This window comes from Pseudomonas sp. IT-P258, from assembly GCF_949767825.1.
Lineage (GTDB): Bacteria > Pseudomonadota > Gammaproteobacteria > Pseudomonadales > Pseudomonadaceae > Aquipseudomonas > Aquipseudomonas monachiensis.
Genome location: NZ_CATKPU010000043.1, coordinates 57,672 through 114,743, shown reverse-complemented (window position 1 = coordinate 114,743; position 57,072 = coordinate 57,672). Strand labels below are relative to the sequence as shown.

The 57,072-nt window shown below is 60.3% G+C and carries 51 protein-coding genes (2 of these 51 running past the window's edge); 25 read left to right on the top strand and 26 right to left on the bottom strand.

What is annotated here, in order from left to right; all coding sequences use genetic code 11:
* On the top strand, positions 1-712 hold the 3' portion of the coding sequence (gene tauD, locus ACM6G4_RS16410; RefSeq protein WP_056726925.1) for a taurine dioxygenase. It extends 131 nt beyond the left edge of the window; the window shows 712 of its 843 coding nt (coding positions 132-843); the start codon falls outside the window, past its left edge; its stop codon occupies positions 710-712.
* A gap of 175 nt (positions 713-887) precedes the next feature.
* Here tauD and mgrA read toward each other — a convergent pair whose 3' ends face one another.
* A complete protein-coding gene (gene mgrA, locus ACM6G4_RS16405; RefSeq protein ID WP_414914116.1) occupies positions 888-1,925 on the bottom strand; it encodes an L-glyceraldehyde 3-phosphate reductase in 1,038 nt (345 codons plus the stop codon).
* Positions 1,926-2,059: 134 nt separating this feature from the next.
* On the bottom strand, positions 2,060-2,950 hold the full coding sequence (locus tag ACM6G4_RS16400) for a LysR family transcriptional regulator (protein ID WP_150726454.1): 891 nt from the start codon (positions 2,948-2,950) through the stop codon (positions 2,060-2,062).
* A gap of 120 nt (positions 2,951-3,070) precedes the next feature.
* Between ACM6G4_RS16400 and ACM6G4_RS16395 the strand changes: the two genes are divergently transcribed.
* Together ACM6G4_RS16395 and ACM6G4_RS16390 are read left to right on the top strand one after the other, a co-directional pair.
* Positions 3,071-3,811 (top strand): SDR family oxidoreductase, encoded by a 741-nt coding sequence (locus ACM6G4_RS16395; RefSeq protein WP_414914115.1) that lies wholly within the window; start codon positions 3,071-3,073, stop codon positions 3,809-3,811.
* A gap of 166 nt (positions 3,812-3,977) precedes the next feature.
* Complete coding sequence (locus tag ACM6G4_RS16390; protein ID WP_056726929.1) at positions 3,978-4,238, top strand: hypothetical protein; 261 nt, start codon at positions 3,978-3,980, stop codon at positions 4,236-4,238.
* A gap of 9 nt (positions 4,239-4,247) precedes the next feature.
* Here the strand turns inward: ACM6G4_RS16390 and betT are convergent, their stop codons facing one another.
* Both betT and epsC read right to left on the bottom strand, forming a co-directional pair.
* On the bottom strand, positions 4,248-6,203 hold the full coding sequence (gene betT / locus ACM6G4_RS16385; RefSeq protein ID WP_223532864.1) for a choline transporter BetT: 1,956 nt from the start codon (positions 6,201-6,203) through the stop codon (positions 4,248-4,250).
* 348 nt (positions 6,204-6,551) lie between these two features.
* Positions 6,552-7,478: a serine O-acetyltransferase EpsC gene (gene epsC / locus ACM6G4_RS16380; protein ID WP_056726931.1), complete on the bottom strand. Its 927-nt coding sequence runs from the start codon at positions 7,476-7,478 to the stop codon at positions 6,552-6,554.
* A gap of 190 nt (positions 7,479-7,668) precedes the next feature.
* Here epsC and ACM6G4_RS16375 point away from each other — a divergent pair, with 190 nt between their 5' ends.
* From ACM6G4_RS16375 to ACM6G4_RS16315, 13 genes are all read left to right on the top strand, one after another.
* Positions 7,669-8,661 (top strand): D-cysteine desulfhydrase, encoded by a 993-nt coding sequence (locus ACM6G4_RS16375; RefSeq protein ID WP_414914114.1) that lies wholly within the window; start codon positions 7,669-7,671, stop codon positions 8,659-8,661.
* Between the two features lie 293 nt (positions 8,662-8,954).
* Complete coding sequence (gene tcyJ, locus ACM6G4_RS16370) at positions 8,955-9,755, top strand: cystine ABC transporter substrate-binding protein (protein WP_056726933.1); 801 nt, start codon at positions 8,955-8,957, stop codon at positions 9,753-9,755.
* Entirely contained in the window at positions 9,755-10,420 is a 666-nt protein-coding gene (gene tcyL, locus ACM6G4_RS16365) for a cystine ABC transporter permease (protein ID WP_046040764.1), read from the top strand. Before tcyJ ends, tcyL begins: the two co-directional genes overlap by 1 nt.
* A gap of 4 nt (positions 10,421-10,424) precedes the next feature.
* Positions 10,425-11,180 (top strand): L-cystine ABC transporter ATP-binding protein TcyN, encoded by a 756-nt coding sequence (gene tcyN, locus ACM6G4_RS16360; protein WP_414914113.1) that lies wholly within the window; start codon positions 10,425-10,427, stop codon positions 11,178-11,180.
* Between the two features lie 480 nt (positions 11,181-11,660).
* The gene (locus ACM6G4_RS16355) at positions 11,661-12,425 is read left to right on the top strand and encodes a hypothetical protein (protein ID WP_414914112.1); all 765 of its coding nucleotides are present in this window, start codon (positions 11,661-11,663) and stop codon (positions 12,423-12,425) included.
* Between the two features lie 223 nt (positions 12,426-12,648).
* Complete coding sequence (locus tag ACM6G4_RS16350) at positions 12,649-13,881, top strand: SfnB family sulfur acquisition oxidoreductase (protein ID WP_056726936.1); 1,233 nt, start codon at positions 12,649-12,651, stop codon at positions 13,879-13,881.
* A gap of 38 nt (positions 13,882-13,919) precedes the next feature.
* Positions 13,920-15,113 carry an SfnB family sulfur acquisition oxidoreductase gene (locus tag ACM6G4_RS16345; RefSeq protein ID WP_414914111.1) on the top strand — a complete coding sequence of 398 codons (1,194 nt, stop codon included), beginning with the start codon at positions 13,920-13,922 and terminating at the stop codon, positions 15,111-15,113.
* Positions 15,114-16,466, top strand: a complete 1,353-nt coding sequence (locus tag ACM6G4_RS16340; protein WP_414914110.1) for an LLM class flavin-dependent oxidoreductase — start codon at positions 15,114-15,116, stop codon at positions 16,464-16,466.
* A 176-nt stretch (positions 16,467-16,642) separates the two neighbouring features.
* The gene (locus tag ACM6G4_RS16335) at positions 16,643-17,452 is read left to right on the top strand and encodes a MetQ/NlpA family ABC transporter substrate-binding protein (RefSeq protein ID WP_414914109.1); all 810 of its coding nucleotides are present in this window, start codon (positions 16,643-16,645) and stop codon (positions 17,450-17,452) included.
* Positions 17,453-17,454: 2 nt separating this feature from the next.
* A complete protein-coding gene (locus ACM6G4_RS16330; protein ID WP_414914108.1) occupies positions 17,455-18,576 on the top strand; it encodes a methionine ABC transporter ATP-binding protein in 1,122 nt (373 codons plus the stop codon).
* Complete coding sequence (locus ACM6G4_RS16325) at positions 18,566-19,210, top strand: methionine ABC transporter permease (protein ID WP_056726941.1); 645 nt, start codon at positions 18,566-18,568, stop codon at positions 19,208-19,210. The genes ACM6G4_RS16330 and ACM6G4_RS16325 overlap by 11 nt, the downstream gene beginning before the upstream one ends.
* Before the next feature lie 527 nt (positions 19,211-19,737).
* Positions 19,738-20,094, top strand: coding sequence for a DUF6124 family protein (locus tag ACM6G4_RS16320; RefSeq protein WP_414914107.1), 357 nt, complete (start codon positions 19,738-19,740; stop codon positions 20,092-20,094).
* A 139-nt stretch (positions 20,095-20,233) separates the two neighbouring features.
* Positions 20,234-20,863 (top strand): class I SAM-dependent methyltransferase, encoded by a 630-nt coding sequence (locus ACM6G4_RS16315; protein WP_414914106.1) that lies wholly within the window; start codon positions 20,234-20,236, stop codon positions 20,861-20,863.
* A 53-nt stretch (positions 20,864-20,916) separates the two neighbouring features.
* Here ACM6G4_RS16315 and ACM6G4_RS16310 read toward each other — a convergent pair whose 3' ends face one another.
* Genes ACM6G4_RS16310 through ACM6G4_RS16300 form a run of 3 tightly spaced genes read right to left on the bottom strand, consistent with a single transcriptional unit; the run spans position 20,917 to position 26,128 of the window.
* Positions 20,917-23,967, bottom strand: a complete 3,051-nt coding sequence (locus tag ACM6G4_RS16310) for an efflux RND transporter permease subunit (protein WP_056726944.1) — start codon at positions 23,965-23,967, stop codon at positions 20,917-20,919.
* On the bottom strand, positions 23,964-25,028 hold the full coding sequence (locus ACM6G4_RS16305) for an efflux RND transporter periplasmic adaptor subunit (RefSeq protein WP_056726945.1): 1,065 nt from the start codon (positions 25,026-25,028) through the stop codon (positions 23,964-23,966). Before ACM6G4_RS16305 ends, ACM6G4_RS16310 begins: the two co-directional genes overlap by 4 nt.
* Positions 25,025-26,128 (bottom strand): efflux RND transporter periplasmic adaptor subunit, encoded by a 1,104-nt coding sequence (locus ACM6G4_RS16300; RefSeq protein ID WP_056726946.1) that lies wholly within the window; start codon positions 26,126-26,128, stop codon positions 25,025-25,027. The genes ACM6G4_RS16305 and ACM6G4_RS16300 overlap by 4 nt, the downstream gene beginning before the upstream one ends.
* A gap of 177 nt (positions 26,129-26,305) precedes the next feature.
* Here ACM6G4_RS16300 and ACM6G4_RS16295 point away from each other — a divergent pair, with 177 nt between their 5' ends.
* A complete protein-coding gene (locus tag ACM6G4_RS16295) occupies positions 26,306-27,502 on the top strand; it encodes an AAA family ATPase (RefSeq protein WP_414914105.1) in 1,197 nt (398 codons plus the stop codon).
* A 21-nt stretch (positions 27,503-27,523) separates the two neighbouring features.
* On the opposite strand, the gene ACM6G4_RS16290 is transcribed toward ACM6G4_RS16295, so the two are convergent.
* The 9 genes from ACM6G4_RS16290 to ACM6G4_RS16250 all read right to left on the bottom strand — a co-directional run bounded on the left by ACM6G4_RS16290 (position 27,524) and on the right by ACM6G4_RS16250 (position 37,624).
* Positions 27,524-28,657 (bottom strand): RHS repeat-associated core domain-containing protein, encoded by a 1,134-nt coding sequence (locus ACM6G4_RS16290; protein WP_414914104.1) that lies wholly within the window; start codon positions 28,655-28,657, stop codon positions 27,524-27,526.
* A 467-nt stretch (positions 28,658-29,124) separates the two neighbouring features.
* Entirely contained in the window at positions 29,125-29,907 is a 783-nt protein-coding gene (locus ACM6G4_RS16285; protein WP_056726949.1) for a MetQ/NlpA family ABC transporter substrate-binding protein, read from the bottom strand.
* Between the two features lie 162 nt (positions 29,908-30,069).
* On the bottom strand, positions 30,070-31,002 hold the full coding sequence (locus tag ACM6G4_RS16280) for a sigma 54-interacting transcriptional regulator (RefSeq protein ID WP_414914103.1): 933 nt from the start codon (positions 31,000-31,002) through the stop codon (positions 30,070-30,072).
* A 55-nt stretch (positions 31,003-31,057) separates the two neighbouring features.
* Positions 31,058-31,639, bottom strand: coding sequence for an alpha/beta hydrolase (locus tag ACM6G4_RS16275; RefSeq protein WP_008045411.1), 582 nt, complete (start codon positions 31,637-31,639; stop codon positions 31,058-31,060).
* A gap of 328 nt (positions 31,640-31,967) precedes the next feature.
* Positions 31,968-32,369: an ExbD/TolR family protein gene (locus ACM6G4_RS16270; RefSeq protein ID WP_007972930.1), complete on the bottom strand. Its 402-nt coding sequence runs from the start codon at positions 32,367-32,369 to the stop codon at positions 31,968-31,970.
* Between the two features lies 1 nt (position 32,370).
* A complete protein-coding gene (locus tag ACM6G4_RS16265) occupies positions 32,371-33,096 on the bottom strand; it encodes a MotA/TolQ/ExbB proton channel family protein (RefSeq protein ID WP_056726952.1) in 726 nt (241 codons plus the stop codon).
* A gap of 44 nt (positions 33,097-33,140) precedes the next feature.
* Entirely contained in the window at positions 33,141-33,950 is an 810-nt protein-coding gene (locus ACM6G4_RS16260; RefSeq protein WP_414914102.1) for an energy transducer TonB, read from the bottom strand.
* 258 nt (positions 33,951-34,208) lie between these two features.
* Positions 34,209-36,569, bottom strand: coding sequence for a TonB-dependent receptor (locus ACM6G4_RS16255; RefSeq protein WP_414914101.1), 2,361 nt, complete (start codon positions 36,567-36,569; stop codon positions 34,209-34,211).
* 134 nt (positions 36,570-36,703) lie between these two features.
* Complete coding sequence (locus ACM6G4_RS16250) at positions 36,704-37,624, bottom strand: TauD/TfdA dioxygenase family protein (RefSeq protein WP_414914100.1); 921 nt, start codon at positions 37,622-37,624, stop codon at positions 36,704-36,706.
* A 183-nt stretch (positions 37,625-37,807) separates the two neighbouring features.
* Here ACM6G4_RS16250 and ACM6G4_RS16245 point away from each other — a divergent pair, with 183 nt between their 5' ends.
* Positions 37,808-38,728 carry a LysR family transcriptional regulator gene (locus tag ACM6G4_RS16245; RefSeq protein WP_056726956.1) on the top strand — a complete coding sequence of 307 codons (921 nt, stop codon included), beginning with the start codon at positions 37,808-37,810 and terminating at the stop codon, positions 38,726-38,728.
* Positions 38,729-38,806: 78 nt separating this feature from the next.
* On the opposite strand, the gene ACM6G4_RS16240 is transcribed toward ACM6G4_RS16245, so the two are convergent.
* Positions 38,807-39,820 carry an ABC transporter substrate-binding protein gene (locus tag ACM6G4_RS16240; protein WP_414914099.1) on the bottom strand — a complete coding sequence of 338 codons (1,014 nt, stop codon included), beginning with the start codon at positions 39,818-39,820 and terminating at the stop codon, positions 38,807-38,809.
* 279 nt (positions 39,821-40,099) lie between these two features.
* Between ACM6G4_RS16240 and ACM6G4_RS16235 the strand changes: the two genes are divergently transcribed.
* The 3 genes from ACM6G4_RS16235 to ACM6G4_RS16225 are packed head-to-tail and all read left to right on the top strand — an operon-like array spanning position 40,100 to position 44,136.
* Entirely contained in the window at positions 40,100-41,698 is a 1,599-nt protein-coding gene (locus ACM6G4_RS16235) for an ABC transporter permease (RefSeq protein ID WP_414914098.1), read from the top strand.
* Positions 41,695-42,510: an ABC transporter ATP-binding protein gene (locus tag ACM6G4_RS16230; protein ID WP_056726959.1), complete on the top strand. Its 816-nt coding sequence runs from the start codon at positions 41,695-41,697 to the stop codon at positions 42,508-42,510. The genes ACM6G4_RS16235 and ACM6G4_RS16230 overlap by 4 nt, the downstream gene beginning before the upstream one ends.
* A gap of 15 nt (positions 42,511-42,525) precedes the next feature.
* Complete coding sequence (locus ACM6G4_RS16225) at positions 42,526-44,136, top strand: arylsulfatase (protein WP_414914097.1); 1,611 nt, start codon at positions 42,526-42,528, stop codon at positions 44,134-44,136.
* 123 nt (positions 44,137-44,259) lie between these two features.
* On the opposite strand, the gene ACM6G4_RS16220 is transcribed toward ACM6G4_RS16225, so the two are convergent.
* Positions 44,260-45,333 (bottom strand): fatty acid desaturase, encoded by a 1,074-nt coding sequence (locus tag ACM6G4_RS16220; protein WP_414914096.1) that lies wholly within the window; start codon positions 45,331-45,333, stop codon positions 44,260-44,262.
* Between the two features lie 100 nt (positions 45,334-45,433).
* Here ACM6G4_RS16220 and ACM6G4_RS16215 point away from each other — a divergent pair, with 100 nt between their 5' ends.
* On the top strand, positions 45,434-46,438 hold the full coding sequence (locus tag ACM6G4_RS16215) for an AraC family transcriptional regulator (protein WP_414914095.1): 1,005 nt from the start codon (positions 45,434-45,436) through the stop codon (positions 46,436-46,438).
* Between the two features lie 208 nt (positions 46,439-46,646).
* Here ACM6G4_RS16215 and ACM6G4_RS16210 read toward each other — a convergent pair whose 3' ends face one another.
* On the bottom strand, positions 46,647-47,333 hold the full coding sequence (locus tag ACM6G4_RS16210) for a Crp/Fnr family transcriptional regulator (protein WP_056726963.1): 687 nt from the start codon (positions 47,331-47,333) through the stop codon (positions 46,647-46,649).
* Between the two features lie 83 nt (positions 47,334-47,416).
* Here ACM6G4_RS16210 and ACM6G4_RS16205 point away from each other — a divergent pair, with 83 nt between their 5' ends.
* Complete coding sequence (locus ACM6G4_RS16205; protein ID WP_414914094.1) at positions 47,417-47,941, top strand: DUF962 domain-containing protein; 525 nt, start codon at positions 47,417-47,419, stop codon at positions 47,939-47,941.
* Between the two features lie 89 nt (positions 47,942-48,030).
* Here the strand turns inward: ACM6G4_RS16205 and ACM6G4_RS16200 are convergent, their stop codons facing one another.
* From ACM6G4_RS16200 to dibA, 6 genes are all read right to left on the bottom strand, one after another.
* On the bottom strand, positions 48,031-49,020 hold the full coding sequence (locus ACM6G4_RS16200) for a sulfate/molybdate ABC transporter ATP-binding protein (protein WP_056726965.1): 990 nt from the start codon (positions 49,018-49,020) through the stop codon (positions 48,031-48,033).
* Positions 49,021-49,023: 3 nt separating this feature from the next.
* Positions 49,024-49,893, bottom strand: coding sequence for a sulfate ABC transporter permease subunit CysW (gene cysW, locus ACM6G4_RS16195; RefSeq protein WP_007972954.1), 870 nt, complete (start codon positions 49,891-49,893; stop codon positions 49,024-49,026).
* Between the two features lie 12 nt (positions 49,894-49,905).
* Positions 49,906-50,724, bottom strand: coding sequence for a sulfate ABC transporter permease subunit CysT (gene cysT, locus ACM6G4_RS16190; protein WP_007972956.1), 819 nt, complete (start codon positions 50,722-50,724; stop codon positions 49,906-49,908).
* Between the two features lie 69 nt (positions 50,725-50,793).
* On the bottom strand, positions 50,794-51,807 hold the full coding sequence (locus tag ACM6G4_RS16185) for a sulfate ABC transporter substrate-binding protein (RefSeq protein WP_056726966.1): 1,014 nt from the start codon (positions 51,805-51,807) through the stop codon (positions 50,794-50,796).
* A 143-nt stretch (positions 51,808-51,950) separates the two neighbouring features.
* The gene (oscA, locus tag ACM6G4_RS16180; RefSeq protein WP_056726967.1) at positions 51,951-52,133 is read right to left on the bottom strand and encodes a sulfur starvation response protein OscA; all 183 of its coding nucleotides are present in this window, start codon (positions 52,131-52,133) and stop codon (positions 51,951-51,953) included.
* Between the two features lie 203 nt (positions 52,134-52,336).
* On the bottom strand, positions 52,337-54,256 hold the full coding sequence (dibA, locus tag ACM6G4_RS16175) for a phosphodiesterase DibA (protein ID WP_414914093.1): 1,920 nt from the start codon (positions 54,254-54,256) through the stop codon (positions 52,337-52,339).
* A 146-nt stretch (positions 54,257-54,402) separates the two neighbouring features.
* On the opposite strand from dibA, the gene desA reads away from it, so the two are divergent.
* Together desA and ACM6G4_RS16165 are read left to right on the top strand one after the other, a co-directional pair.
* Positions 54,403-55,587: a delta-9 fatty acid desaturase DesA gene (gene desA, locus ACM6G4_RS16170; protein ID WP_056726969.1), complete on the top strand. Its 1,185-nt coding sequence runs from the start codon at positions 54,403-54,405 to the stop codon at positions 55,585-55,587.
* Positions 55,588-55,805: 218 nt separating this feature from the next.
* Positions 55,806-56,795, top strand: a complete 990-nt coding sequence (locus ACM6G4_RS16165) for a GGDEF domain-containing protein (RefSeq protein ID WP_414914092.1) — start codon at positions 55,806-55,808, stop codon at positions 56,793-56,795.
* Positions 56,796-56,837: 42 nt separating this feature from the next.
* On the opposite strand, the gene ACM6G4_RS16160 is transcribed toward ACM6G4_RS16165, so the two are convergent.
* Positions 56,838-57,072: the end of a response regulator gene (locus ACM6G4_RS16160; protein ID WP_056726971.1), read on the bottom strand. Its footprint extends 980 nt past the window's final position; 235 of the gene's 1,215 nt are visible here — the last part of the coding sequence; its start codon lies beyond the right edge, outside the window; the stop codon is at positions 56,838-56,840.

Sequence of the window (57,072 nt, the reverse complement as noted above, 5' to 3'; positions counted from 1 at the left end):
GTTCTTCCGCAACCAGCCGATCACGCCACAGCAACAGGCGCGATTCGCCGCGAATTTCGGCGATCTGCACATCCATCCGATCTACCCGAATGTGCCGGAGCAACCTGAAGTGCTGATCCTCGACACCGCCGTCACCGACGTGCGCGATAACGCTATCTGGCACACCGACGTGACCTTCCTGCCGACCCCGGCCATGGGCGCCGTGCTCAGCGCCAAGCTGCTGCCGGAGTTTGGCGGCGACACGTTGTGGGCCAGCGGGATTGCCGCGTACGAAGCCCTATCGGCACCGCTGAAAACCTTGCTCGAAGGCCTGACCGCCACCCACGATTTCACCCGTTCGTTTCCGCTGGAGCGCTACGGCAACACGCCCGAGGCACTGGTCCAGTGGGAAGAAGCACGGCGCAAGAATCCGCCGCTGTCGCATCCGGTGATCCGCACACACCCGGTCAGCGGGCGCCGCTCGCTGTTCGTCAACGAAGGTTTCACTTCGAAGATCAACGAGCTGTCGGAAACCGAGAGCGAGGCGATTCTGAAGTTCCTGTTCGCCCATTCAACGCGGCCGGAGTTCACCATTCGCTGGCGCTGGCAGCAGGACGACATCGCGTTCTGGGATAACCGCGTGACCCAGCATTACGCGGTGGATGATTACCGGCCGGCGCGGCGGGTGATGCAGCGGGCGACGGTGTTGGGGGATGTGCCGTTTTTTCGGTGAACAGCCAGTTTTTGTACTGACATTAATGGCCTCATCGCGAGCAAGCTCGCACCCACAGTGTCCGTGGCGTACACAAAACCTGTGAACACCGCCAAACCTGTGGGAGCGAGCTTGCTCCGGGCGGCGTTCCGACGATGGCGATCTGAAAGGCGCCGAATAATCCGGCGCCAACTACTTATTCAGCCGTCGAAGGCTTCTCCCAAAGATTGATCCCGCCCTCCTGGGCAAACCGGTCAATTTCCGCCAGTTCCTCTGCACTGAAGCTCAAGTTCTTCAACGCCCCGACGTTCTCGATAATCTGCTCCGGTCGACTCGCGCCAATCAACGCGGAAGTGACCCGGGGGTCGCGCAGGGTCCAGGCCAGGGCCAGTTGCGCCAGGCTCTGGCCGCGACGTTTGGCGATTTCGTTGAGTGCCCGCACCTGGGCGATGTTGGCCTCTGACAAATGCGATGCCTGCAACGAACCACCGCCCGGACGGTTGACCCGCGCATCCGCCGGCACGCCGTTGAGGTATTTGTCGGTCAGCAAACCCTGGGCCAACGGAGTGAAGGCAATCACGCCGGTACCGAGTTCATCAGTGGTATCGAGCAGGTCTTTTTCCACCCAGCGATTGAGCAGGTTGTAGGCCGGCTGGTGAATCAGCAGCGGCACTTTCCATTCTTTGAGCAACGCCGCCATTTCGCGGGTTTTCACCCCGGAGTACGACGAGATGCCGATGTACAACGCCTTGCCCTGCTGCACCGTCGTGGCGAGTGCGCTGGCGGTTTCTTCCAGCGGGGTGTCCGGATCGAAACGGTGGGAGTAGAAGATGTCGACGTAGTCCACGCCCAGGCGTTGCAGGCTCTGGTCGAGGCTGGCCAGCACGTACTTGCGCGAACCGCCGCCCTGACCGTAAGGGCCGGGCCACATGTCCCAGCCGGCCTTGCTGGAAATGATCAGCTCGTCGCGGTACTGCTTGAAGTCTTCACGCAGTAAACGGCCGAAGTTGATCTCGGCGCTGCCATACGGCGGGCCGTAGTTGTTGGCCAGGTCGAAATGGTTGATGCCCAGGTCGAACGCCGTGCGCAACAACGCGCGCTGGGTACCGATCGGCGTGCTGTCGCCGAAGTTGTGCCACAGGCCCAACGACAGTGCCGGCAGCACCAGCCCGCTGCGGCCCACGCGGCGGTAGGGGATAGAGTCGTAGCGGTTTTCGGCAGCGGTGTAGGTCATCGAATCCTCTCTTGTCGGTCTTGAATCTGATATCGACTGCTTTGCCAGTCGCCCAGCATACGCCCGGGCAAACACCAGAAAACCCCTGATTCGACTAATGACTGAAACGTTTCACGTATTTCCCCGCCAACAAGCTACCGTGCCCCCGCAAACACCTCTCCCAACCAGTCCACAAACACCCGGACCCTGGGCGACATGTGTCGGTTGTGCGGGTACAACACCGATACCGGCATTGATGGCGGAGGGGTGTCGACGAGGACTTCCTGCACCAGGCCTTGGGAGATCTGCGTTTCCATTCGGTAGTGCGGGCACTGAATCAGGCCCAGCCCGGCAATCGCCGAGGCGGCGTAGATTTCTGCGCCGAACACCGATACCGCACCGTCGATGGCCACTTCCTTGAGTTCACCGTCCACCATGAATTCAAACGGGAACAACCTGGCCGTCGTGCGCGAAACGTAGTTCACCGCACGGTGCCGGCTGAGGTCGGCGAGGCTTTTCGGTTCGCCGTATTTGCGCAAATAGGCGGGGCTGGCGCAGGTGATCTGACGCAGGTTGGCGACACGTTTGCCGATCAGCGTGGAGTCACCCAATGTTCCCGCCCGCAACACGCAATCGATACCTTCGGTGATCAGGTCGACCTGGCGGTCAGCCTCGCTGATGGACAGCTCGATGTCGGGATAACGCGCCATGAATTGCGGCAATGCCGGGATCACGAAGTGCTTGGCCAATGTCCCGTGCAAGTCCACCCGCAGCCGCCCCTTCGGGGCCACGCCGCGAAACGCCAACTCCGCTTCCTCCAGCTCTGCCAGCAGTTGCACGCAACGCAGGTAGTACGCCTCGCCATCCAGCGTCGGACGCACTTTACGCGTGCTGCGCTCCAACAAACGCGTACCCAGCCAGGCCTCGAACTGATTCAACGTATGGGTCAGCGTTGCGCGGGGCAGGTTCAGGTCATCGGCAGCCTGCGTGAAGCTGCTGCGCTCGTAGATCCGCACAAAAACCTTCATCGCTTTGACTTGGTCCACAGCTCACTCCAGGCACTCGATTGTTGGCAATCATTGAACAGTCAAGGCAACTCTCGTGCATTTATCGGCCTGAGTAAACATGTGAAATTGGCTTCACACCCCATCAACAGGAACATCAATATGACGGCTCAAACTCCGAAAGTTGCCATCGTGACCGGTGCCTCCCGCGGCATCGGCGCGGTCATCGCCAAACAACTGGCCAGCGAAGGTTTCGCCGTTGCCATCAACTACGCCAGCAGCGCCACCGAAGCCTCGAAACGGGTGGTGGAGCTGCGTCAGGCCGGCCACCAGGCCATAGCGATCAAGGCCGATGTGGCCAATGCCGACGACGTGCGCGGGATGTTCGACGAGGTTGAAACCCAGTTCGGCAAGGTCGATGTTTTGGTGAACAACGCCGGCATCCTCAAGGTCCTGCCGCTGGCGCAACACAGCGACGAACTGTTCGAGCAGACCTTCAACATCCACGCTCGCGGTACCTTCAATATCCTGCGTGAAGCGGCGACCCGCCTGAACAGCGGTGGCCGAATCATCAACTTCTCCAGCAGCACCGTCGGCATGAACCTGCCGGGTTACGCGGTGTACATCGCCAGCAAAGCGGCAGTGGAATCCCTGACCCAGGTGTTCGCCAAAGAGATGCGCGGGCGCAACATCACCGTCAATGCGGTGGCTCCCGGGCCGGTGGCGACTGAGTTGTTTTTACACGGCAAGAGTGAGGAGCAGATTCAGAATTTCGCGAAGATGGCGCCGCTGGAGCGCCTGGGGCAGCCGGAGGATATTTCCCGTGTTGTGTCGTTTCTGGCGGGGCCGGATTCGGGTTGGGTCAATGGGCAGATTTTGCGGGTGAATGGCGGGTTGGTTTAACTGAGTTCACACTGAGACCGCAGCGCCCCCAATCGCGAGCAAGCTCGCTCCCACATTGATCTTGGTTGCTCACAAAATTTGTGCTCAAAGGAAGTCCCCTGTGGGAGCGAGCTTGCTCGCGATGGCTGCCTCCAAAGCAATGCACATCTGAAGGGCGGGACAGTTCATGCACACCACCATCATCACAACCTTCGGCCTGATCCTCCTGGCGTTGATGCTCTACATCGGCGAGAAAATCGGCTTTACCCGTCAGACCCTGGCCTACTGTTTTATCGTGCTGTGGCTGGCGCTGACGCTGATCAACGGCGCAGTCGGCATAGTGCATGCCGGCCAGCCATTGAGCACCGAACTGGCGGTCGGTAGCGCCGTGTTCGGTGTCCCGGTGGCGGCGCTGGTGTTGTTCATGGTGTTGACCACCGAGACATGAAGGCCTTGATCAGCGCACCAGATGCAGGAACTGCATGTGCCGTTCGTACTGGTCGAGGATGTCGTTGATGATCTGTTCCTTGGTATAGCCGACCAGATCGTAGTCCTGACTGCCTTCGCTCAAATGCACTTCGGCCCGGTAGTAGCGGCGATTGTTGAGTTGCTTGGAACCCATGCCGCCACGGGCAAACGATGGCGTGAAGTAACCGCGCATCTGCACCTGATAAACAAACGGATGTTGATCGCCGTGGCCGATTTCCAGGCTGACGCTGTCATTGGCCGGGTCCGGGTGTGTCGCTACGTGCAAACCCTTTTCGATGAACACGGCAGACACTTCTTCAATCGCCGGGCGCACCGTCGTGTCGAGGAAGCGGTAGACCTCATCCCGCGACGGGAAATGCACCGCCTGACTCAAACGCTGACGCCAGCCACCCCGCCGTGAACCGGACACCGGTGCCAAGGAGTGCATCTGCGCAATCTGCTTCTGCGACTCCAGATAAAACGCTTTGTGCAGCCCCCACATCATCAACAGCAGGATCAGCGAGAACGGCAACGAGGTCAGGACCACCGCCGACTTCAACGCATCGATGCTGCCGGAGAACAGCAGCGCGCTGGTCACCAGGGCGGTCATCGCGCCCCAGAACACCCGCAACCATTTCGGCCCGTCTTCATCGGGGTTACCGCCCTTGGCGGACAGCGTCGACAACACCACGGTGCCGGAGTCGGCGGAGGTGACGAAGAACACAAAGCTGATAAACACCGTGACCGCGATGACGGTTTTGCTCCACGGGTAGGTTTCCAGCAGCAGGTAGAGCGTCATCGACGGATTGTCGATGGCCGACATACCGAGCGCGCTCATGCCGTGGTTGAGCACTTGATCGATGGCGCTGTTGCCGAAGATCGACATCCACGCCAGGGTAAAGCCCAGCGGAATCAACAGCACGCCGAAGACGAACTCGCGGATGGTGCGACCACGGGAAATCCGTGCGATGAACAAGCCCACGAACGGCGACCACGCAATCCACCAGGCCCAGTAGAACACCGTCCAGCCGCCCAGCCAGTCGCTGGGTTTGTCGTAGGCATAGAGGTCGAAACTCTTCATCGGCAAGGCGCCGAGGTAATCACCGAGGTTCTGGATCAGGGTGTTGAGCAAGTGCTGCGTAGGGCCGGCGAACAATACGAACAGCAGCAGCGCGCAGGCCAGCAGCATGTTGATGTCGGACATCACCCGCACGCCCTTGTCGACGCCGGATACGGCAACGATGATCGCAGCACCCATCATCAGGGTGATCAGGCCGACCTGAATCCATTGGGTGTGGGCGATGCCGAACAGATAATCCAGGCCCGAGTTGAGATGCAACACGCCAAAGCCCATGTCAGCACCGAGGCCGAACACCGTGGCGATGATGCCGAAGCCATCCACCGCGTAGCCGATGGGGCCGTTGATACGCTTGCCGATCAGCGGATACAGCGCCGAGCGCAGGGCCAGTGGCAGGTTATGCCGGTAGGCGAAGTAGGCCAGCGCCATGCCGACAAAGGCGAACACGCCCCAGCCATGCAGGCCCCAGTGCAGAAACAGAATCTGCATCGCCTGGCGCGCCGCATCCGCCGTACCGGCCTCGCCCTGGGGCGGTTGCAGCATGTGGGTCAGCGGCTCGGACACGCAGAAGAAAAACAGGGTGATGCTGATCCCGGCGGCGAACAGCATGCCAGCCCAGGACAGATAACTGAATTCGGGTTCGTCGTGGTCGGCACCGAGCTTGATCTTGCCGTAGCCGGACAAGGCGGTGACCACCACGAAGACCAGATACAGGGTCATCGCCAGCAGGTAATACCAGCCGACCGTGTTGGCCGCCCAGTTTTGCGCCGCCAGCAACCAGGCACCGGCCTGCTCCGGCATGGCGATGACAACGACACCAAACAACAGAATGAAACTCGCCGAGAACCAGAACACCGGCGGATTCATGCGGATCAGACCGCTTGGAGGGATGGACGATGCACTCATGTTCGGTGCACCTCGAAAGGGTAGAAAGTGGCTGTAGAAATCGGACTCAGCAAAGGCAAGCCTCCTGTTGTGAGCGGGCAGCGAACCGCCGGTTTAACTTGAATGAACGTTCAAGTTAAACATGGATAGGGGGCTAAGGACTAATCGCAGGGCTCGGCGGTGGTGTTGTTACGCTAGCTCAAGGAAAGGTTTTACGCGGAATTTAGAGGTGTTCTGTAGGAGCTGCCGCAGGCTGCGATCTTTTGATTTTGGTTCGCGGCGCGCTTGGAAAAGATCGCAGCCTCGTTGCACTCGACAGCTCCTACATCCTCACTTCTGCGCCCCATCATCCAACTGCAAACTCGCCTGGGTCAGGTTGCTGCCCGCCGGCACGCTGCGGGTCAGCCAAACGTTGCCGCCAATGGTCGAGCCCTGGCCGATGGTGATCCGCCCGAGAATCGTCGCCCCGGCATAAATCACCACGTCATCCTCGACAATCGGGTGCCGTGGCTGACCTTTCTGCAGTTGGCCATCTTCGTCCGCCGGGAAGCGCTTGGCGCCCAAGGTCACCGCCTGATAGATCCGCACGCGTTCGCCGATGATCGCCGTCTCGCCAATCACCACACCCGTCCCATGGTCGATGAAGAAACTGCGGCCGATCTGCGCGCCGGGGTGAATGTCGATGCCGGTGGCCGAGTGAGCGATTTCCGCGCTGATCCGCGCCAGCAGCGGCAACCCGGCGCGATACAAATGGTGGGCCAGACGATGGTGAATCACCGCCAGGATCCCCGGATAGCACAACAACACTTCATCGACACTGCGGGCCGCCGGGTCACCGTGATAGGCCGCGAGCACGTCACTGTCCAACAGGCTGCGCAACCCAGGCAAGGCGAGGGCAAAGTCCTGAATGATCTGGATGGTTTTGGCTTCGACTTCAGTCTCGGCCTGGGCACTGTGGCGAGCGGCGTAGCGCAATTCGAGTCGCGCCTGGGCCAACAGCGCATTCAGCGCCACATCCAGGGTATGACCGACATAGAAGTCTTCACTCTCTTCGCGCAGGTCAACCGGCCCCAGGCGCATCGGGAACAACGCACCGCACAGGGCCTCGAGAATGTCCGCCATGGCTGCGCGGGAAGGCAATTCGCGACCGCCCTGCTCGCCGGTAGCCCGGCCGTTTTGTGCACGCCACTGTTCACGTGCCGTGCGCAGCTGGCTGACGATGGTCTGCAATTGCCAATGGCTGGAACGCTCACTCACGGTAAAAACTCCTCACGGGCGGCCGGACTGTCTGGCCGCACTGACGGCGATTACTTTACGGCAAGGGCCGCGAGGCAAATTAAGAACCAATAGTGCTGTACTCATTTCGATTGGCTATAAGCGATTGGCGGTTGCCCCAACTTTTTGGCGTGCCTATAGTCCTGAGATCTTCAACCGCCAGTACGGACTCATGATCAAACAACAGCTCGCCAGCTTTACCCGCCTCGACCTGCTCGGTCAGCCCACCGCCCTGGAAAAACTCGAACGCCTGTCGACCTGGCTGGGCCGCGACCTGTACGTCAAGCGCGATGACCTGACGCCGCTGGCAATGGGCGGCAACAAGCTGCGCAAACTCGAATACCTGGCCGCCGATGCCTTGGCCCAGGGCGCCGACACCTTGATCACCGCGGGCGCGCTGCAATCGAACCACGTACGCCAGACAGCCGCCATTGCCGCAAAGTTGGGCCTGGGCTGCGTAGCCCTTCTGGAAAATCCTCTCGGCACTGACGACAGCAATTACACCGGCAACGGCAACCGCCTGCTGCTCGACCTGTTCGATGCCAAGGTCGAACTGGTGGAAAACCTCGACAACGCCGACGAGCAACTGCAAGCACTGGCCAACCGACTGCGCAGCAACGGCAAGAAGCCGTACCTGGTGCCGATCGGTGGCTCCAATGCGCTGGGCGCCCTGGGCTACGTGCGTGCCGGTCTGGAACTGGCCGAACAGATCAAGGACACCGGCCTGAAGTTCGCCGCCGTGGTCCTGGCCTCGGGCAGCGCCGGTACCCACAGCGGCCTGGCACTGGCCCTGAGTGAAGCACTGCCGAATCTGCCAGTAATCGGCGTGACGGTTTCGCGCAGCGATGAAGATCAGCGGCCAAAGGTTCAAGGCCTGGCCGAACGCACCGCCGAGTTGCTGGGCGTGAATCTGCCGGAGGCTTTCAAGGTCGAGTTGTGGGACGAGTATTTCGCCCCGCGTTATGGCGAGCCGAATGCCGGCACACTGGCGGCGGTGAAGCTGCTGGCGAGTCACGAAGGCTTGCTGCTGGACCCGGTCTACACTGGCAAGGCCATGGCCGGCTTGCTGGACGGAATCGGCCGTCAGCGGTTCGACGATGGTCCGATTATCTTCCTGCACACCGGTGGCGCGCCGGCGTTGTTTGCCTATAAGGATTTTCTGTAAGCGATTCAGAAGATCAAAAGATCGCAGCCTGCGGCAGCTCCTACAGATGCATGCCGATCCATGTAGGAGCTGCCGCAGGCTGCGATCTTTTCCATGAAACGCATATGCGATTAACGAATAACAAAAATAATATTCATTATTTTCAATTCTATAGGCATCATCTTATAGTCACGCGCAGGCGAATTTGCAGCGAGACGCATAAGCTGCATTAGGGCAGGATATCGCAGTCGTCCAAATCCCGAATTTGCCAACTTTCCTAAAGCGTCTTCCATAAGAAAACACAGGGGCTTGTCATGAATTTTTCCGCACTACGTCGCAATCTGCTGGTGGGTTCGCTGGGCCTGGCACTGAGCGCCGGCCTGATTGGCCAGGCGGTTGCCGGTGAGCAACTGCAACAAATCAAGGACAAAGGCGTAATCAACGTCGGCCTGGAAGGCACCTACCCACCATTCAGTTTCGTCGACGCCGACGGCAAGCTGACCGGCTTCGAAGTCGAGTTCTCCGAAGCCCTGGCCAAAGAACTGGGCGTGAAGGTCAAGCTGCAACCAACCAAATGGGACGGCATCCTCGCGGCCCTGGAATCCAAGCGTCTGGACGCAGTGATCAACCAGGTGACCATCTCCGAAGAGCGCAAGAAGAAGTATGACTTCTCCGAACCCTACACCGTTTCCGGTATTCAGGCGCTGGTGCTGACGAAGAAGGCCGCCGAGCTGAACATCAAGTCCGCCGCCGACCTGTCTGGCAAGAAAGTCGGTGTAGGCCTGGGCACCAACTACGAAGAGTGGGTGAAGGCCAATGTGCCGACCGCTGACATCCGCACCTACGAAGATGATCCGACCAAGTTCCAGGACCTGCGTGTCGGCCGTATCGACGCCATTCTGATCGACCGCCTGGCCGCGCTGGAATACGCCAAGAAGGCCAAGGACACCACCGCCGCCGGTGATGCGTTCTCCCGCCAGGAAGCCGGCATTGCCCTGCGCAAAGGTGAGCCTGAACTGCTGGCCGCGGTCAACAAGGCAATCGATAAGCTGCGCGCCGATGGCACCCTGAAAAAGCTCTCGGAAAAATACTTCAACGCTGACGTCACTCAATAATGGGAGAAGCTTTCCAACTCGCACTGGACTCCGCGCCCTTTCTGCTCAAGGGCGCGTATTACACGGTCATCCTCAGCCTGGGCGGGATGTTCTTCGGCCTGGTGATGGGCTTCGGTCTGGCGCTGATGCGCCTGTCGCGCTTCAAACTGGTGAGCTGGATCGCCCGCATCTACGTGTCGTTCTTTCGCGGCACGCCGTTGCTGGTGCAACTGTTCGTGATCTATTACGGCTTGCCGCAATTGGGTCTGGAACTGGATCCGCTGCCGGCGGCACTGATCGGCTTCTCGCTGAACATGGCCGCCTACGCCTGTGAAATCCTGCGTGCCGCGATCAGCTCCATCGAGCGCGGCCAGTGGGAAGCGGCTGCCAGTATCGGCATGACCCGCGCGCAAACCCTGCGCCGGGCCATCCTGCCGCAGGCGATGCGCACCGCATTGCCGCCGCTGGGCAACAGCTTCATTTCGCTGGTCAAGGACACCGCGCTGGCCGCCACCATCCAGGTGCCGGAACTGTTCCGTCAGGCGCAGCTGATCACCGCTCGCACCTTCGAAATCTTCACCATGTATCTTGCCGCCGCACTGATCTACTGGGTCCTCGCAACCGTGCTTTCGCACCTGCAGAACCAGTTGGAAGCGCGGGTCAATCGGCACGACCAGGAGTCCTGACCCAATGATTGTCGTGGAAAAACTGACAAAGCAGTTCAAGGGTCAAGTCGTGCTCAACGGCATCGATCTTGAGGTCAAGGAAGGCGAGGTGGTCGCGATCATCGGCCCTAGCGGTTCGGGCAAGACCACCTTCCTGCGCTGCCTGAATTTTCTGGAAGAGCCCACCAGCGGCCGGATCAAGGTCGGTAATATCGAAGTCGATACCAGCCGTCCCCTGAACCAGCAGCAGAGCCTGGTGCGGCGCTTGCGCCAACACGTGGGTTTCGTGTTCCAGAACTTCAACCTGTTCCCCCATCGCACCGCGCTGGAAAACGTTATCGAAGGCCCGATCATCGTCAAGAAGATCGCGCACGCCGATGCCGTTGCCCTGGGTAAAAAGCTATTGGCCAAGGTAGGCCTGGCGGGTAAGGAAGACGCCTATCCGCGTCGCCTCTCCGGTGGTCAGCAACAGCGCGTGGCGATTGCCCGGGCGCTGGCGATGGAACCGGAAGTGATCCTGTTCGATGAACCGACCTCGGCCCTCGACCCGGAGCTGGTGGGCGAGGTATTGGCGACTATCCGCGGCCTGGCCGAAGAGAATCGCACCATGGTGATCGTCACTCACGAAATGGGCTTTGCCCGGGACGTGGCCAATCGCGTGGTGTTTTTCGACAAGGGCGTGATCGTCGAGCAAGGCGAAGCGAAGGCGTTGTTTGCCAACCCGAAAGAAGAGCGAACCAAACAGTTTCTCAGCAAGTTCCTGAACAACAGCCACAACTAACAACCCGTTCAATAATGGTCATCTTCCATGGATGGAAGTGACACCATCGCAAAAAATACTTTATCAATACCAAACTAACCCAATCTATTCGACATACATATCTTGTACGCGCGCGCGGTACATATATCTGCACAATAACAATTAACCTCCCTTTCCCCACCAGGTTCCTTTCACAACACCTGGCCGACCACGCACGCCAAGCCGCCCGGCTTTAGACACTTTCAGCGGACAAATTCGACACGCCGCCATGGTTTACTTACTTCGTACCGTAGGAACTTTCTGAATAACAGCACACTTCACCCATAACTAATAAATCTCATTGACACTTACTCCCCCTGACTCTTATCTAGTCTCCAACCGACGTCACTCATCACGCCAAACTCATTATTTCAATTAAAAGTAATGAATGGTTTTGCTGTTCGATATTTAGTTTTTGATTTCCCAGAAACGGACTTCGTTGCAAAACCTCAAGGAGACTTCATGAAAAGCACCTCGAACACATCCGGGCTTGTGGCCCCGACCCTGGCGCAATCCAACAAGACCGGCATCAACGTCACTTGCGCGGCGCACCTGCTGATCGATGTGGCGCCCTACCCCGCCATGGACGAAGGCGACCTGATCGAACTGTTCTGGGATAGCTGCTACGTGGCCTCCCGCGTGCTGAAGGCCAGCGATGTCGGCCAACCGGTGCAGTTGCGGGTGCCTGAAAGCTTTGTCGCCAACGGTACCTCGCGCATTCACTACCGGGTCATGCAGGTGGGTCGAGACCCAGTGATTTCGGCCAGCCAAAACGTGCAGATCAAACTCGACTGCCCAGGCGGCCAACCTTCCGAGCTGTGCGGCGATGAAAACCAGTGCCTGGCACCGGTGAGCATTCCCGAGGCGATTCGCCGTCAGGGGGTCAATCCGAGCCAGGTCAAACGCGGTGTTCCCTTGACCATCGAGCCGTACCTGAACATGGCCGTCGACGATGAAATCACCCTGCGCTGGGGCGATGTGCGCATGGATCTGCCACGGATCAAGTCCGCCGATGTGGGCCAGCCGATTCATGTCTGGATTCCGCCGACTATCATCCTCGAAGCCGGCGAAGACCTGCGGCTGGAGGTGACGTACTGCATTCTCGACCGGGTGGGCAACAACTCCCGCTGGGCTCCAGCCCGCACGCTGAAGATTGGTTGTGCAAACACTTATCTGAAAGTCCCGAAGAAACAGCCTCTCAAGGCCGCCGAACCCCGTAGACGATGAAGAGGCCTCTTTGGCGGAATCATCCTTCTATGCATATTCCTAAAAGTTAGTTCATAAAATATTTATACACGTTTAGGGTATATGCACCGGACCACCGGACATCCTTGTTTTCATGCGCGGCCACAAGCGGCGCTTCCATAAGATGTGAGGTAGGTATGGTCCGGAACACAATCACCCCAGTGCAGATCGCCAGGGCATTGCGTGCAGCCAAGGAGCGGCACTGATGTCCAGTCTGGCAGATGCAAACGTCCAGAGTGACCTGGACATCGCCCCGCTGTTGTTGCCCGCAAAAGTCTTGCGCAATGACGCTCAAGCCATTAAGGCGGCCCACGAGCTGGCGCAAGTCGCCCGCCTGCAAGCGGCCAAACGTGACCGGCAGCGCAAGCTCCCATGGTCTGAAATAGAACAGTTCACCCGCAGCGGCCTGGGCAGCATTTCCATCCCCCGCGAGTACGGTGGCCCGCAGGTTTCGTTCGTTACCCTGGCCGAGGTTTTCGCGATCATTTCCGCGGCAGACCCGGCACTTGGGCAGATCCCGCAAAACCAGTTCGGCATTCTTAACCTGGTGCTCGGCAGCGCCACCGAGGCGCAGAAAAAACAGCTGTTCAAAAGCGTCCTCGACGGCTGGCGCATCGGCAATGCCGGGCCGGAACGCGGCACCAAGAACACCCTGGAACTGAAGGCGCGCATCACCGCTGACGGCGTCCTCAACGGCCAGAAGTTCTATTCCACCGGCGCACTGTTCGCCCATTGGGTCGCAGTCAAAGCGTTGAACGATGACGGCAAGCAAGTGCTGGCTTTCATCCGGCGCGGCACACCTGGATTGCGCATCGTCGATGACTGGTCCGGGTTTGGTCAGCGCACCACCGCCAGCGGCACGATTTTGCTCAACAACGTGCAGGCCGATCCTGAACTGGTGGTGGATAACTGGCGGATCAATGACACGCCGAACATCCAGGGTGCCGTCTCGCAGCTGATTCAAGCGGCCATCGACGCCGGTATCGCCCGAGGCGCCATCGACGACGCCATCGACTTCGTGAAAACCCGCGCCCGGCCGTGGATCGACGCCAAGGTCGAGCGGGCCAGCGATGACCTGTACGTGATCGCCGATATCGGCAGATTGAAAATCGAATTGCACGCCGCCCAAGCGCTGCTGCGCAAGGCCGGGCAAGTGCTCGATGATGTCAGCGCCGCACCTTTCACCGCCGAGTCCGCCGCCCGCGCCTCGATTGCCGTGGCCGAAGCCAAAGTGCTGACCACCGAGATTTCGCTGCTGGCCAGCGAAAAGCTGCTCGAACTGGCCGGCAGCCGCGCGACCCTCGCCGAATTCAACCTCGACCGCCACTGGCGCAACGCCCGGGTGCACACCCTGCACGATCCGGTGCGCTGGAAGTATCACGCGGTCGGCGCCTATCGCCTCAACGGCACGCTGCCCAATCGCCATTCCTGGATCTGACGACCAGAACACTTTTTACCAGAGCTCTGGAGAAACACATGACAAGTTCTCACCACGTCGCGGTCATCACCAGCGATGAGCAAGCCCTGGTCGTCGCCAGCGACCTTGCCGAAGACTTTAAACGCGACAGCGCCACACGCGACCGTTTACGCCGCTTGCCACACCCGGAACTGGAAGTGTTTTCCCGCTCGGGCCTGTGGGGCATCAGTGTGCCAAAGGAATACGGCGGCGCCGGTGTTTCCAACGTCACCCTGGCCAAGGTCATCGCCTTGATCGCCCGGGCCGACGGCTCCCTGGGGCAGATCCCGCAGAACCATTTCTATGCCCTCGAAGTACTGCGGGTGAACGGCAGCCACGAGCAGAAGCAACGCCTGTACGCCGAGGTTTTGGCCGGTCAGCGCTTCGGCAATGCGTTGGCGGAACTCGGCACCAAAACCGCACACGATCGCGTCACCAGCCTGACTCGCGACGGCAGCGGCTATCGCATCAATGGTCGCAAGTTCTACGCCACGGGCGCGATCTACGCCCAGCGCATTCCCACCTCGGTGGTGGATGAAAACGGCGTACAGCAACTGGCGTTCGTCCCGCGCAACAGCAAGGGCCTGAGCGTAATCGACGACTGGAGCGGCTTCGGCCAGCGCACCACCGGCAGCGGTTCGGTGGTGTTCGAAGATGTCTACGTCGCCGGCGAAGATGTGATCCCCTTTCAAAGCGCTTTCGAACGCCCGACCCCGGTCGGCCCGCTGGCGCAGATTCTCCATGCTGCCATCGACACCGGCATCGCCCGCGCCGCGTATGAAGATGCGCTGCATTTCGTGCGCACCAAAACCCGGCCATGGATCGACGCCACCCACGAAAAAGCCACGGACGATCCGCTGACCCTCAAGAGCTTCGGCCACCTGAGCATTCGCCTGCACGCCGCCGAGGCATTGCTGGAGCGGGCCGGTGAATACCTCGACGAGGCCCAGGCCGACACCCATGCACAGACCGTCGCGGCCGCCTCGATTGCCGTCGCCGAAGCCCGCGCCCTCAGTACCGAAATCTCCCTGGCCGCCGGCAGCACACTGTTCGAACTGGCCGGCAGCCAGGCAACCCTGATCGAACACGGCCTCGACCGCCACTGGCGCAACGCCCGGGTACACACCTTGCACGACCCGGTGCGCTGGAAGTACCACGCCGTGGGCAATTACTACCTCAACGATGAAAACCCGCCACTGCGGGGGACCATCTGAATGGCCAAGAAAAAGATCCTGCTCAATGCCTTCAACATGAACTGCATCGGGCACATCAACCATGGCTTGTGGACGCACCCGCGCGATACGTCCACCCGCTACAACACGATCGAATACTGGACCGAACTGGCGCAGCTGCTGGAGCGCGGGCTGTTCGACGGCCTGTTCATCGCCGACATCGTCGGGGTCTACGACGTCTACCAGAACTCGGTGGACGTGCCGTTGAAAGAGTCGATCCAGTTGCCGGTCAACGATCCGCTGCTGCTGGTCTCGGCCATGGCTGCAGTGACGAAAAACCTCGGCTTCGGCCTGACCGCCAACCTCACCTACGAAGCGCCGTATCTGTTCGCCCGCCGCCTGTCGACGCTGGATCACCTGAGTCGTGGGCGTGTCGGCTGGAACATCGTCACCGGCTATCTCGACAGCGCCGCCAAGGCCATGGGTCTGAGCGAACAGGTCGAGCATGACCGTCGTTATGACCAGGCCGACGAGTACCTGGAGGTGCTCTACAAACTCCTGGAAGGCAGTTGGGAAAATGGCGCGGTGCTCAACGATCCACGGCAGCGGATCTACGCGCAGCCAGACAAAGTGCACAAGGTCGAGCACAAGGGCGAGTTCTATCAGGTCGAGGGTTATCACCTCTGTGAGCCCTCGCCACAGCGCACGCCGGTGCTGTTCCAGGCCGGCAGTTCGGATCGCGGTTTGCTGTTCGCCGGGCGACATGCCGAGTGCGTGTTCATCAGCGGCCAGACCAAGGCATCGACCAAGGCGCAGGTGGACAAGGTGCGCGCCGCGGCCGCCTCCGCCGGACGCAATCCCGAGGACATCAAGGTGTTCATGGGCCTGAACGTGATCGTTGGCGCCACCGAAGAGCGGGCCTGGGCCAAGCACGCCGAATACCTGAGCTACGCCAGTGCCGAGGCCGGCGTGGCGCACTTTTCGGCGTCCACCGGAATCGATTTTTCCCAATATGAAATCGACGAGCCGATCCAGTACGTGAAGAGCAACGCGATCCAGTCCGCCACCAAACACCTGCAAAACAACGACTGGACACGCCGCAAATTGCTGGAACAACACGCCCTCGGCGGGCGCTACATCACCGTGGTCGGCTCACCGCAGCAAGTGGCGGATGAACTGGAATCCTGGATCGCCGAAACCGGGCTGGATGGTTTCAACCTGACGCGGATTGTCACGCCGGAAAGCTATGAGGATTTCATCGAACTGGTGATCCCCGAGTTGCAACGGCGGGGCTCGTACAAGACGGCGTACGACAGCGGTACCTTGCGCGAAAAGCTGTTTCAGCGAGAGGCGCATTTGCCTGAGCAACATACCGGCTCCCACTACCGACACTAAACCCTGTGGCGAGGGAGCTTGCTCCCGCTCGACTGCGTAGCAGTCGCAAATCTGCCGATCCGATTTGTCTGTCACACCTTATCGGATGTTTTCAGGGCTGCTTCGCAGCCCAGCGGGAGCAAGCTCCCTCGCCACAAATGTGAACCCAATACTGACAATTGACTGGATAACTCATCATGAAAAAGAACTACCTCTCCCACCCAGTCAAAGCACTGGCCCTGGCCCTCGGCCTGTTCAGCTCGGTAACCTTCGCCGCCGACGCCCCACTGAAAATCGGCACCACCGCCGCCTTCGCCATTCCCCTTGAAGCGGCGGTCGAAGAAGCCGGCAAACAAGGCCTGAAAGTCGAACTGGTGGAGTTCAGCGACTGGATCGCACCGAACGTCAGCCTGGCTTCAGGTGACATCGACGTGAACTACTTCCAGCACATCCCGTTCCTGGAAAACGCCAAGGCTGCGGCCGGTTTCGACCTGGTGCCTTTCGCGCCGGGAATCATCAACAACGTCGGCCTCTACTCGAAGAAATACAAAAGCTTCGACGAACTGCCGCAAGGCGCCAGCGTGGCCATCGCCAACGATCCGATCAACAGCGGTCGTGGCTTGCAGTTGCTGGCCAAGGCCGGCCTGATCACCCTCAAGCCCGGCGTCGGCTACAAGGCCACCGAAGAAGACATCATCGCCAACCCGAAGCACATCAAGATCCTCCAGGTCGAAGCCGTGCAACTGGTGCGTGCCTATGACGACGCCGATCTGGTGCAGGGCTACCCGGCCTACATTCGCTTGTCGAAAACCTTCGACACGGGCTCTGCGCTGCTGTTCGACGGCCTCGATCACAAGGAATACGTGATTCAGTTCGTGATCCAGCCCAAGAGCAAAACCGACCCGCGCCTGATCAAGTTCGTCGACATCTACCAGCACTCACCCGCTGTGCGCGCCGCGCTGGATAAGGCCCACGGCAAGCTCTATCAAGCCGGCTGGGAAAGCTGAACATGACCGCCGCCTTCCAACGGCGACTGGAGCCTCCAGAGCCTCAACGCGCTGAACAAACCGAGCTGCATCCCGAGCTCAATCGTGCTCATGTGCGCTTCATCAATCTGGGTAAAACCTACAACGGCCAGCAAGGCCCGGTGGCCGCGTTGCACGGCATCGACCTGGCGATCCAGCGCGGCGAAGTGTTCGGCATCATCGGTCGCAGCGGTGCTGGCAAGTCGTCGCTGATCCGCACCATCAATCGCCTGGAACAGCCGAGCAGCGGTCGGGTGCTGATCGACCAAGTGGACATCGGCGAGTTCGATGAGGACCGCTTGGTGGCGCTGCGTCGACGCATCGGCATGATCTTCCAGCACTTCAACCTGATGTCGGCCAAGACCGTTTGGCAGAACGTCGAGCTGCCGCTAAAAGTCGCCGGTGTGCCCAAGGAGCAACGGGAGCAGAAGGTCCGTGAACTGCTGGAACTGGTGGGTTTGCAGGCCAAACACAAGGCTTACCCGGCGCAGTTGTCCGGCGGGCAGAAACAGCGCGTGGGCATTGCCCGGGCGCTGGTGCATGACCCGGAAATTCTGTTGTGCGACGAAGCCACCTCGGCTCTGGATCCGGAAACCACGCAGTCGATCCTCGGCCTGCTGCGCGAGATCAATCAGCGCCTGGGCCTGACCATTGTGCTGATCACCCACGAGATGGCGGTGATCCGTGAGATCTGTGATCGCGTGGTTGTCCTGGAGCATGGGCGCATCGTCGAGCAAGGCCCGGTGTGGGAAGTGTTCGGCAATCCGCAGCATGAGGTCAGCAAGACATTGCTGGCGCCTTTGCAACACGCATTACCCAAAGAGCTGCAGAGCCGTTTGCAGCCGCAGCCAAATTCCCCAGACGCCGCGGTGGTGTTGCGCTTGCAGTTCACCGGCAGCCAACGCGACGAACCGGATCTGGCGGCACTGTTCAGCGCCCTCGGAGGCCGTGTGCGATTGCTGCAAGGCGGCGTGGAACGGATTCAGGGTCATGCCCTCGGGCAACTGCTTCTGGCGGTGACTGGCTCGACTCTCGGTGCCGAGCAATTGCGTCAACGCGCCGGCCATTGGGCGCAACAGGTGGAGGTACTGGGCTATGTGGTTTGACCGCTTGCTGCAAGGTTTTATCGACACGTTCCTGATGGTCGGCGTGTCGTCGTTGATCGCGCTGTTGGCGGGTATTCCGCTGGCGGTGATCCTGGTCACCAGTTCCAGGGGCGGCATCTACGAAGCCCCGGCACTGAACCGCGCGCTGGGTGCATTCGTGAATTTGTTCCGCTCGATTCCGTTCCTGATTTTGATGGTGGCGCTGATTCCGTTCACCCGATTGATCGTCGGCACCACCTACGGCGTATGGGCGGCCGTGGTGCCGTTGACCATCGCCGCTACGCCATTCTTTGCGCGCATTGCCGAAGTCAGCTTGCGCGAGGTCGATCATGGACTGATCGAAGCGGCGCAAGCCATGGGCTGTCGGCGCTGGCACATCGTTTGGCATGTGTTGTTGCCTGAGGCGCTGCCCGGGATTGTGGGCGGGTTCACCATCACCTTGGTCACCATGATCAACTCCTCGGCCATGGCCGGGGCGATTGGCGCCGGTGGACTGGGGGACATTGCCTATCGGTATGGGTATCAGCGCTTTGACAGCCAGATTATGCTGACGGTGATTGTGTTGCTGGTGGCGGTGGTGGCGGTGATTCAACTCGGTGGGGATCGGTTGGCGCGGGGGTTGAACAAGCGCTGACGAGCTGAAGGTCACCGGGCTTTTGTGGCGAGGGAGCTTGCTCCCGCTGGGCTGCAAAGCAGCCCCAAACCATTCAGTGCGGTGTGTCAGTGAAATTCAGGTGTCAGATTTTGCGATTGCTACGCGATCGAGCGGGAGCAAGCTCCCTCGCCACAGGTGATCACAGACTTCCAGAGGGAAGTTTTCGTACAGGGAAATCAGCCGTTCCGCAGGCTCGTTCCCTTTCTTTTGCAGGACATTTCCTAGATCATTTCGCTCGCTTGCGCCTGCCAAATCCGGTGGCTAGTCTCGGTCCGTCACTGCTCATCAGTGATCGGGTTTAGTAGCCCGGAACAATAGGCGCATAGCGATTCCATGCTCATGTCCGGCAAATTTTGCCGCATGCAGAATATGGTGGCTGTGCGTGGGGCACCTTCGGGTGCACCGGTTTTTCCTATTGACCGGCCTACTAACCTGCGTACAGCCGCCACCCAATCGTTTAGTAGGCGATAAGTGATGGCTCCCATGCAGCAATAGGAGCAACACTCATGAAAAAATCCGTTCCCGATCCACCTCCCGAAAATCCCACAAACGAAACCGTCACCGACGATTTGCTCAGGGATCGTTCCGCGCTTTACCGCGCCATCGATTTCCACCTCACCGGCAAGCAACCCACACCCCCCGATGAAATGCGCTTCTACAACGTCAGCAAGGACGTGAGTTTTGAAGACACCCAGCTCTATGTCGCCGATCTGCTGCGCTGTGCTTCGGTCACGGCGTATCAGTGTGGCGACCAACTGAAGGGCGCCGACCGGGCGATGGTGTACTCGATCTGGCATTTGCTGGAGATTGCCAAGGCGATGGTGGATCACTCCATTGAGTGTTTGGGGATGAAGAAGGACTGAGCCAAGGCCAAAAGATCGCAGCCTTCGGCAGCTCCTACAGAGTTTGGCGTTCACACGTAGGAGCTGCCGCAGGCTGCGATCTTTCAAAGCGCGAAAGCGCTTATAGTCAACACATCTCCTTTTTCCTGCGCAGCCGACCATGAAGCAAACACCCGACGACCTCGAACAGATCACTACCACGACCCTGGGCCACTACAACTCGACGGCCGAAAGTTTCCGAGAAGGCACCCGTGATCACGACGTCAGCCAGAACATCGATGCCCTGCTCCGGCACATTCAGGGCGAAGCGCCTTTCGACATTCTCGATTTTGGCTGCGGGCCGGGACGTGATCTGCAGACGTTCACCCGCATGGGCCACAAGGCGGTCGGCCTCGACGGTTCGGAAAAGTTCGCGCAGATGGCCCGTGAGGACAGCGGTTGCGAGGTGTGGCAGCAGGACTTCCTGAAGCTTGATCTGCCGGCCGAGCGTTTCGACGGAATTTTTGCCAACGCGGTGCTGTTTCATGTTCCGCGTCAGGAATTACCACGGGTGTTGAAGCAATTGTGGGGAGCGCTGAAACCGGGTGGTGTGTTGTTCAGTTCCAATCCCCGTGGCGAAAATCAGGAAGGCTGGAACGGACCGCGTTATGGGTCGTATCACGACCTGGCGGCCTGGCAGCATTTGTTGATAGAGGCGGGGTTTGTGGAGCTGGAGCATTACTACCGGCCGGCCGGGCTGCCGCGAGAGCAGCAGCCTTGGTTGGCGAGTGTCTGGCGTAAGGCTGTGTAGTCAATTCGGACGCCATCGCGAGCCTGCTCGCGATGAGCGCGAAGCGCTCGCCCTTACTGCGCCTCCTTTTTCGGCTCGCGAATCTTGTACCAGGCCACATACAACGCTGGCAAAAACAGCAGCGTCAGCAAGGTGGCGATGACGATCCCGCCGATCATCGCGTAGGCCATCGGCCCCCAGAACACTTCCCGGGCAATCGGGATCATCCCCATGCTCGCCGCCGCGGCGGTCAGCAGAATCGGTCGACGTCGATGCTCGGTGGCCTGCACCACCGCATCCCACGGCGCGTAGCCCTTCTGCTCGTACTCTTCGATCTGGGTCACCAGGATCACCGAGTTACGGATGATGATACCGATCAGCGCCAGGATCCCGAGGATCGCCACGAAGCCCATCGGCGTACCGGTAGGCACCAGCGCGATCACCACGCCAATCAGCCCCAGCGGCGCGACACTGGCCACCAGGAACAGCTTCTGCACGCTGTGCAGCTGGATCATCAGGAAGGTCGCCATCATGAACAGCATCAGCGGCACCACCTTGGCAATCGGCCCCTGGGCCTTGCCGCTTTCCTCCACCGTACCACCGGTGGCGACCTTGTAGCCCGCCGGCAGTTTGGCTGCGAAAGCGTCGATGGATGGCTTGAGGATTTTCACCAGGTCCGTCGGCTGGATCTCGTCACGAATCGCCGCCTTGATGGTGATGGTCGGCAGGCGATCCCTACGCCATACCAACGGTTGCTCCAGTTCGTAGCGCACCGTGGCAAATGCCAGCAATGGAATCGACGTGCCACTAGGCGTGACGATTTGCAGGTTCTGCAGGGTTTCGGGCGTTCCGCGCTCGGAATCCACCGCGCGCCCGACCACGTTGATCAGGTAAATGTCGTCATCGACCTGAGTCACCGTCTGGCCGCTGACAATGCCGTTCATCAGGTTGGCCACATCCTCGGAAGACAGCCCCAATTGCCGCGCCTTGTCCTGGGCGATGTCGATGCGCAGGACTTTGCCCGGCTCGTTCCAGTCGTAGATGATCTCGCCAACGTGCGGGTTCTTGTCCAGCTCAGTGGCCAGGTCGATGGCATGTCGGCGTACCTGGTCGATGTCCTTGCCGCTGACCCGGTACTGGATCGGACGCCCTACCGGCGGGCCCATTTCCAGTGCCTGGACATAACCGCCGATGCCGACGAAGTCGTTGCGCAAGCGCTCGCGAAGCTTCTGCATCATGGCTTCACGGGTATGGCCTTTGCTGACGATCACCAACTGCGCGTAGAACGGGTTTTGCAGTTGCTGGTCCAGTGGCAGGTAGAAACGGATCGCGCCCTGACCGACGTAGGTGCTCCAGCGCACGATGTCCGGATCGTCCTTGAGCGTGGCTTCAAGGCGATCGACAGCCCGGCGGGTTTCGTCGAGCGAGGCGTTTTGCGGCAGGTTCAGATCAACCAGGATTTCCGGACGATCCGAAGACGGGAAGAACTGGTTCTGCACGTAACGCATGCTGAACAGCGCCAACACAAAACACAGCACCGTAATGCCGATGGCCCACCAGCGATTGCGCATGCACCACAGCAGCCCACCGTTGAACGCCTTGCCGATGCGCCCGGGTTCACCTTCATGGGGCTTCACGTTGGCACTGAGAATGTGCACGCCGATCACCGGCGCAAACAGCACCGCCACTACCCACGACACCAGCATCGCGCAGGCAATTACCGCAAACAGGGTGTAGGTGTACTCACCGGCGGAGCTGGCGTTCAAGCCGATCGGCACGAAGCCCGCCACTGTCACCAGCGTACCGGTGAGCATCGGGAACGCCGTGGAGGTGTAGGCAAAGGTCGCCGCCTGCTCCTTGGTCTCGCCCATCTCCAGGCGCGTGACCATCATTTCCACGGTGATCATCGCATCGTCCACCAGCAGGCCGAGGGCGATGATCAGTGCACCGAGGGAAATCCGCTGCATGGTGATGCCACTGTATTCCATGAACACAAACACCATCGCCAACACCAACGGGATCGAGCACGCCACCACCAGCCCGGCGCGCACGCCGAGGCTGACGAAGCTGACCAGCAACACGATCACCACCGCCTCGAATAAGGCACTGGTAAAACCGCCGACGGCCTCTTCCACCACTACGGCCTGGTCGGAGACGTTGTAAATGCCGACACCCACCGGCAGGTCGGCGGTCAACTGGTCCATCCGGGCGTGCAAGGCCTTGCCGAACGCCTGGACGTTGCCCCCCGTCTGCATGGCAATCGCCAGGCCGATGGCCTGTTTGCCGTTGTAGCGGAATTCCGGCGAGGCCGGATCGACATAGCCGCGACGAATTTCGGCAATGTCGGCCAGACGATAGTAGCGGTCGTTGAGCTTGAGATTGACCTCGGCCAGGTCTTTCTCCGAAGCGAACTTCCCTGAAGTGCGCACCGAAATCCGCTCCGGCCCGGCCTCGATGACACCCGCCGGGGTCACGGCGTTCTGGGTTTGCAGGCTCTGCACCACCTGACGCTCATCGATACCCAGCGCTGCGAGTTTGCGTGTGGAGAAGTTCAGGTACAGCACTTCATCCTGCTGGCCGACCATTTCGATTTTGCCCAACCCCGGCACGCCGCGAATTTCCATGCGTGCCTGTTCCACGTAGTCGCGCAACTGACGCAGGGTCAGGCCGTCGGCGGTGAAGGCGTAGATCGAGCCGAAGACGTCACCGAACTCGTCGTTGAACGACGGTCCTTGTATGCCTTGCGGGAACTGGTACTTGATGTCGTTGATCTTCTTGCGTACCTGATACCAGATCTCCGGAATGTCCTTGGCACTGGTGGTGTCGCGCAGGTACACATACACCGTGGACTCACCGGGGCGCGTGTAGCTTTTCACATAGTCGAGGGAGTCGAGTTCTTCGAGCTTCTTCTCGATCCGGTCAGTGATCTGCTTGAGGGTTTCCTCCTGGGTCGCCCCCGGCCATTTGCTCTGGATCACCATGGTCTTGATGGTGAACGAAGGGTCTTCTTCGCGCCCCAGGTTGAAGTACGAGAACACACCCATCAGCAATGCGACGAACATCAGATACCAGATGAACGACTGATGCTTGAGGGCCCATTCCGAGAGGTTGAAAGGCCCTTTCATTGACTGTCCTCGTCGATTTTCACTTGCTGCCCCGGTTTGAGGCTGTTCACACCGGCACTGACCACCCGCTCGCCGTTCTTCACGCCGCCAGCCAGCACCACGGTGCTGTCGGTACGGCTGATCACCTGGATGTCACGGGGAGAGACGGTTTTACTCTGTGCATCAATCACCCAGATACGTGGTTTGCCATCGACCTCCTGCAGTGCGGTGACCGGCAATTCGATACGCGGCTTGATCGCCGAACTCAGGGTGACGCTGATGGCCGTACCCAGGCGAAAGCCCGGTGGCGTTTCGGCCAGGGTCAGGCGGGCGCGACGGGTGCGTGTGGCGCTTTGAGCCTTGGGTTCGATTTCGCGGATGATGGCGGTGGTGTTGATGCTCGGGTCCAACTGCGCAGCGACCAGGAACACCACATCGCTGGGCAGTTGATCGACCAGGGTATCGGGCAGGTCGATCACCGCTTCCTTGATGTCTGGTTGCGCCAGGGTCACCACTTGCTGACCGGCCGACACCACTTGCCCGGCCTCGGCACTCCACTGGGTGACCACGGCTTTATGGTCGGCGCGCAGTTCGGTGTAGCCCAGTTGGTCCTTGCTCTGGTTGACGGCCGCCCGGGCCTGATCGAGTGAAGCCTGGGTGGTTTTCAGGTCGGTATTGGCCTCGTCGAGTTGCGCTTGCGCGCCAACCCCACGGTCAAACAAGGCTTGCTGGCGCTGGGCCGTGGCCTTGGCGTTGATCAGTTGCGCCTGGATTTTCGACAGATCGCCCTGGGCCGAGCGCAATTGGTTCTGCTGGTCGGAAGGATCGAGGGTGGCAAGCAGCGTACCCTTCTCCACCTCGGTGCCGACATCAACGTTACGGCTGGCGATTCGCCCACCCACACGGAAACCGGTATCGGTTTCATAGCGCGCCTGGATGCTGCCGGCGAAGCGGCCCAGGTCCTCTTCATTCAAGGTCTGGACCTTGATCGACAGCACCGGCCGTACCGGCGCCGGCGGCGGTTCGCTTTTGGAACAGGCGCTCAGCACCAGCCCGATGGACAACGCCCATAAAGGCTTCATGGCTTGGCTCCCCACGTCAGATCCTTGTAAGTGTTTTCGGCAATTTCGACTTCCATGTCCGGGTGCAAGAGTTGTCCGCCCGCGATGATGACTTTGTCGCCGTCCTTCAACCCGTCGCTGATGATGATCTTGCCAGTCAGGTAGCGGCTGACGGTGACCGAATGCAATTGGGCCTTGCCCTTGTCGTCGACAATCCAGACAGCAGGCTCACTGATGTTTTTGGTCAGTGCCGACCACGGCAACTCGATGACCGACTTGCCCGATCCCCTGGCCGTGGCACTCACCACCGAGCCCAACTGCATGCCGTCGGGCAGTTTGTCGAGACCGACCTTGACCTGCACGGTGCCGGATTGCGCCGACACCGAGGGGGTGACTTCGCGCACGGTGCCGGTGGTCTTGATCGCCGGGTTGTCGAGCAGGCTGAGGACGATGGTTTGATCTTTCGGCTTCTCGGCCAGCAGTGATTCATAGACGTTGAACACCGCATCCCGGTCGCCGTCACGGGCCAGGCTGAAGACCGGCATGGTTGCCTGCACCACCTGGCCAACCTCTGCCTGGCGCTCGGTAATGATCCCCGGCGCATCGGCGATCAGTGCCGTATAGCTCAGTTGATCCTTGGCATTGGCCAACTGCGCCTTGGCGGCGCTCAAGGCACTCTGACTACTGTGCAAGGCTGCCTGGGCCGAGTCGTATTCGCTCTGGCTGGTGTAACCCTTGGGCAGCAGTTTTTGCTGGCGCACGAACGCCGCCGCACTCTGGGTCACCCGCGCCTGTTCGGCGACGACTTGCGCCTGGGCCGAATCGACACTGGTCTGTAGATCCTTCGGGTCGAGCCGGGCCAGCACTTGTTTGGCTGTCACTCGATCACCGACGTCAACCGAGCGCTGGATGATCTTGCCCCCTACACGAAAAGACAGCTCCGTCTGTATCCGTGCCTGGATATCACCGGTGAGGGTAATCGAGGCCGCGTAATCCGCCGGCTTGACGACTTGCACGAACACCCGTGGCAGGTATTCCTGCACGGGCTTTTTTTCGTCGCAAGCCGTCAGCAGGGTGACGACACTCAAGGCCATTACTACTTTCAATCCGGGAACCACCATGCAAACTCCTTGGCCTTTTTCACGTACAACACGACAGAGAGCTTAGAACAGGATGGGAACCTTGCACGAGCGTCTTATGAAGAAAAAGTTCACACTTTTTTAGCCCTGAAACACTTGCCATAGACGCCTGTGCATGCCTGACAATGAGCCCCGGTCGATCCCGCCTCAGGAACCCACATGCTCAAGACTCTCGCCGTGGCCAATTACCGCTCGATCAACAAACTGGTGATCCCGCTGGGCCGGCTGACTCTGATCACCGGCCCCAACGGCAGCGGCAAATCCAACCTGTACCGCGCGCTGCGCCTGCTGGCGGAAACCGCCCACGGCGGCGTGGTCAATGCCCTGGCCCGTGAAGGAGGCCTGGATTCGACATTTTGGGCCGGGCCGGAAAACATCTCCCGGCGCATGCGCACTGGCGAAGTCGCTATCGAGCCCACCGTGCGTCAGGGCGTCAAACGCCTTCGACTGGGGTTTGCGGGAGAGGACTTCGGCTACTCGATCAGCCTCGGCCTGCCCGATTCCAATGGCCATTTCATGCTCCCCGGGCGCAACTCGCCAATACCGTCTTATTTCAGCCTCGACCCGCAGATCAAACGCGAATGCCTGTGGGCCGGGGCGTTCTATCGCCCGGCCAGTCTGCTGGTCGATCGTGACGGCCCGATGATCCGCGCCCGCGCCGATCGCAAGTGGGATGTATTGGCGCAGCACACACCGACTTTCGACAGCCTGTTCGATCAGGTCGGCAGCCTGCGCGGATCACCGGAAGTGCTGGAAATGCGCGAGTTCATCCGCCGCTGGCGCTTCTACGATCACTTTCGCAGCGATGCCGACGCCCCGGCACGACAACCTCAACTGGGCACCCGCACGCCGGTGCTGCACCACGACGGACGCGACCTGGCGGCGGCCTTGCAGACGATCATCGAAATCGGTGATCCCGAGGCTTTACGGTCGGCGATCAGCGACGCCTTCCCCGGCGCCAGACTGAACATCGAACCACTGCCTGGCGGGCGCTTCGCCATCGAGTTCTTTCAGGAAGGTTTGTTGCGGCCGCTGTCGGCCGCCGAGCTGTCGGACGGAACGTTGCGTTACCTGCTGCTGGTCGCGGCGCTGCTGACGCCACGACCGCCGACGTTGATGGTGCTGAACGAACCGGAAACCAGCCTGCACCCGGACCTGCTGCCCGCGCTGGCACGCTTGATCATCCGCGCCTCCGAGCAGTGCCAGGTGTGGGTGGTGTCCCATGCCCGGCGCTTGATTTCAGCCTTGCAGGAAGACCCGGAGTGCAATTGCATCGTGCTGGAGAAGAATCTCGGGCAGACCGGGATTGTCGGGCAACGGATGCTGGATGAGCCGGCATGGTACTGGCCGGAGTGAGTGTGAATGTCAGACGCTGAGTTAGCGGCTATAGCGACGACGGATCCGATTGGCACTCATCGACATTTCAGATGATCTGTTGGGAGGGTCGAAGCTGAAAGAGCTATCAACAAAGGTCCCTGGCGTCGCGGGCGGAGCGGAAGGTCGAAGTGAGCCTGAGGAAGCAGGGGGGGATACAGGGGGAGCTGAAGGCGTGAACGGGCCCATATCAATGATAGTGTCTACACGCGATGCTGCCCTTTGAGGTAAGACGGAAGGCATACCGCCAGCCAGATTTCTCAACGCTGGAAGTACCGCTACATCACGTGCCGCCCACCAGGATCCCAATCGTCCAATCGCCGAGGTGCTCATCAACCCCAGAGAGGTATTGGCCAGAGGCGCAAGCAAAGTAGAGGTTGGGTTGATGGCAGCAGTAATCGTACTCCCCAGACCGACCGTAGCCCCAGCCACACCCGACACGCCGGCGACTACGGATGACACAGCACCCGCCGTATGTCGTAGGGGCAAGCGGAAAAAGGCTCCATTCGCCAGCGCGTCCACCCCGACCTGAAAGGGAATGCTTGGTCTCAGCGTGATGATCGAATTAAACAGCGTGCCGATACTGGTCAGTATTCTGGCAATGACTTCAAACCGCCCAGTCGGATCACTGAAATTCACCGGATCGCCTAAACAATACGCATACGGATTCAACCCACCCCGCCCAAACGGACTCAGGCCATCCGGGCTGTTGAAGCGCATCAGCACCGGGTTGAACGCCCGATGCCCGTTGCCCAGCAGATAATGACCGGTGGCCGGATCGAGCGCTTCGCCGCTGAATCCGAGCAAACTGCCGGGACCACTTTCGAGCCGCCGATGACCGTAGGGCGCGTAGACCTGGCGCACAACTCCGTCAGGTCCGGCCAACTGCAATACCGAACGTTGCTGATCGGTGACCAGCAACTGGCTGTTGCGCTCGACGCCGTCAAACGATTGCACTGCCAGCAGCTGCCTGTCGTGTTGAAGCACACAGTGCCCACCCTGACCTTTCAGTTGCGTCACCAGATGTTCGCCGCAGTAGAAACGGGTCAGTTTTTCCAGCTCCGACGGCTCCAGTTCGACCAACCGGTCCAGGGCATCATAGCGGTAGCGATTGAGGGGGTGAGTCAATGCGCTCATGAGGGTCAACTCCCGGCGAGGGAAGCAGTTTGCACCCGTTTGAATACGCCGGCACCTAGCAGAACTGTTAGTGCAGGGAGAAAACTGACGCCCGGGTTTGCCCAGACAAGAGAGGACAGCTACTTTCCCTTACACCGTAGGAAGGATCTTTTTTTCGAAACGCTGCTCCAAGGACGAACCACTTTTGGCCAGACTCCCGGCCAAAACCTCACAAGGACGAGAACATGGCAGACGTACAACCGCCGCAACGGCTGGATCCGCAGGACATTGTGAAACTCTTGATGGCGTTGCGCAGGGCCTTGAAGACCAAGCCGGCTTGAAGGTTACAGCAGCCCCCGGAGTTGTTTTTTGTGGCGAGGGAGCTTGCTCCCGCTGGGTTGCGGAGCATAAAACCAGCACACATAAAAAACGCCGACGCTAAATCAGCCGTCGGCGTTTGAAACCTTAAAGGGGGTTTGCTTCGCGAATCAGAACGCCGGCAATACCGCGCCGCTGTATTTCTTCTCGATGAATGCTTTTACTTCCGGGCTGGTCAGGGCCTTGGCCAGTTTCTGGATGGCGACGCTGTCCTTGTTGTCCGGACGGGCCACCAGGTAGTTCACGTAAGGCGAATCGGCACCTTCAATGATCAGCGCGTCTTTCGCCGGATTCAGGCCCGCTTCCAGTGCGTAGTTGGTGTTGATCATGTCCAGATCGACCTGATCCAGCACACGCGGCAACATGGCCGATTCGAGCTCCTTGAACTTGAAGTTGTGCGGGTTCTTGGCAATGTCTTTCGGGGTCGACACGGCGTTTTTCGGGTCTTTCAACTCTATCAGGCCAGCCTTCTGCAGCAGGATCAGGGCACGGCCGCTGTTGCTGCCTTCGTTCGGGATGGCAATGGTCGCGCCGTCTTTCAGTTCAGCCAGGGTTTTGATTTTCTTCGAGTAGCCGCCGAAGGGTTCAACGTGAACACCGATCACGGTTTCCAGGTGAGTGCCTTTGCCTTCGTTGAAGCTCTTCAGGTACGGGAGAGTCTGGAAGTAGTTAGCGTCCAGACGCTTCTGGTCGACCTGCACGTTCGGCTGAACGTAGTCGGTGAAAACCTTGATTTCCAGGTCCACGCCTTCTTTGGCCAGCGTTGGCTTGATCAGCTCAAGGATCTCGGCGTGTGGCACCGGAGTCGCGGCAACCACCAGCTTCTCGCCAGCCTGGGCCAGACCCGTGGTCAGGGCAGCCGCCAATGCGGTGAACAACAGAACCTTTTTCATGCAGTGTCCTTATCGAAAATCACAGTCGCTTGTGGCGACGGCTTGAATATGAGAGTGCCAGTGAAGTGCTATCGCTGGCGTGAAGCGGACAATACCGGGATTTTTTATTCCCGAACAATAACGTTTATTCAGCTTCATATTCCATTTTGTTCATACAGCGCGTCAAAGCGTCTGCGTCAGGCTTTCCAGCAAGCGCTTGAGTGCCGAACGCTCGCCGGCAGTGCCGTTTTTGCTTGTATAAACAATGTGTTGCTCGATTTTTTCCAGCGAAATCGAGGGCTCCGACAGGTTCAAATGCTCCGGCAAAATCTCGTCGCCCGTACTCACCAGCAGTGCAAAGTGAATGATGTTTTCCAGCTCCCGGGTATTGCCCGGCCAACTGTGGCGTTCCAGCACAAGCTGCGCCGCTTCGCTGATCAGCGGCACTGGCAAGTCGAGACGCTGGCTGTAGATCCCGAGGAAGTATTCGGCCAGCGACAGGATGTCACCCGTGCGCTCGCGCAGCGCCGGCAGTTCGAGCTGGCCTTCGCTGAGGTAGTGATAGAGCCGTTCATGGAATTTTCCGGCGGCAACCGCCTGGGCCAGATCGATGCTGGTGGCCGCCACCAGTCGCACGTCCACCGGGCTCGGTTGCCGGGCACCGACGCGGGTGACTTCGTGGTTTTCCAGCGCGGCGAGCAATTTGATCTGGATCGGCAACGGCAAATCGCCGATTTCGTCCAGGTACAGCGTGCCGCCGTTGGCCGAACCGAACCACCCGGCGCGGCTGCTCGCCGAGCCGCTGTAGCTGCCCGCCGCATAGCCAAACAACTCGGCGTCGGCGTAGGTCGGGCTGATGGCCCCGCAGTTGACCGAGACGAACAACCCGCCGCGATCACTGGCGCGGTGGATATGGCGGGCCAGCAACTCCTTGCCGGTGCCGGTTTCGCCACGGATAAGCACTGACACTGAACGCGTGGCCAGTTGCTCAAGGTCTTCACGTAATTGCCGTGACCGTGGATCGACAAACACCAGCGCCTTGGCACGGATGCTCAGGGGACTTTTTTCAGCATCGGGAAAGGTCAGCAGTGGCTGGCCGAAGGTTTCGAAGCTCATGGCAGACTCCCGCCCAAAACCGCCGGGAGACGGGGGCGTTAAATAAGGAAAGTGTTCAAGCGCGGCGCAGGGCGTGGTGTTCCATGCGGTTTTGCAGTCGATAGAGGTAGGCAAAACCCTGCTCCCAACGCTGGTGACCGGACTTCACGTTGATATGCCCCGCCCCCGCCAGAATCCCCGCCTCGGCGCCCCAGTTACGCGCCAGCTCCAGGGCTCGTGGTGCACTGACGGCGCTGTCGTTGTCGGAGCTGACAACCTGGCTGGGGAACGGCAGCAGATCCGTCGGGATCGGCGCGAAATTGCGCAAGGCCGGCGCGCAGGCCGGGCGTTCGACATCGGCCGGCGCGACGAGCAAGGCGCCGCGCACTTGACGCAAAAACTGCACGGGGGCACTCGCGGCCCAATGGGCGACGGTGATGCAGCCCAGGCTGTGGGCAATGAGAATCACCGGCGTGCTGTCGGCGGCAATCGCCTCGGCCAGCGCCGCGACCCAGTCTTCACGGCGCGGCGTCAGCCAGTCGGCCTGTTCCACCCGTGCGCTGTTCGGCAGGCTGTTCTGCCAGTGGCTTTGCCAATGATCTTCTGGCGATCCTTGCCAGCCCGGCACAATCAGGTAGCGAATTGATTCGTTGCGCATGGGGGAGCTCTCCTGCTGCGTGTCTGTTCCCGGTCGAGTATAGGGAGAGGATTTATATTCGTTAAGGAATAAGAAGCTATTTATTAAGATCTAAAATGAATATTAATTTTCATCTTGCACTACCCCTGTGGCGAGGGAGCTTGCTCCCGTTCGGGTGCGCAGCAGCCGCAAATCAGCGAATGCGATTTACCTGGAAAACCTCGATACAAGACTTTGGGGTCGCTTCGCAACCCAACGGGAGCAAGCTCCCTCGCCACAAAAGCACTGTCGCGACATAAAAAAAGGGCCGCACCCTGCCAAGGAGACGGCCCCGGAAAACGAAAATCTGTTAACGCGCAGTAATCACCGACAACTTGGTAATCCCAGCCCGTTCAATCGACGCCATGGCCCGCGCCACCTCGCCGTAATTCACCCCATCGTCCGCCTGCAACTGCACGCGCACCTCGGGGTCCTTGGCCTTCGCCGACTTGAGGTTGAACTCCAGCAAGTCCGGTTGTATCTCGTCCTTGTTGATAAACAGTTTGCCGGCACCGTCGATGCTCACCACCAAGGGGTCTTTCTGCTCCACCGGCGCCACCGCTTCGGTCTTGGGCAGGTTGATCGGTATCGCGTTGGTCAGCAGCGGCGCGGTGACGATGAACACCACCAGCAACACCAGCATCACATCCACCAACGGTGTCACGTTGATCTCGCTGAGCACCTCGTCAGTGTCTTGCGTGGAGAAGGCCATATCAGGACGCCTCCTTCACTTTCTGCGCATTGCCCTGGGCTACTGCCTTGTGCGCCGTCGGGTGGATCAGCACACGGAACGAACTCTTCTGCGCCAGGCTGTAGAAGTCGTGGGCGAAGTCATCCAGGTCCGCCGCCGTCAGTTTCAAACGACGCAAAAAATAGTTGTAAACCAGCACCGCCGGCACCGCGACGGCGATCCCGACGCCGGTGGCGACCAGTGCCGCGCCAATCGGTCCGGCGACCGTTTCAAGACTTGCCGAGCCCGCCGCGCTGATGCCTTTCAACGCTTCCATGATTCCCCACACCGTGCCGAACAAACCAATGAACGGCGAGGTGCTGCCAATGCTCGCGACCACCGCCAACCCGGTTTCCAGCGACCGACGCTCACGCACGATCTGCTGACGCAAGGCACGCTCCAGACGATCCTGATGATTGATCGCCTGACTCAAGTCCGCCGCCTGCGGCGTCTCGCCCACCTGGATGGCCGCATAACCGGCCTGTGCAACCCGGGCTGCCGCCCCTGGCCTGGTTTCGCTCAGCTCCGCCGCCGAGTCGAGGCTCGAAGCCGCCCAGAACTGTTGATGAAACTTTCGATCCTGTGACTTGAGTCGAGCGAACTGCACGCCCTTGAGCAATGCCAGACCCCATGTCGCGACGGAAAAAACCACCAGCAGCCAGATCACCGCGCTTTCGATGGATTCAAGTGGAGATGCCAGTAACGTCATGGTGTATTCCTCGTGTAAACGTTTCGCGCGAATTTGGTTTCGGTTTAATGAATCTTGAAATCGATAGGCACGCTGACCCAGCCGTCCCGGGCGACATCACCTTGCTTGGCCGGCACGAAACTCCAGCGTTTCACCGCGTTCAGCGCCGCTTCGTCGAGTGCATCGCGACCGCTGCTTTTCTGCAGCTGGATCTCGCCGGGCTTGCCGCTGGCCAGCACATGCACGCGCAACAACACCGTGCCTTCCCAGCCTTTACGCTGGGCCAGCGACGGGTATTCCGGCGCCGGGTTTTTCAAGTAACCGGCGGTGGCCGAGGCCGGTGTCACAGGTGCGGGCGCTGGAGGTGCAGGTGGCGCCGGGGCCGCGACAGGCGCTACCGGTTGTGGCGGCACAGGTGGTTGTTCAACGGCTTTTGGCGCCGGTTTCACTAACGGTTTGGCCACCGGTCTGGGCTTGGGAACCGGCTTCGGTGGAGGTGGTTTCACCGCCAGTTCGTCTTCCACGGGAGGAGGCGGCTCCACCACAGGCTGGACAGGTTGCGGTGGCGGCGGCTCGACCACCGGTGGCGCCGGACGCGAGAACTCGATGGTCATCGGCGGAATCTCCGGTGGCACGATGGGCAGCACGGTGGTCGGTTGCTGACTGACCCAATAGATCACCGCGCCATGCACCAGCAACGCCAGCACGCCCAGCACGATCGCTTCTCGTCGGCGAAGGACGTCCTTGGGCGCACGCTGCAAACGCAACTGGCCCAAGGGCACCCGGTGCGGTCGGCCGAGGTCGACCAACTCACCACCGGGTGCCTGGCGCCACAGCACTTCATGCGCGCTGGCGGCGGTCTGGACATTGCCCATTGTTTAACTCCCTGCGGTCTCTTTGCGGACTACCGGAACGTCGTACTGAACATCCCCCGACGACGTCCCGGTAGAGCAATCATTGGCTTGAACGCTTAGTTCTGAAAGTAATGCTTAAACTTATGTTTAGACCTTAAGCGAATATATAAACCATCAATCCACCGCCAGAGCCCGCCGTTCAAGGGCTCCGGCGTAGCGGGGAAAAACCGATGCCTTGCCCGCATTGAAAGTATTCATCCAAGGCATGGTTTTTCGCCGTCAGAAGTCATATCGGCCGGTCACGCCCAGCGTCCGCGGGGTCCCGAGCAGGCCTTCATAACCGCCATTGGCGGCCGTCCACAACGTCGTGTAATAGGTTTTGTCGAAGGCGTTTTTCAGCCACAGCGAAACGTCCCATTGCCCCTGGTTGAAGTCGCCGCGAAGGCCGGTGGACAGGTTGACCACCGCATAACTCGGGATCTGTCCGAAGTCGGAATCTTCCACCGTGCCCACCGCTTTGGAGCGGAACGCATAGCTGGCGGTGACGTACTCTTCGAAGCCGTTGCTCAGGTTCCATTTGTATTCGCCGTTGGCGTTGCCGATCCATTTCGAAGCACCCACCACTTGATGGCCGCTGAGGTCGCAGGACGCTGGAGCGCCCGGCGCCAGGCTGACTTCCGGTGGGCACGGCGCATCCTTGTAGGAGAGGTAGCTGACGTCGTTGTACGAGCCGTTGATGTTCAGCGTCAGGCCACGCAGCGGGATCAGGGTGCTTTCGAACTCCACGCCACGGGAGCGCACGGAACCGGCGTTGGTCAGGTATTGCACGCGATTGACGTCGTCGTAGACGTTGGTCTGGTAGCCATTGACCTGGGTCCAGAACAGGTTGGCGTTGAGTTGCAGGCGACGGTCCCACAGGGTGCTCTTGAAACCGAGCTCGGCATTGTTGGCGCGCTCGGTGCCGATCAGCAGCGAGTCGGCGCCGGCAACCGGTGCCGTGCCCACCGCCAGGTTGACCCCGCCGGATTTTTCGCCATGGGACAAGGTGGCGTAAGTGAGCAGGTCGTCGGTGAGGCGGTAACTGAGGTTCAACAAACCCGAGGGGCTGGAGCTGTACTGATTCAGATCGCCGGAATCGTATGCGCCGGCACGACCACGCCTCGCCGCGGCCGCCGCACCGGTTACCGCAACGCCACCGACCGGTGCATCGCGCGTGACATTGGCGTTTTTCTCTTCATAGGTGCCACGCAGCCCGGCGGTGAAGTCCAGGCGTTCGGTCAGGTGCCAGGTGCCCTGGGCGAACAGCGCAAAGCTGTTGGTTTCGATATGCCCGTTGCCGACGCTGTCGACATTGTTCAACGCACCGTTTGGCGTACCGCTCCAGATGTCCGCTTGCGGGCCGTAATAGGTGAAGGATTTGTTGTCCAGGTCGGAACCGAAGTAGTAGGCGCCGAGCACGTAATCGAAGAATCCACCGGTAGGCGACGCCAGGCGGAACTCCTGTGAGTACTGCTTATCCTCCACCGAAACACCAGCGTTGTAGAAGGCGGTTACGTTCAGGCCGTCATCGTTGCGCGGGGTGAAATTCCACCAGCGATAGGAGCTGATAGAGGTCAGGGTGAAGTCGCTTGGCAATGTCCAGTTGGCCTCGACCGAGGTACCGCCCTGATGCACAGTGACGTGTTGTTCGTTGTTCAGGTTGACCTTGCGGTGCGTGCCGTCAACCAGTGTCGCGCCCGCCGCGTTGGCCCGGGTCTGATACAGGTTGGTGCCATTGATGGTCGGGCCGGTGCTGTACAGCACACGTGTGCCGGCGCTGGAATCTTCCTCGTTGTAGTCGCCGATCCAGCGCAGGTTGAATGACTCGTTGGGCTTGAACAGCAACTGCCCACGGAAGCCTTCGCGGGAGCCACCGTTTAAATCGTGGCCGTCGAATTCGTTCTTGATGTCGCCATCGCTGCGGGTGCGATACGCGGAAAAACGTCCGGCCAGTTCGTCATTCAACGGGCCGGAAATCGCACCTTTGGTCTGGAAGTATCCGTCCTCGCCCACCGAAGATTCGATGCTGCGTTCAGGAGTGAAGGTCGGCGCGCGGGTGCTGATGTTGATCACCCCGGCGGTGGTGTTCTTGCCGAACAAGGTGCCCTGCGGACCGCGCAGCACTTCGAGCTGCTCGATGTCCATCAGGTCGAATACGGCCATACCGGGACGGCCCAGGTAAACGTTGTCGATGTACAGGCCGACACTGCCTTCCAGGCCATCGCTGGCCGGGTTATTGCCCAGGCCTCGGATCGACACGCTGGACTGGCGCGCATGCATGTAGGCGACGTTGACGCTAGGCACCAGCTGCTGCAGATCCTGGATGCGATAGACCCGTTGGGTTTCCAGGGTCTGGCCGCTGACCACGCTCATTGGCGTTGGTACATCCTGCGAGCTTTCTTCGCGGCGGCGAGTGGTGACCGTCACGGTTTCCAGTTGCGCGCTGTCGGCCGTGGCGGTTTTAACGGGGGTGGTTTCCGGGGTAGCGCTTTCGGCCGCATAGCCCTGGGTCCAACTGGCGCTGCCGGCCAGCAATAGCGCGAGGGGCAGGCGTTTGAGCCGTTGGGGTGAAGAGGTTGAAGCGACGTGCAACGGACTCATAAGGCAGGGTTCCCGATCAAAGTAAATTCTTTGTTGCTTGCCAGGCCGCCATCGCGAGCAAGCTCGCTCCCACAGGGGATCTCCAGTGTTCACACGGTCAGTGTGGGAGCGAGCCCGCTGGCGATAGCGTCAGCTCAGACGCCGTCGATATCCGGCCCTTTCACCGTCTGGCTGACCTGCCCGTTCACACCCACCGCCACCTCGCCCTTGAGCGTCACCCGGCGCACGATGCGGTCCTGGGTCCCGTAGTCATCCACTGCGTAATGCTGGGTGGAGCGGTTGTCCCAGATCGCCACATCACCGGCCTTCCAGCGCCAGCGCACGATGTTTTCCTGGCGGATCACATGGCTTTGCAGCAAGCCGAACAGGTGCGCCGAATCGGCCTGGGAATAGCCCTTGATGCGCTTGACGAAATGCCCCAGCAACAGGCTCTTCTCACCGCTGATCGGGTGTACGCGGACCACCGGGTGTTCGGTCTCGTAGACGGTCGAGGTGAAAATCTTGCGATAGCGCTCCAGCTTCTCGGCCGAGACATCGGGCCGGCTGCCGGCGTAGTCGTATTCATTGCTGTGCACGGCGACCAGCTTGTCGGCCAGTTCACGCAGTTCCACCGACAACCCGTCATAGGCAGTGGCGGTGTTGGCCCACAGGGTGTCGCCGCCGAAAGCCGGGGCCACCACCGAGCGCAGGATCGAAGCTTTGGGGTAGGCCTCGACAAAGGTCACGTCGGTGTGCCACGAGCTGGCTCGCTGGCCTTCGGCACCGTCCAGTTCCAGCAGAAAACGCGTGCCTTCGCGCACCGGTACGGTGGGGTGCGCCACCGGCTCGCCGAGCAGGTGGGCGAACGCCTCCTGGCGTTGATCGTCGAGCTGGGTCTGCTCGCGGAAGAAGATCACTTTGTATTGCAGCAGTGCCTGTTGAATGGCTTCAACAGTGACGGCATCCAGCTCGCCCGAAAGCTGTACGCCACGGATTTCGGCACCGATGCGACCGGCCACCGGATGGATTTCAAGCGCGTGAACAGCAGGTTGTACTGCGAAAGCGGCATTGCTCATGGGTAAACCCTCATCGGACTGCTTGCGGTTGAACCGGCCGCGAAACACTGCTCTATCTATATTCTGTTTAGATCTAATAGATATCTACATGCTTCGTTGACGGAATAAGAGGTTGCATTTAAAACCTCAGTCAACCCTCGTCGCAAATGCCTTCGAACTATTTTTAGGATGCCGGAAAAGCATATGGATCTTCGCCAGTTGCGTTACTTCATCGCCCTCGACGAACACCGCAGTTTCGTGCGCGCGGCCGAGGCCATGGGCATTACCCAGCCTGCCTTCAGCCGCAGCATCCAGGGGCTCGAACATGAGTTCGGCTGTGTTCTGGTGGACCGTGGCAACAAGGATTTGCGCCCCACCCCCGAAGGCCTGGTGGTGCTGCAACATGCCCGCAGCCTGGTGCAGGGAGCGGCCCTCTTGAACGCTGAAGTGACGCAGATGACCAAGCTCGATGCCGGTGAACTGCGCTTCGGTTGTGGCCCGGCACCGGCGGTGAAACTGGTGCCGGATGCGGTGGCGCAATTCATCAACGCGCATCCGAAAGTGCGCACCTGCTTTGAGGTGGATAACTGGGAAAAACTCAGCCGTGCGCTGAGCCGTGAGGAGATCGAATTCTTCATCGCCGACATCCGCCATTTCGAGTCCGATCCGAATTTCCAGACCCAGGCCCTGACGCCCAAGCGCGGTGTGTTTTTCTGCCGACCGGGGCATCCACTGCTGGCCAAGGAAAGCCTGTCGACCAATGACATGTTCGATTACCCACTGGCGACCACGATGATCCCGCCAGGCATTCGAAAACTGCTGGCGAACCTCAGTGGGCGGGTGGATTTTTCACCGAGCATCGAGACCGAACATTTCCCGGCGCTGGTGAAAGTGGTGCTGCAATCGAATGCGATTGGCGTGGGGACTGAAGAAGCGTTTGTTGAAGACATCGCCCAAGGTTCACTGGTGCTGCTGCACTGGCGCAACCTGCCGCAGAACATCGAGAGCATGAATGCGCGCTGCGGGATCGTCAGTCGCACAGGGTTCAGGTTGTCGCCAGCGGCGCGGGCGATGATCGAGACGTTGGTGGCGGTGGACAGGCAGCAGACGGCCGTTGCTGTTTGAAGATCAAGAGATCGCAGCCTTCGGCAGCTCCTACACTGATCAATGTAGGAGCTGCCGAAGGCTGCGATCTTTTGAGATTTAAAGCCTGGCCGCAGCCAACTCCGGCGCCACCCAATCACTCACCTTGAATGGCTTGCGAATCAGCTTCTGCTGCGAAGCCAGATCCACGGCATCCTGCAATTTGCCAAGGAACACCGGATCGAGCGTCGACGGGAACACCTCGCTCAGTTTCTGATCCTTCAAATCCTGAGAAAGAATTACCGGTGGATAACTCGCCAGCCCGGACACCAGTTGAATGTAGGCGTCCTTGTTGCTGTCCTGGGTCAGCCACTCTACGGCCTGCTGTTGGGCCTTGAGCAGTTTCGCCACCGCCTCCGGATGCGCATCGACAAACTTTCCGGTCCCTATCAATACCGCCTGCACACTGCCGGCACCGCCCAGATCCTTGGTATTGAGCGGCAACTCGGCCAGCCCCTTGGCTTGCAGCGCCGTCAGCCCGGAACCGCCCCACGAGGCATCGATCTGCTTCGCCGCCAGCGCCGCGACTGCCGCGTTGAAGTCGAGGTTGATGACTTTCACGTCCTTCTCGCTCAACCCCTGGCTGGCCAGCGCCGCATCGAAGGACAACTGGCTGGCGGTGCCACGGAAGATGGCCACCCGTTTGCCCTTGAGGTCGTGCAGGGTCTTGATCCCCGACCCCGGCACCACGCCCAGGTAATGCTTCACCCCGCGCGCCGAGGCACTGAGCAGTCGCGTATCCAGGCCATTGGACTTGCCGATGATGGCCGCCAGATCGCCGAGGTAGGCCAGGTCCACCTGACCGTTGGCGAACGCTTCGTTGATCACCGGGCCTGCGCCCTTGAAGAAGCTCCACTGAATCTTGATGCCTTGATCGGCGAAAGCCTTTTCGAAGATCTGTTGCTCACGCAGCACATCCACGACCCCGCCACCACTGTGCTGGGTCCCGGCACTCAGGTCCGGCACGGCGATGCGGATTTCCTTGAGCTCATCGGCGTTGGCCGTAAAAGCCAGCAGCCCCGCCAGGGCCGGTGCGGCGAACAGACTGATGACACGTTTGAAGGGAAGGTTCATGGGTGCGGCTCCTTGGGGCAACGGGCGTTGAGGAGCCGAAAGTAGGCCGAAGTGGAACCAACACTTAAATACTATAAATTCACATTTTTAGACCATTTAGATCTAAATCAACGCATCCGGGGCTCTTGGACAGGTATGCAGTAACGGCATCGAAAATATTCTTCGAATGCATTGGATGCAGCTGAACTGGAGGCCTTAAATGGCTTTGCTTATTTCTCAATAGCATTGATTTTGTTTTTTATAGATCGTTTTTGCATACGCCGACAACGGAGGTCATCCATGGCCCGTGTTTCTCTTCTCAGCCTGCCGCTGGCCGCGCCACCAGTGGAAAACCAGCGCCTCTGGCCCAGTCTGAATCGTCGCCTGTTGCCTTGGTTGCTGCCGATCACCCTGTTCACGCTCTGGTGGCTCGCCAGCCGCAATCACTGGATGAGCGAGCAGATCCTGCCGGCGCCGAGCCTGGTCTGGAACAGCGCGGTGGAACTGTCCCAAGGCGAGTTGTGGAGCCATTTGTGGATCAGCCTGCAACGCTTGTTCTGGGGACTGCTGGCCGGGATCAGCGCCGGTGCTGTTTTGGGTGCGGCACTGGGTTTCAGTCGTCGACTGGAGCGCCTGGTATTTCCAACCTTCGCCGGGTTGGCCCAAGTCCCGACCTTGGCCTGGATTCCGTTGTTCATGGTGTTTTTCGGCATAGGGGAAGTGCTGAAGCTGGTGGTGCTGATCAAGGCCATTGTGGTGCCGGTAACCCTGCATACGCTGGTCGGTGTACGCGATGCACAACCCAAGCTGCGCGAAGCCGCCGCCGTGTTGCGCCTGCCCAGGCACCTGTTGATCCGCCGCCTGGTGCTGCCTGCCGCGCTGCCGGCCTTCATGGCCGGTGTGCGCCTCGCGCTGGCCGCCGGCTGGACTTCACTGCTCGCTGTCGAACTGCTCGCTTCCAGTGAAGGCATCGGCTACCTGATGGTCTGGGCGCGGCAGCTGTTCATGCTCGACATCGTGTTCGTGTGCATCGTGGTGATCGGCCTGATCGGCGTGGCGATGGATCGCGGCATCGGTCTGCTGGACAGGAAACTGGTGCACTGGCCGCACCCGGCCACCGCCGAAATCCGTCGCGGGCCGCGTTATCAAGGCTGGCAGCGATTGCAGCCGTGGCTGCTGCCACTGGCGCTTCTGGCATTGTGGCAACTGACCTCGGATCAGCAATGGATTGACGCGAACATTCTGGTCACCCCGCTGGCCGTCCTGCAGACCACAAAGGACGGTTTGCTCGACGGCACACTGCTTGGCGGCATGGCCCTGAGCCTGGGCCGAACACTTGGCGGATTGCTGCTCGGTGGCGGGCTCGGTTTTGCCTTGGGGCTGTTGCTGGGGTTGTCGCGCACCAGTGACCGGGTGCTCGGCCCCACCCTCGCCGCCATCCGCCAGATCGCCATTTTCGCCTGGGTGCCGCTGCTCACCGCGTGGTTCGGTCTGGGGGAATTGGCCAAGTGGGTGTTCGTTGCCCTCGCCGCCTTTTTCCCGCTGTTCATCGCCACCCAACGCAGCGTCGCCAACCTCTCACCACAACTCAACGAAGCCGCGCAGGTGTTGCGCCTGAACCTGCGTCAGCACCTCGGTCGACTGGTGCTACCGGGTGCAGCCCCGGGGATTTTTGCAGGGCTAAGGCTGAGCCTGATCTACGCCTGGCTCGGCACCATCGGCGCCGAGTACTTCATGCCGTCCAACGGCGGCATCGGCAGCCAGATGATCGGCGCCCAGCAACTGCTGCGCATGGACCTGATCATGGCCGGCATGCTGCTGGTGGGCCTGACCGGTGCCCTGCTCAACCTCATTGGCCAACGCCTGGAAATCCGCGCCACTCGCTGGAGACACGCATGAACGCACCGATTGTCAGCTTCAATCACGTGGGTAAAACCTTCGACGTCGACGGCTTCACACTTGAGGCCATTCGCGAATTCAACCTGGACATCGCCGAGGGCGAGTTCGTCGCCATCGTCGGCTCCAGCGGTTGCGGCAAATCCACTTTGCTGCGTTTGCTGGTGGGCCTCGATACGCAGTTTCGCGGGCAGATCAGCGTCGACGGAAAAGCCGTCACCGGCATCGGCGGCGAGCGTGGCATCGTCTTTCAGGAACACCGCTTGTTCCCGTGGCTGAGCGTGGCCGACAACATCGGCCTGGGCCTGGTCAACGAGCCCTTGAGTGCTGCGCAAAAGCACAAGCGCATCCATGACTTCATCGAACTGGTGGGCCTGGGCGACTTCGCCCGCGCCTATCCGCACCAACTCTCCGGCGGCATGGCGCAGCGCGTGGCCATCGCTCGCGGCCTGGTGGCCAGCCCACGGATTCTGCTGCTGGACGAACCTTTCGGCGCCCTCGATGCGCTGACTCGCCAGCAGATGCAGGACGAACTGCTGGCGATCCGCGCCCGGGCAAAAATCACCACAGTGCTGGTCACCCACGATGTCGAGGAAGCGATTTTCCTCGCCGACCGCGTAGTGGTGATGGAGCCGCGTCCGGGGCGGATCAAGCAAGTGGTCGACATTGCCCTGCCCCATCCGCGCCAGCGCAGCAGTTTCGACTTCCACCATCTGCGCGAAGAGCTGCTTCACGAACTCACCAGCGACGATCACTACCAGCCCCCGGTGCCGGTGCAGGTCCGCGATCTGCCGCTGTCCTTCATTGCCTACTGAAAAAGGAAATTCCTGATGCCGCAACGTCCCAACTTTCTAGTGATCCTGGCCGACGACCTGGGCTTTTCCGATATCGGCGCCTTCGGTGGCGAAATCAACACACCGAACCTCGATGCATTGGCCAACAATGGCCTGCGCCTGACCGATTTCCACACCGCGCCAACCTGCTCGCCGACCCGTTCAATGCTGCTCACCGGCACCGATCACCACATCGCCGGCATCGGCACCATGGCCGAAGCATTGACCCCGGACCTGATCGGCAAACCGGGTTACGAAGGACACCTGAATGATCGTGTGGTCGCCCTGCCCGAGCTGCTGCGCGAGGCCGGTTACCAGACCTTGATGAGCGGCAAATGGCACCTGGGCCTGACCGCCGAACTTGCGCCCCACGCCCGGGGTTTCGAGCGTTCGTTTTCGCTACTGCCCGGCGCGGCCAACCATTACGGCTTCGAGCCGACCTACGATGAAACGACGCCACGGCTGCTCAAATCCACCCCGGCGCTGTACATCGAAGACGACCAATTCATCGATGAGCTGCCCAAGGATTTCTATTCCTCCGATGCCTTTGGCGACAAGCTGCTGCAATACCTCAAGGAGCGTGATCAGACTCGACCGTTCTTCGCCTACCTGCCGTTTTCCGCACCTCACTGGCCGCTGCAGGCGCCGGCCGAGGTGGTGGAAAAGTACCGCGGGCGCTATGCCGCCGGCCCTGAAGTACTGCGACTTGAGCGCTTGGAAAAGCTCAAAGAACTGGGGCTGATCGAGGCCGAAGTCGAGCCGCATCCGTTGATCCAGTTGACTGCACAGTGGGATGCCTTGAGCGACGAACAGCGGCAGATTTCGGCGCGGGCCATGGAGGTCTACGCGGCGATGGTCGAACGCATGGACTGGAACATCGGGCGCGTCGTCGATTACTTGCGCCAGCAGGGGCAACTGGACAACACCTTCATCCTGTTCATGTCCGATAACGGCGCCGAAGGGGCGTTGCTGGAGGCCTTTCCGAAATTCGGCCCGCAGTTGCTGACCTATCTCAACCAGCATTACGACAACAGCCTGGACAACATCGGCCGCGCCAACTCCTACGTCTGGTACGGGCCGAACTGGGCGCAAGTGGCGACCGCGCCGTCGCGGCTGTTCAAAGCCTTCACCACCGAAGGCGGCATTCGCGTACCGGCGCTGGTGCATTACCCGCAGCTGCCGCTCAAGGGACAGATCAGCCACGGGTTTGGCACGGTGATGGACATCACGCCAACCATTCTCGACCTCGCCGGCGTGCGCCATCCGGGCAAGCAATGGCACGGCAAACCCGTGGCAGAAGTTCGCGGCAAGTCGTGGCTTGGGTTTCTGTCGGGTGAGACGGCGCAAGTGCATGACGAGCACACCGTCACCGGGTGGGAACTGTTTGGACGACGGGCGATTCGACAAGGGCAATGGAAGGCGGTGTACATCCCGGGACCGGTAGGGCCGGCGACCTGGCAGCTGTATGACCTGGGCAGTGATCCGGGGGAGATTCACGACTTGGCGTCGAGCCAACCGCAGAAGCTTGGTGCCTTGATTGAACATTGGCAGCGGTATGTGGATGAGACTGGGGTGATCCTGAGTGAGTCGCCGTTTCAGCCAGACTAAACACTACCCCCTGTGGCGAGGGAGCTTGCTCCCGCTGGGTCGCGAAGCGGCCCCCTTATCCCGAAAACGAAGGGGGCTGCTGCGCAGCCCAACGGGAGCAAGCTCCCTCGCCACATGTACGAGTCAGACTTGAGCGGTTTGTGTCCTATCACCTACTGCCTCTTCCTTGCCCTCAAACCGGTTAGCCCGCGCAAACGTGCCGAAATCATTGAACCGCACGCCCATCTCGCGCATCACCTTGTGTCCCACCGGCACAGTCAACTGACGGATGTAGAACGGTTCCTTCACCACAAAGTGATGGATCCCGTGACTGCTGCCGAAGTTGAAGCAGAACGCCTGTAACGGCCACAGCCACCACGCGTTCAGCACCTGGCACTGCTGCATCACGTTGCCCGGTTCCACGTCACCGTAGTAGTGCATGTTCGAACTGATGAAGTGCAGGCAGAACGTGCGCAATACATTGGGGCCGATGATCACCACCGCCGCGATGTCGATCACCTGCATCACCGACAACGTGGTCGCCGACCACTCGATCGGTGCGCCCACCAGATGCGCAACGCCGTTCGCTGCGTGGAAACAGAGAAACACGTACCACGCGCCCCAATGCATCAGCGCCAGCGGTGCGTAGACCTTCAGGGTGCGCTGGACGATGCTGATCTTTTGCGCCCAGGTCCTGGCCCGCAGCATGCGGATGAACGACGACATCATGTTGTCGCCAATCATCAAGAATCGCGCGATGCCCCATGGCTCGCCGTTGGTGATGGCGCGTTCTTCCATGTCGGTTTCAGAGCCCGACACCTTGTGGTGATTGAGGTGCAGATGGCGGCGAATCCACGGATTGATAGTGCTCGGCCGCGCCAGCCACACCAACCCCATCATCAGGTTGTGCGGCACCTTCTGCTTGCGAAAATACATGCTGTGGATCAAGTCGTGTTCCAGCTCATGGGTCAACGAGGCGAAAAAAGCGTTGAGCAACAGGCACGCCCACCACGCCATGTGCCCGGTCATGTAGAACGTCGCCGAACCAACCATGCCGGCCACGGCGAAGGCCAGAATGCCCGCGCCGAGGGCGTCCTGGTGCTTGAGAATCGGGTATTGCTCGCGCAATGCGACGCCTCTGGCCAGCACCACTTGGCGAATATGTGCTGATCGTTGGGCTGCATTCAGTCGCTGGGGACTTGCAGAAATACCGTCCATGCTTCCATCCTCTGGTTATTGATGGTTGCATCCTGCCTTGCGAAGCCTCGCAACGCGGTAGCCGAGAACGCCAACCTGTTGACTGGAAGCGCCAATCAGCATGACTGAACCGACCTCCCTCGCCAGCTGGACCCGTGCCCTGCGCAAGCAACTCGATGCCCTGGGCATCGACAGCACCGCCCTGTGCCAGCAAGCGGGGCTCGACCCACAATTGATGGACGACCCGAACGCGCGCTACCCACTGTCGGGCACTACGTACCTGTGGAATCTGGCGGTGCAGGCCAGCGGCGACCCGGCGATCGGTTTGCGGGTGTCGCGTTTCGTCAGCCCGACCACTTTCCATGCGCTGGGTTATGCGCTGGTGGCCAGCGGCAGCCTGCGGGAAGTGTTCGAGCGCATCGTGCGCTATCACCAGGTGGTCAGCGACGCCCTGGAACTGGAACTGACCCGCGCCGAGGATCGCTACTGTTTCAGTCTGAAAATTCCGCTGGGCAACCCGGCCCCGGCCTTTGAAGCCATCGATGCGTTCATGGCGATTTACGTGCGCACCTGCCGCAATCGCCTGGGTCGTGATTACGCACCGTTGGCGACCTACCTGCGCCGTCCGGAGCCGGCAGACGCGCATCAATGGCATAAAGTCTTTCGCTCGCCCGTGCACTTCGGTGCCGACGAAGACCGACTGGAGTTCGCCCTCATCGACTTCGACAGCCACCTGGACGACGCCAACCCGGAGTTGGCCGAACACAACGAAACCGTGCTCAAGCGCACCCTGGCGCAACTCAAGCCGCTGACGTGGGAGCGCAAGGTCCGCGACGCCATCGAAGAACAACTGCCCGAAGGCGAACCCAGCGCCGAGCACATCGCCAAGGCCCTGCACCTGAGCCTGCGCAGCCTGCAACGGCACCTGGCCGATGAAGGCTGCCGGTTCGACACGCTGCTCAACGAAAGCCGCGAAAATCTGGCGCTGCTGCACTTGCGTGACCCGCAATGTTCGTTGAGCGAAATCAGTTATCTGCTCGGGTTTGCCGACACCAGCAGCTTCAGCCGTGCGTTCAAGCGCTGGACGGGGATGACGCCTGGGCAGTTTCGGGATGGGTTGCAGTGATTGATCCGGACAGTGAGTTGGCTGATCTGCCCCCATCGCGAGCAAGCTCGCTCCCACAGGGGGATTCGGTTAACCAAAGATCTGAAGTTCACACAAGTCCACCGTGGGAGCGGGCTTGCTCGCGAAAGCGGTGTGTCAGTTGAAATTGATATACCTGACCTGACGCCTTCGCGAGCAAGCCCGCTCCCACAATGGTTCGTGTCAGCCATCAGATCGTGGCCAGTTCCCGCAATCGGGCAGCATCAAGGATTTCAATTTCGCCGTAACTCAGCCCGATGATCCCCTGCCCCTGCAACTCCTTGAGGATCTGGTTGGTGGTCTGGCGCGACAGCGACAACATGGCGGCAAGCTGCTCCTGTGGCAGTTGCAGGACGCGGCGCGGTGGGGCGGTCTCGCCATAGCCTTCGGCGATCATCAGCAAGCGGTGCGCCAGCCGGGCCGGGGCCGGCAACAGGCTCAGTTGTTCGAGGTTGATGAAGGTCATGCGTAATTTCTGACTCATCAGCAATGCCAGTTGCCGCCAGTGCCGCGGATGCTCGTCGAGCAGCGCCAGCAAGGTGTTCTGGGGGATGTGCAGCAGCGTGCACTGGCCCACGCCGCAGGCATCGTGGGTGCGCGGCTGACCGTCGAACAGGCAGATTTCACCGAACCAGTGCGGCGGCTCCACCAGGCTCAGCAATGCTTCCTTGCCCTGCTCGCTCACGGCACCGACGCGCACCGCGCCTTCAAGCACTGCGTACAGACCACAGGGCGGATCGCCACGCTTGAACAGCCGCTGGCCCGGCGACAGGCGCCGCAGCCTGGCCGCCGACAGCAGGCTATCCTGTAGGGAAACAGGCAAATGGCTGAACCACTGACCGCTCATCAGGCGTGGACGCCAGACCTGCATATCCATGAAAACTCCTAGAGATTGTCGCCTGGCTGACAGAGCGGGAAGTAACCCCGGGGCATGATCAATCACCCCACAGGAGAACAACAATGAAAAGCCTCGTCGACCACCTCAGTCAATACGCCGCCTACCACCGTGACCCGCGCAACATCGCCTCGCACTTTATCGGCATTCCGCTGATCGTGGTGGCCGTCGCGGTGTTGCTGTCTCGGCCGGAATGGTCCATGGGCGGCGCGTGGCTGTCTCCGGCGGTGCTCGTTTCGCTGGCATCGGCATGGTTTTACCTGCGCCTGGAGTTGCGCCTGGGCGTGTTGATGACGGTATTGCTCGGGCTGTCGGTGTGGGCAGGCCATGCGCTGGCGCAGCAAAGCACGCTGGTCTGGCTGGGCAGCGGCGTGGCGATGTTCGTGATCGGCTGGACGATCCAGTTTGTCGGCCATCACTACGAAGGGCGCAAACCGGCATTTGTCGATGACGTGACCGGGTTGATTGTCGGGCCGCTGTTCGTGGTGGCTGAACTGGCCTTCATGCTGGGGATGCGGCATGAGCTCAAAGAGCAGATTGAGGCGCGGGCGGGGGGTGTTCGGGTCAATCGCAAAAATGCGGCGGCTTAGGCCGCTTTAACGGATCGCAGCCTGCGGCAGCTCCTACAGAGGAAAGCTGTACCACTGTAGGAGCTGCCGCAGGCTGCGATCTTTTGACCTTAGATGTTGGCGACCTTCTGCCAGACCTTCGGCTTGAAGAACAACGTCTCGCCTTTTGCCAAACCAACCAGGCTGTCGTGATCCTTGACCACTTCGGCTTCGATCAGATCGCTCTGCCCCTCGACCTTCAACGTCACCCGTGTCGTCGCGCCCAACGGACGGATATCGCGCACTTCAGCCGCGTGGTGATCCTCCAGCTCATGGCGCGACAGCGACACCTCGTGCGGGCGGAACAGCACGTGCTTGTCTTCGCCCAGGTGCAGACGGTTGGAGTCACCGAGGAAGTGATAGACGAAATCGCTGGCCGGGTTTTCGTAGACGTCACCCGGTGAACCGATCTGCTCGATCACACCCTTGTTCATCACCACGATACGGTCGGCGACTTCCATCGCTTCTTCCTGGTCATGGGTCACGAACACCGAAGTCAGGTTGATGTCTTCGTGCAAACGCGCCAACCAGCGGCGCAGTTCTTTACGAACCTTGGCGTCGAGAGCGCCGAAGGGCTCGTCGAGCAGCAGCACTTTCGGCTCCACCGCCAGCGCTCGGGCCAGGGCAATGCGCTGGCGCTGACCGCCGGAGAGTTGCTCCGGGTAGCGATCCGACAACCAGTCCAGTTGCACCATGTTCAGCAGTTCGTGAACCTTGGTTGCGATCTGGCTTTCGCTCGGGCGCTGGTTTTTCGGCTTCATGCGCAGGCCGAACGCGACGTTGTCGAACACCGTCATGTGGCGGAACAAGGCGTAGTGCTGGAACACGAAACCGACGTTGCGATCACGCACGTCGTGGCCGGAAACGTCTTCACCGTGGAACACGATGTTGCCCCGGTCCGGGGTTTCCAGGCCGGCGATGATCCGCAGCAGTGTGGTCTTGCCGCAACCCGACGGGCCGAGCAACGCGACGAGTTCACCGCTCTGGATGTCCAGGCTGATGTTGTCCAGCGCCTTGAACGCGTTGAAATTCTTGCTGACGTTACGCACTTCGATCGACATGAATTATTCCTCCGCGGCGCTGGCGCGCAGGCGGTTAATACGGTTTTCGCTCCACTGCTTGAGCAGCAGGATGAAGAGCGCCAGGATCAGCAACAGGCTCGCCACGGCGAACGCGGCCACGTGGTTGTATTCGTTGTAGAGGATCTCGACGTGCAACGGCAGGGTGTTGGTCACCCCGCGAATGTGCCCGGAAACCACCGACACCGCACCGAATTCCCCCATGGCCCGCGCGGTACACAACACCACGCCGTAGATCAGGCCCCATTTGATGTTGGGCACGGTGACGTGCCAGAACATCTGCCAGCCGTTGGCCCCTAGCAGGCGCGCGGCCTCCTCTTCCTGGGTGCCTTGCTCCTGCATCAGCGGGATCAGCTCACGAGCCACGAACGGCACGGTAACGAAGATCGTCGCCAGCACGATGCCCGGCAGGGCGAAGACGATCTGGATGTCGTGGTCCTGCAGCCATGGGCCAAACAAGCCTTGGGCGCCGAACATCAGCACATAGACCAGACCGGCGATCACCGGCGACACCGAGAACGGCAGGTCGATCAAAGTCACCAGCATGCTCTTGCCGCGGAACGAGTACTTGCTCACGCACCAGGCGGCGCTGACACCAAACACCAGGTTCAGCGGCACGGAGATCAGTACGGCGATGACCGTGAGCTTCAGTGCCGACAGCGCGTCCGGCTCGAAGATCGCAGTGAAGAACGCCCCGAGGCCGAGCTTCAGGCCCTGGGACACCACGATGAACAGCGGCAACAACAGGAACAGCGCAAAAATCAGCCAGCCAAGGCCGATCAGGATTCGCCGCGAAGTCGCACTGCCACGACGGGCAGCGTTCGAGGAAGCGGCAGCAATAGACGATTGGGACATGGGTGCGCCTCCTTATGGGGTTTCGATGCGCCGCTGCAACAAGTTGATCAGCAGCAACAGGACGAAGGAAACCACCAGCATCAGTACACCAATGGAGGTAGCGCCGGTGTAATCGTATTGGTCGAGCTTGACCATGATCAGCAGCGGCAGAATCTCGGTTTTCATCGGCATGTTGCCGGCGATGAAAATCACCGAACCGTATTCGCCGACCCCGCGGGCAAAGGCCAAGGCGAAACCGGTGAGCCATGCCGGAAGCAGTGCCGGCAGCAGGATATGGCGAAAGACCTGCAAGGGTTTTGCACCCAGGCACGCCGCCGCTTCTTCCACTTCACGGGGAATATCCGCCAATACTGGCTGTACGGTACGTACTACGAATGGAAGTGTCACAAAAGTGAGGGCAAGGGTGATGCCCAGGGGGGTGTAGGCGATCTTGAAACCCAGATCCGCTGCAAACTGACCCACCAGACCGGTAGGGGTGTACAACGCTGTCAGTGCAATACCGGCCACCGCCGTCGGCAATGCGAACGGCAAGTCGATCATTGCATCGATCACTTTTCGTCCAGGGAAGGTATAGCGCACTAATACCCAGGCCAACAGCGTGCCGATGATGCCGTTGATGATCGCGGCACACAGGGCGGTGCCGAAGCTGAGCTTAAGCGCGGCCAGCACCCGTGGCGCCGAGATGATTGCCCAGAACTGATCCCAGGTGAGTTGAGCGGCATGCACGAACATTGCCGCCAGTGGTATGAGCACAATCAGGCTGAGGTACACCAAGGTGTAGCCCAGCGTCAGCCCGAAGCCGGGTATGACGGGGGAGATACGACGCGACATAAAAGTCCTTGGTTGAGAACGCACTGAGCCCCGGAGGTGAATCCGGGGCTCGTTGATGGCTATTTAAGATTACTGCGCCTGATAGATCTGGTCGAACACGCCTCCGTCATTGAAGAATTTCGGCTGTGCGGTTTTCCAGCCGCCGAAGTCCTTGTCGATGCTCACCAGTTCCAGTTTCGGGAACTGCTGGGCGTACTTGGCGGCCACGTCCTTGTCACGTGGACGATAGAAGTTCTTCGCCGCGATTTCCTGGCCGGCCGGGCTGTACAGGTGCTTGAGGTAAGCTTCGGCGATCTGCTCGTTGCCCTTTTTCTCGGCGTTCTTGTCGACCACCGCCACCGGTGGCTCGGCGAGAATCGACAGCGAAGGCACGACGATGTCGAACTTGTCGGCGCCGCCCTCTTCTTTCAGGGCCAGGAAGGCTTCGTTTTCCCAGGCCAGCAATACATCACCCTGACCGTTGTTGACGAAGGTAATGGTCGAGCCGCGAGCGCCGGTATCCAGCACTGGCACGTGCTTGAACAGGGTTTGTACGTATTCCTTGGCCTTGGCTTCGTCGCCGCCATTGGCTTTCAAGCCATAGGCCCAGGCCGCGAGGAAGTTCCAGCGTGCACCGCCGGAGGTTTTCGGGTTCGGCGTGATCACCGAGACGTCATTCTTGACCAGGTCGCCCCAGTCCTTGATGCCTTTAGGGTTGCCCTTGCGCACCAGGAACACGATGGTCGAGGTGTAGGGCGTGCTTGCGTCCGGCAGGCGTTTTTGCCAGTCGGCCGGCAGGGTTTTGCCGAGCTTGGCGATTTCGTCGATATCACCGGCCAGGGCCAGGGTCACGACGTCGGCACGCAGGCCATCGATCACCGCACGGCCTTGCTTGCCCGAACCGCCGTGGGATTGCTGGACCTTCACGGTGTCGCCCGCATGATCCTTCTGCCAGAACTTGATGAACTCGGCGTTGTAGTCCTGGTACAGCTCGCGGGTCGGGTCGTACGACACGTTGAGCAACTCGTAGTCCTTGGCAACGGCGGAACCGGCAAAAAGGGCGCTGGCCAGGGCGGCCAAAGCGAAATGACGAATCGACGACATGGTGAAAGCTCCTGGAATTCTTGGTTTGTTGGCTTTTTTATGGATTTCTGGAATCGCGTTGCCGGTTCAAAGATCGCAGCCTTCGGCAGCTCCTACAGGTGATTGCGTGCTTCTGTAGGAGCTGCCGCAGGCTGCGATCCCCTTCAGCCCGACTTGTTGCCCGGCTGCTGCAAACGGAATTTTTCTTTGCGCTCGATCTGCACCACCTGGGCGTTGTGCACGGTGATTTCCACGGCACCAAAGCGCAGATCGCGCAGGGCACTCTGGATTTCACGCAGGATGGTGGCTTCGTCTTGACCGTCGACGCTACGCAGGGATGCGCTCATATTGCTGCTCCTTCAACTGAGAGGTTGCCTCGCAGTGTCGGCACTGCTTGCGGCTTGAGAGCAATACTAGAGAGGTGTAGATATTCTTAAAAAGACTATTTAAGAATGTTTATATAACCAGAAGAGATTAACTGAAGGGACAAGGGCTTGAGGTGAATCACCCCTTTTCAGACACACCAAAAAACCTCCCACAGGGTTTGCGCCTATCCGATCACCGGCGCATGCATCCAATCGAGCTGCGCCGCCGACACCGGCCGCCCGAACCAGTAACCCTGACCCAGATCACACCCCTGCTCGAGGAGGAAAGCTGCCTGTTCGACCTGCTCGATCCCCTCGGCATGCACCTGCATGCCCATGCTCTGGGCCAGGGCAATGATCACCCGCGAAATCGCTGCATCATCCTCATCCCACGGCAATCCGGCGACGAAGCCTTGGTCGATTTTCAACTTTTGTACCGGCAGACGCTTGAGTCGCAGCAGCGATGAATAACCGGTGCCAAAGTCGTCGATGGCCAGGCGCACGCCCAGTTCGCGCAGGCGATGCATCTGCTCCAGCGCGACCTCCGGGTCCTCCATCACCGCGCTTTCGGTAACTTCCAGCTCCAGAAACGCCGGTTCCAGCCCGGTTTCACGCAAGACCTGCGCCACCTGCCGATACAGCTCACGGCGGGCGAACAGGCGCGAAGAAACGTTGACCGCGACGAATGACAGCACCACCCCGCCCTGCTGCCACTGGCACATCTGCCGGCACGCCTGCGCCATGACCCAGGCATCGATTTCAGCAATCAGACCGGTTCGTTCGGCGACCGGAATGAATTCCGCCGGCGACACCAGGCCCCGCTGCGGGTGCTGCCAACGCACCAGCGCCTCGACGCCAACCAGGCGGCTGGTCTTGAGGTCGTGAACCGGCTGGTAATGGACCCGCAGCTCTTGCCGTTCCAGGGCTCGGCGCAACTCGAAGGCGATCTCCACCCGTTGCTGGGCATGGGCCGTCAGCTCTTCGGTGTACAGGGCATAATCATTGCGCCCCGTGCTCTTGGCCTTGAACAGTGCAGAGTCGGCATTGCGCAGCAGTTGCTCGACACTCAAGGCATCGCTGGGGAACAGGCTGATGCCGATGCTGGTGTTGATGGACAGTTGGTGCCCATCAATAAGAAACGGCTCTTTAAGACCATCGATGATCCGCTGGGCCAACGCAGCGGCCTGAACCAGTTGCGGACAGCTTTCGGCAAGTATGGCGAACTCATCTCCGCCCAGCCTGGCCAAGGTGATGCCCGGACCGAACATGGCGTCCAGGCGCTCGGCCACAGCCTTGAGCAACTGGTCGCCAATGGTGTGCCCGAGGCTGTCGTTGATCATCTTGAAGTGATCGAGATCGATCATCAGCAGCGCGCAGCCACGCTTGTGCACCTGTGCCGAGGCCAGGGCCTGTTCGGCGCGGTCGGTGAACAGCAGGCGGTTCGGCAGGTCGGTCAGCGGATCGTGGTGCGCCAGGCGCATCAGTTCGTGTTCGGAGTTCTTGATTGCACTGATGTCGGAAAACACCGCCACATATTCGCTCGGCCGGCCGAAATCGTCATGGATCAGGCGGATCGTTTGCCATTGCGGGTAAATTTCGCCGCTTTTACGCCGGTTCCAGATTTCCCCACTCCACTCCCCGACACTGGCGAGCGAGGCAAACATCACCTGATAGAACTCAGGGGAATGTCGCCCGGACTTGAACAGGTTGGGCCGCTGTCCCAGCACGTCCTCACACCCGTAACCGGTGATTTCCATGAACGCCCGGTTTACATGGATGATCAGGCCTTCCCGATTGGTAACCAGCACGCCTTCGCGGGTGCAGTCGAACACGGCCGCCGCCTGGCGCAAGCGCATGCGGTCGGCATCGCGCTCACGCAGTTTGGCGCCGATACCCAGACACCGCAGCAGCCGCGCCCGGGCAATGAAGATCAACCCGGCGCTGAACAGCACCCAGACATAACCGTTGATCAGTTGCCATCGCAGTCGCTCGGCAGAGCTATCGAAGAAACTGTTTAATAAATAGCCACTGATCTGCAGCCAAACCACAGAAAGCAACAGATAGAGCAGCGCTGCGCGCAAGGCATCGCGATAGGTGGCAGACATCCGGCAATCCATGTCCCTACAAAAAGTTTGGAATTATAGTTGAAAGACACATCCAGCCACTCTTATCTGAAAGGGCGACTGGTTTTCTGTGTGGGCTTAGTGATAATGCAACGGCTGTTTTTTCTTTATCGAGGGCCCTACAGCCTATGTGGTACGAAGGTTTTCTTGGCTTGTCGCCCTGGTCGCTGGTAGCAGTCACCCTGCTGATGACCCACGTCACGATCATCGCCGTCACGGTCTATCTGCATCGTTACTCCGCCCATCGCTCCCTGGAGCTGAATGGGGGGCTCAAGCATTTCTTCCGTTTCTGGCTGTGGCTGACCACGGCGCAGAACACCCGCGAGTGGACCGCCATCCACCGCAAGCATCACGCCAAATGCGAAACCGTCGATGACCCGCACAGCCCGGTCATCAAGGGTTTGTCCACGGTGCTGCGCAAAGGCGCCGAGTTGTACCGCGCCGAAGCGGAAAACCCCGAGACCCTGCGCATCTACGGCAAGAACTGCCCCGAAGACTGGATCGAGCGCAACCTCTACAGCCGATACCCGCTGCTGGGCATCGCGATCATGGGTGTTATCGACCTGCTGCTGTTCGGCACCATCGGCATCACCATCTGGGCCATCCAGATGATGTGGATCCCGGTGTGGGCCGCCGGCGTGGTCAATGGCCTGGGCCATGCCATCGGCTACCGCAACTTCGAATGCCGCGATGCGGCGACCAACCTGGTGCCTTGGGGCATCCTGATTGGCGGCGAAGAACTGCATAACAACCATCACACCTACCCTAACTCGGCAAAATTGTCGGTGAAGAAGTGGGAATTCGACCTGGGCTGGGCGTGGATTAAAGTCTTCAGCTTCCTGCGCCTGGCCAAGGTTCAACGGGTTGCGCCGATTGCCCATCGCGTCGAAGGCAAGGGCAACCTGGACATGGACACCGCCATGGCGATCCTCAACAACCGCTTCCAGATCATGGCCCAGTACCGCAAATTGGTGATCGGCCCGCTGGTCAAGCAAGAGCTGGAAAAGGTCGATCACTCGGTACGCCACCAGTTCCACCGGGCCAAGCGCCTGCTTTCGCGGGAGACCAGCCTGCTGGATGACAAACACCATGTACGCATCCAGAACATGCTCGAGCACAGTCAGGCGCTGAAGGTAATTTACGAGAAACGCCTGGCCCTGCAGCAGATCTGGGTCAAGACCAGCTCAAATGGTCACGACATGCTGGCGGCCATCAAGGACTGGGTACACGAAGCCGAAGCCAGCGGGATTCAATCCCTGCGCGACTTCGCCGATCAGTTGAAGACCTACTCCCTGCGCCCTGCCGCTGTCTGAAAAAAACCTGTGGGAGCGGCGGTGCGCCGCTCCCACATTGGTATGTGGCGTGACTGCAATATCGCGCCATCAGTACCGCCCGGCGGGAGCCAGCTCTCTCGTGACAAAGGGTGGGAACTTCACCCGAAAAGCCCTATCTCAAAGACACTTCGCCATCCCCGGCGGGTTTGGTGTTGGCCGCGAACTAACACGCGGCATGCCCTTTGAGATTTGTGTCGATGGCCCAGAAAAACCTGCAAGACTCATCTCCGTCACATGGGCCCGAGGCCGCGCAGACCCTGATAGCGCTGATGCATGCCCAAGGCGAAGTCGCACGCCTGAGCGAACGCGAACAGTTGCTCAATACCTTGCTGATGAGCGTCAACGCGGTGCTGTGGGCCTTCGATTGGGAAACCCGCCAGGTGCTTTACGTCAGCCCCGCCTATGAACGGATCTTTGGCCGTTCGGCTGATCGGCTGTTGGTCGACTGCAACCATTGGCGCGACAGCATTTACCCTGACGACCTGGACTATGCCGAGCGCAGCCTGGCCGAGGTGCTGGACAAGGGCGCCGTCGAAGACCGCGAGTATCGAATCATTGCCGCCGATGGCCAGGTACGCTGGCTCAGCGACAAATGCTACGTCAACCGCCAGGCCGAACCGGGGCAACCCGTGATCATCGTCGGCATCGCCGAAGACATCACCGACAAGAAGCGGATGGAAAGCGAACTGCATCGCCTGGCAACCACCGACGCCCTGACCCAAAGCAGCAATCGCCGGCATTTCTTCGAATGCGCCCACCAGGAATTCGCACACGCCCGGCAACGGGGCCAACCGCTGTCGTTCCTGATGCTGGACATCGATGACTTCAAAATCATCAACGACACCTACGGTCACCAGGAAGGCGACAACGTGTTGCAATGCATCGCCGATAGCGGCCGCGCGGCGTTGCGCCGTGGCGACCTGTTCGGGCGCATTGGCGGTGAGGAGTTCGCAGCGGTGTTTCCCGGCTGTACGCCGCAGATGGCCCTGCAAGTGGCGGAACGCTTGCAACAGCAGATTCAGCGAATGCGTTTCACCCATGAAGGCCAGACGTTTGGCATCACCGTCAGCCAGGGCCTGACCTGCCTGAGCGCCGCGGACGAAAACGTGGAGAACCTGTTTTCCCGGGCGGATGCCGCGATGTACCGGGCCAAGCGCGAGGGCAAGAACCGGATTGTCACTGCCTGACAGGTCACCACAGCCCGCTCCCACAGGGAATCGCGTTCGCCCTTATTTCCTGCGCAAACGCATCAACTCCGGCAAACCGATCTTGAGCAACCGCGCCGTCCGGCTCTTCGCCAGCGCCTCAATGCCCTCATGCTCGGTCAGGCGCGCCATCTGCGCCGCCATGTTCATCACCAGCGCCTCGCGGGAGTAAACCCCGCCACCGAGCTGGTAGGCCGCCGCAATCAGCTCCCGCAACTCCAGCGGCAGGCGCCAGCGCGTGCGCAAGGCCGAACCATAG

Excerpts from the sequence above, each read along its gene's own strand:
- ACM6G4_RS16315 (WP_414914106.1), top strand. The coding sequence starts at position 20,234 with ATGAAGCAAACACCCGACGACCTCGAACAGATCACTACCACGACCCTG.
- ACM6G4_RS16340 (WP_414914110.1), top strand. The coding sequence starts at position 15,114 with ATGGCCAAGAAAAAGATCCTGCTCAATGCCTTCAACATGAACTGCATC.
- ACM6G4_RS16225 (WP_414914097.1), top strand. The coding sequence starts at position 42,526 with ATGCCGCAACGTCCCAACTTTCTAGTGATCCTGGCCGACGACCTGGGC.
- ACM6G4_RS16260 (WP_414914102.1), bottom strand. The coding sequence starts at position 33,950 with ATGGGCAATGTCCAGACCGCCGCCAGCGCGCATGAAGTGCTGTGGCGC.
- ACM6G4_RS16215 (WP_414914095.1), top strand. The coding sequence starts at position 45,434 with ATGACTGAACCGACCTCCCTCGCCAGCTGGACCCGTGCCCTGCGCAAG.
- ACM6G4_RS16295 (WP_414914105.1), top strand. The coding sequence starts at position 26,306 with ATGCTCAAGACTCTCGCCGTGGCCAATTACCGCTCGATCAACAAACTG.
- ACM6G4_RS16375 (WP_414914114.1), top strand. The coding sequence starts at position 7,669 with ATGATCAAACAACAGCTCGCCAGCTTTACCCGCCTCGACCTGCTCGGT.
- ACM6G4_RS16255 (WP_414914101.1), bottom strand. The coding sequence starts at position 36,569 with ATGAGTCCGTTGCACGTCGCTTCAACCTCTTCACCCCAACGGCTCAAA.
- ACM6G4_RS16245 (WP_056726956.1), top strand. The coding sequence starts at position 37,808 with ATGGATCTTCGCCAGTTGCGTTACTTCATCGCCCTCGACGAACACCGC.
- ACM6G4_RS16265 (WP_056726952.1), bottom strand. The coding sequence starts at position 33,096 with ATGACGTTACTGGCATCTCCACTTGAATCCATCGAAAGCGCGGTGATC.
- ACM6G4_RS16390 (WP_056726929.1), top strand. The coding sequence starts at position 3,978 with ATGCACACCACCATCATCACAACCTTCGGCCTGATCCTCCTGGCGTTG.
- ACM6G4_RS16220 (WP_414914096.1), bottom strand. The coding sequence starts at position 45,333 with ATGGACGGTATTTCTGCAAGTCCCCAGCGACTGAATGCAGCCCAACGA.
- ACM6G4_RS16325 (WP_056726941.1), top strand. The coding sequence starts at position 18,566 with ATGTGGTTTGACCGCTTGCTGCAAGGTTTTATCGACACGTTCCTGATG.
- ACM6G4_RS16185 (WP_056726966.1), bottom strand. The coding sequence starts at position 51,807 with ATGTCGTCGATTCGTCATTTCGCTTTGGCCGCCCTGGCCAGCGCCCTT.
- ACM6G4_RS16335 (WP_414914109.1), top strand. The coding sequence starts at position 16,643 with ATGAAAAAGAACTACCTCTCCCACCCAGTCAAAGCACTGGCCCTGGCC.
- cysT (WP_007972956.1), bottom strand. The coding sequence starts at position 50,724 with ATGTCGCGTCGTATCTCCCCCGTCATACCCGGCTTCGGGCTGACGCTG.
- tcyJ (WP_056726933.1), top strand. The coding sequence starts at position 8,955 with ATGAATTTTTCCGCACTACGTCGCAATCTGCTGGTGGGTTCGCTGGGC.
- ACM6G4_RS16330 (WP_414914108.1), top strand. The coding sequence starts at position 17,455 with ATGACCGCCGCCTTCCAACGGCGACTGGAGCCTCCAGAGCCTCAACGC.
- ACM6G4_RS16205 (WP_414914094.1), top strand. The coding sequence starts at position 47,417 with ATGAAAAGCCTCGTCGACCACCTCAGTCAATACGCCGCCTACCACCGT.
- ACM6G4_RS16280 (WP_414914103.1), bottom strand. The coding sequence starts at position 31,002 with ATGAGCTTCGAAACCTTCGGCCAGCCACTGCTGACCTTTCCCGATGCT.
- ACM6G4_RS16290 (WP_414914104.1), bottom strand. The coding sequence starts at position 28,657 with ATGAGCGCATTGACTCACCCCCTCAATCGCTACCGCTATGATGCCCTG.
- ACM6G4_RS16345 (WP_414914111.1), top strand. The coding sequence starts at position 13,920 with ATGACAAGTTCTCACCACGTCGCGGTCATCACCAGCGATGAGCAAGCC.
- ACM6G4_RS16285 (WP_056726949.1), bottom strand. The coding sequence starts at position 29,907 with ATGAAAAAGGTTCTGTTGTTCACCGCATTGGCGGCTGCCCTGACCACG.
- dibA (WP_414914093.1), bottom strand. The coding sequence starts at position 54,256 with ATGTCTGCCACCTATCGCGATGCCTTGCGCGCAGCGCTGCTCTATCTG.
- ACM6G4_RS16250 (WP_414914100.1), bottom strand. The coding sequence starts at position 37,624 with ATGAGCAATGCCGCTTTCGCAGTACAACCTGCTGTTCACGCGCTTGAA.
- ACM6G4_RS16275 (WP_008045411.1), bottom strand. The coding sequence starts at position 31,639 with ATGCGCAACGAATCAATTCGCTACCTGATTGTGCCGGGCTGGCAAGGA.
- ACM6G4_RS16310 (WP_056726944.1), bottom strand. The coding sequence starts at position 23,967 with ATGAAAGGGCCTTTCAACCTCTCGGAATGGGCCCTCAAGCATCAGTCG.
- ACM6G4_RS16165 (WP_414914092.1), top strand. The coding sequence starts at position 55,806 with ATGGCCCAGAAAAACCTGCAAGACTCATCTCCGTCACATGGGCCCGAG.
- mgrA (WP_414914116.1), bottom strand. The coding sequence starts at position 1,925 with ATGACCTACACCGCTGCCGAAAACCGCTACGACTCTATCCCCTACCGC.
- ACM6G4_RS16200 (WP_056726965.1), bottom strand. The coding sequence starts at position 49,020 with ATGTCGATCGAAGTGCGTAACGTCAGCAAGAATTTCAACGCGTTCAAG.
- ACM6G4_RS16210 (WP_056726963.1), bottom strand. The coding sequence starts at position 47,333 with ATGGATATGCAGGTCTGGCGTCCACGCCTGATGAGCGGTCAGTGGTTC.
- betT (WP_223532864.1), bottom strand. The coding sequence starts at position 6,203 with ATGAATCCGCCGGTGTTCTGGTTCTCGGCGAGTTTCATTCTGTTGTTT.
- tcyN (WP_414914113.1), top strand. The coding sequence starts at position 10,425 with ATGATTGTCGTGGAAAAACTGACAAAGCAGTTCAAGGGTCAAGTCGTG.
- ACM6G4_RS16395 (WP_414914115.1), top strand. The coding sequence starts at position 3,071 with ATGACGGCTCAAACTCCGAAAGTTGCCATCGTGACCGGTGCCTCCCGC.
- tcyL (WP_046040764.1), top strand. The coding sequence starts at position 9,755 with ATGGGAGAAGCTTTCCAACTCGCACTGGACTCCGCGCCCTTTCTGCTC.
- ACM6G4_RS16240 (WP_414914099.1), bottom strand. The coding sequence starts at position 39,820 with ATGAACCTTCCCTTCAAACGTGTCATCAGTCTGTTCGCCGCACCGGCC.
- ACM6G4_RS16350 (WP_056726936.1), top strand. The coding sequence starts at position 12,649 with ATGTCCAGTCTGGCAGATGCAAACGTCCAGAGTGACCTGGACATCGCC.
- ACM6G4_RS16300 (WP_056726946.1), bottom strand. The coding sequence starts at position 26,128 with ATGGTGGTTCCCGGATTGAAAGTAGTAATGGCCTTGAGTGTCGTCACC.
- ACM6G4_RS16270 (WP_007972930.1), bottom strand. The coding sequence starts at position 32,369 with ATGGCCTTCTCCACGCAAGACACTGACGAGGTGCTCAGCGAGATCAAC.
- desA (WP_056726969.1), top strand. The coding sequence starts at position 54,403 with ATGTGGTACGAAGGTTTTCTTGGCTTGTCGCCCTGGTCGCTGGTAGCA.
- ACM6G4_RS16320 (WP_414914107.1), top strand. The coding sequence starts at position 19,738 with ATGAAAAAATCCGTTCCCGATCCACCTCCCGAAAATCCCACAAACGAA.
- ACM6G4_RS16235 (WP_414914098.1), top strand. The coding sequence starts at position 40,100 with ATGGCCCGTGTTTCTCTTCTCAGCCTGCCGCTGGCCGCGCCACCAGTG.
- oscA (WP_056726967.1), bottom strand. The coding sequence starts at position 52,133 with ATGAGCGCATCCCTGCGTAGCGTCGACGGTCAAGACGAAGCCACCATC.
- ACM6G4_RS16355 (WP_414914112.1), top strand. The coding sequence starts at position 11,661 with ATGAAAAGCACCTCGAACACATCCGGGCTTGTGGCCCCGACCCTGGCG.
- ACM6G4_RS16305 (WP_056726945.1), bottom strand. The coding sequence starts at position 25,028 with ATGAAGCCTTTATGGGCGTTGTCCATCGGGCTGGTGCTGAGCGCCTGT.
- cysW (WP_007972954.1), bottom strand. The coding sequence starts at position 49,893 with ATGTCCCAATCGTCTATTGCTGCCGCTTCCTCGAACGCTGCCCGTCGT.
- ACM6G4_RS16230 (WP_056726959.1), top strand. The coding sequence starts at position 41,695 with ATGAACGCACCGATTGTCAGCTTCAATCACGTGGGTAAAACCTTCGAC.